At 64.5% G+C, this 44,414-nt stretch carries 40 protein-coding genes, 1 tRNA gene and 1 pseudogene (1 of these 42 only partly in view); 21 read left to right on the top strand and 21 right to left on the bottom strand.

The window, feature by feature from the left end; translation table 11 throughout:
* The 3 genes from ACOJB8_RS11615 to ACOJB8_RS11625 all read left to right on the top strand — a co-directional run.
* Nucleotides 1-777: the 3' portion of an FTR1 family protein gene (locus ACOJB8_RS11615; protein ID WP_368682084.1), read on the top strand. The gene continues 69 nt to the left of window position 1, outside the view; only the last 777 of its 846 coding nucleotides appear in the window; the start codon falls outside the window, past its left edge; it ends in the stop codon at nt 775-777.
* A complete protein-coding gene (locus ACOJB8_RS11620) occupies nt 774-2,201 on the top strand; it encodes a 4Fe-4S binding protein (RefSeq protein ID WP_475012621.1) in 1,428 nt (475 codons plus the stop codon). Before ACOJB8_RS11615 ends, ACOJB8_RS11620 begins: the two co-directional genes overlap by 4 nt.
* 142 nt (nt 2,202-2,343) lie before the next feature.
* A complete protein-coding gene (locus tag ACOJB8_RS11625; RefSeq protein ID WP_069262512.1) occupies nt 2,344-2,751 on the top strand; it encodes a GlcG/HbpS family heme-binding protein in 408 nt (135 codons plus the stop codon).
* A gap of 276 nt (nt 2,752-3,027) precedes the next feature.
* Here ACOJB8_RS11625 and hemP read toward each other — a convergent pair whose 3' ends face one another.
* The 4 genes from hemP to ACOJB8_RS11645 form a co-directional block, all read right to left on the bottom strand.
* Entirely contained in the window at nt 3,028-3,288 is a 261-nt protein-coding gene (gene hemP / locus ACOJB8_RS11630; RefSeq protein ID WP_069262511.1) for a hemin uptake protein HemP, read from the bottom strand.
* A gap of 169 nt (nt 3,289-3,457) precedes the next feature.
* Nucleotides 3,458-3,934, bottom strand: a complete 477-nt coding sequence (locus ACOJB8_RS11635) for an SRPBCC family protein (RefSeq protein ID WP_069262922.1) — start codon at nt 3,932-3,934, stop codon at nt 3,458-3,460.
* A gap of 38 nt (nt 3,935-3,972) precedes the next feature.
* Nucleotides 3,973-4,371, bottom strand: coding sequence for an OsmC family protein (locus tag ACOJB8_RS11640; RefSeq protein ID WP_069262510.1), 399 nt, complete (start codon nt 4,369-4,371; stop codon nt 3,973-3,975).
* Between the two features lie 135 nt (nt 4,372-4,506).
* Nucleotides 4,507-5,388, bottom strand: a complete 882-nt coding sequence (locus tag ACOJB8_RS11645; protein ID WP_475012624.1) for a pirin family protein — start codon at nt 5,386-5,388, stop codon at nt 4,507-4,509.
* Nucleotides 5,389-5,509: 121 nt separating this feature from the next.
* Here ACOJB8_RS11645 and ACOJB8_RS11650 point away from each other — a divergent pair, with 121 nt between their 5' ends.
* Nucleotides 5,510-6,550, top strand: a complete 1,041-nt coding sequence (locus ACOJB8_RS11650) for a LysR family transcriptional regulator (protein WP_368604877.1) — start codon at nt 5,510-5,512, stop codon at nt 6,548-6,550.
* Nucleotides 6,551-6,967: 417 nt separating this feature from the next.
* Here the strand turns inward: ACOJB8_RS11650 and ACOJB8_RS11655 are convergent, their stop codons facing one another.
* The 9 genes from ACOJB8_RS11655 to ACOJB8_RS11695 all read right to left on the bottom strand — a co-directional run bounded on the left by ACOJB8_RS11655 (nt 6,968) and on the right by ACOJB8_RS11695 (nt 14,759).
* Nucleotides 6,968-7,387, bottom strand: coding sequence for an ExbD/TolR family protein (locus ACOJB8_RS11655; protein WP_028208423.1), 420 nt, complete (start codon nt 7,385-7,387; stop codon nt 6,968-6,970).
* 18 nt (nt 7,388-7,405) lie between these two features.
* Nucleotides 7,406-8,152 (bottom strand): MotA/TolQ/ExbB proton channel family protein, encoded by a 747-nt coding sequence (locus tag ACOJB8_RS11660; protein ID WP_368616075.1) that lies wholly within the window; start codon nt 8,150-8,152, stop codon nt 7,406-7,408.
* A gap of 47 nt (nt 8,153-8,199) precedes the next feature.
* The gene (locus tag ACOJB8_RS11665) at nt 8,200-8,931 is read right to left on the bottom strand and encodes an energy transducer TonB (protein WP_475012626.1); all 732 of its coding nucleotides are present in this window, start codon (nt 8,929-8,931) and stop codon (nt 8,200-8,202) included.
* Between the two features lie 288 nt (nt 8,932-9,219).
* Nucleotides 9,220-9,474, bottom strand: coding sequence for a (2Fe-2S)-binding protein (locus ACOJB8_RS11670; RefSeq protein ID WP_028208420.1), 255 nt, complete (start codon nt 9,472-9,474; stop codon nt 9,220-9,222).
* 365 nt (nt 9,475-9,839) lie between these two features.
* Nucleotides 9,840-10,700, bottom strand: coding sequence for a glutamate racemase (gene murI / locus ACOJB8_RS11675; protein WP_256094518.1), 861 nt, complete (start codon nt 10,698-10,700; stop codon nt 9,840-9,842).
* A gap of 70 nt (nt 10,701-10,770) precedes the next feature.
* Nucleotides 10,771-11,250 (bottom strand): bacterioferritin, encoded by a 480-nt coding sequence (gene bfr, locus ACOJB8_RS11680; RefSeq protein WP_069262505.1) that lies wholly within the window; start codon nt 11,248-11,250, stop codon nt 10,771-10,773.
* 201 nt (nt 11,251-11,451) lie between these two features.
* Nucleotides 11,452-12,975: a fumarate hydratase gene (locus ACOJB8_RS11685; protein ID WP_069262504.1), complete on the bottom strand. Its 1,524-nt coding sequence runs from the start codon at nt 12,973-12,975 to the stop codon at nt 11,452-11,454.
* 53 nt (nt 12,976-13,028) lie between these two features.
* Complete coding sequence (locus tag ACOJB8_RS11690) at nt 13,029-13,673, bottom strand: TIGR00645 family protein (protein WP_475012629.1); 645 nt, start codon at nt 13,671-13,673, stop codon at nt 13,029-13,031.
* Between the two features lie 189 nt (nt 13,674-13,862).
* Complete coding sequence (locus ACOJB8_RS11695; RefSeq protein WP_342945485.1) at nt 13,863-14,759, bottom strand: DMT family transporter; 897 nt, start codon at nt 14,757-14,759, stop codon at nt 13,863-13,865.
* A gap of 333 nt (nt 14,760-15,092) precedes the next feature.
* Here ACOJB8_RS11695 and acs point away from each other — a divergent pair, with 333 nt between their 5' ends.
* From acs to ACOJB8_RS11715, 4 genes are all read left to right on the top strand, one after another.
* Nucleotides 15,093-17,075 carry an acetate--CoA ligase gene (gene acs / locus ACOJB8_RS11700; protein ID WP_475012631.1) on the top strand — a complete coding sequence of 661 codons (1,983 nt, stop codon included), beginning with the start codon at nt 15,093-15,095 and terminating at the stop codon, nt 17,073-17,075.
* A gap of 160 nt (nt 17,076-17,235) precedes the next feature.
* Nucleotides 17,236-17,541: a DUF4212 domain-containing protein gene (locus ACOJB8_RS11705; protein WP_370684252.1), complete on the top strand. Its 306-nt coding sequence runs from the start codon at nt 17,236-17,238 to the stop codon at nt 17,539-17,541.
* On the top strand, nt 17,538-19,556 hold the full coding sequence (locus ACOJB8_RS11710) for a sodium:solute symporter family protein (RefSeq protein ID WP_342945487.1): 2,019 nt from the start codon (nt 17,538-17,540) through the stop codon (nt 19,554-19,556). The genes ACOJB8_RS11705 and ACOJB8_RS11710 overlap by 4 nt, the downstream gene beginning before the upstream one ends.
* A gap of 390 nt (nt 19,557-19,946) precedes the next feature.
* On the top strand, nt 19,947-20,309 hold the full coding sequence (locus ACOJB8_RS11715; protein ID WP_083245108.1) for a hypothetical protein: 363 nt from the start codon (nt 19,947-19,949) through the stop codon (nt 20,307-20,309).
* A 114-nt stretch (nt 20,310-20,423) separates the two neighbouring features.
* Here ACOJB8_RS11715 and ACOJB8_RS11720 read toward each other — a convergent pair.
* A tRNA-Ser gene (locus ACOJB8_RS11720) sits at nt 20,424-20,514 on the bottom strand.
* Nucleotides 20,515-20,734: 220 nt separating this feature from the next.
* Here ACOJB8_RS11720 and ACOJB8_RS11725 point away from each other — a divergent pair.
* Nucleotides 20,735-21,940, top strand: a complete 1,206-nt coding sequence (locus ACOJB8_RS11725) for a porin (protein WP_368604883.1) — start codon at nt 20,735-20,737, stop codon at nt 21,938-21,940.
* Nucleotides 21,941-22,026: 86 nt separating this feature from the next.
* Nucleotides 22,027-22,698, top strand: a complete 672-nt coding sequence (locus ACOJB8_RS11730; protein WP_342945516.1) for a nitroreductase — start codon at nt 22,027-22,029, stop codon at nt 22,696-22,698.
* Between the two features lie 36 nt (nt 22,699-22,734).
* On the opposite strand, the gene ACOJB8_RS11735 is transcribed toward ACOJB8_RS11730, so the two are convergent.
* Nucleotides 22,735-23,151: an HIT family protein gene (locus tag ACOJB8_RS11735; protein ID WP_475012635.1), complete on the bottom strand. Its 417-nt coding sequence runs from the start codon at nt 23,149-23,151 to the stop codon at nt 22,735-22,737.
* 234 nt (nt 23,152-23,385) lie between these two features.
* On the opposite strand from ACOJB8_RS11735, the gene cfa reads away from it, so the two are divergent.
* Nucleotides 23,386-24,549 carry a cyclopropane fatty acyl phospholipid synthase gene (gene cfa / locus ACOJB8_RS11740; protein ID WP_083245106.1) on the top strand — a complete coding sequence of 388 codons (1,164 nt, stop codon included), beginning with the start codon at nt 23,386-23,388 and terminating at the stop codon, nt 24,547-24,549.
* Between the two features lie 67 nt (nt 24,550-24,616).
* On the opposite strand, the gene crcB is transcribed toward cfa, so the two are convergent.
* From crcB to ACOJB8_RS11765, 5 genes are all read right to left on the bottom strand, one after another.
* On the bottom strand, nt 24,617-24,997 hold the full coding sequence (crcB, locus tag ACOJB8_RS11745; RefSeq protein ID WP_342945518.1) for a fluoride efflux transporter CrcB: 381 nt from the start codon (nt 24,995-24,997) through the stop codon (nt 24,617-24,619).
* A 181-nt stretch (nt 24,998-25,178) separates the two neighbouring features.
* Nucleotides 25,179-25,925, bottom strand: coding sequence for an SDR family oxidoreductase (locus ACOJB8_RS11750; protein ID WP_069262494.1), 747 nt, complete (start codon nt 25,923-25,925; stop codon nt 25,179-25,181).
* A gap of 123 nt (nt 25,926-26,048) precedes the next feature.
* Complete coding sequence (gene styD, locus ACOJB8_RS11755; RefSeq protein WP_475012638.1) at nt 26,049-27,527, bottom strand: phenylacetaldehyde dehydrogenase StyD; 1,479 nt, start codon at nt 27,525-27,527, stop codon at nt 26,049-26,051.
* Nucleotides 27,528-27,571: 44 nt separating this feature from the next.
* The gene (locus ACOJB8_RS11760; protein WP_475012640.1) at nt 27,572-28,552 is read right to left on the bottom strand and encodes a hypothetical protein; all 981 of its coding nucleotides are present in this window, start codon (nt 28,550-28,552) and stop codon (nt 27,572-27,574) included.
* 7 nt (nt 28,553-28,559) lie between these two features.
* A complete protein-coding gene (locus ACOJB8_RS11765) occupies nt 28,560-30,542 on the bottom strand; it encodes a primary-amine oxidase (RefSeq protein WP_475012642.1) in 1,983 nt (660 codons plus the stop codon).
* A gap of 207 nt (nt 30,543-30,749) precedes the next feature.
* On the opposite strand from ACOJB8_RS11765, the gene ACOJB8_RS11770 reads away from it, so the two are divergent.
* The 9 genes and pseudogenes from ACOJB8_RS11770 to ACOJB8_RS11810 form a co-directional block, all read left to right on the top strand.
* Complete coding sequence (locus tag ACOJB8_RS11770; protein ID WP_475012644.1) at nt 30,750-31,766, top strand: AraC family transcriptional regulator; 1,017 nt, start codon at nt 30,750-30,752, stop codon at nt 31,764-31,766.
* A gap of 310 nt (nt 31,767-32,076) precedes the next feature.
* Entirely contained in the window at nt 32,077-33,531 is a 1,455-nt protein-coding gene (locus ACOJB8_RS11775) for an APC family permease (protein WP_083245105.1), read from the top strand.
* A 139-nt stretch (nt 33,532-33,670) separates the two neighbouring features.
* Entirely contained in the window at nt 33,671-34,882 is a 1,212-nt protein-coding gene (locus ACOJB8_RS11780; protein WP_475012646.1) for a porin, read from the top strand.
* Between the two features lie 120 nt (nt 34,883-35,002).
* Nucleotides 35,003-35,746 carry a (Fe-S)-binding protein gene (locus ACOJB8_RS11785; protein ID WP_406952701.1) on the top strand — a complete coding sequence of 248 codons (744 nt, stop codon included), beginning with the start codon at nt 35,003-35,005 and terminating at the stop codon, nt 35,744-35,746.
* Nucleotides 35,743-37,137: a lactate utilization protein B gene (locus ACOJB8_RS11790; RefSeq protein ID WP_069262486.1), complete on the top strand. Its 1,395-nt coding sequence runs from the start codon at nt 35,743-35,745 to the stop codon at nt 37,135-37,137. Before ACOJB8_RS11785 ends, ACOJB8_RS11790 begins: the two co-directional genes overlap by 4 nt.
* Entirely contained in the window at nt 37,124-37,711 is a 588-nt protein-coding gene (locus ACOJB8_RS11795) for a LutC/YkgG family protein (RefSeq protein WP_069262485.1), read from the top strand. The genes ACOJB8_RS11790 and ACOJB8_RS11795 overlap by 14 nt, the downstream gene beginning before the upstream one ends.
* Before the next feature lie 12 nt (nt 37,712-37,723).
* Entirely contained in the window at nt 37,724-39,964 is a 2,241-nt protein-coding gene (locus tag ACOJB8_RS11800; protein WP_069262484.1) for a cation:proton antiporter, read from the top strand.
* Nucleotides 39,961-40,767 (top strand): bestrophin-like domain, encoded by an 807-nt coding sequence (locus ACOJB8_RS11805; protein WP_069262483.1) that lies wholly within the window; start codon nt 39,961-39,963, stop codon nt 40,765-40,767. The genes ACOJB8_RS11800 and ACOJB8_RS11805 overlap by 4 nt, the downstream gene beginning before the upstream one ends.
* A gap of 64 nt (nt 40,768-40,831) precedes the next feature.
* Nucleotides 40,832-41,068 (top strand): annotated as a pseudogene (locus ACOJB8_RS11810) (hypothetical protein); the annotation flags it as partial.
* 292 nt (nt 41,069-41,360) lie between these two features.
* Here the strand turns inward: ACOJB8_RS11810 and ACOJB8_RS11815 are convergent.
* On the bottom strand, nt 41,361-42,722 hold the full coding sequence (locus ACOJB8_RS11815; RefSeq protein WP_475012649.1) for an NYN domain-containing protein: 1,362 nt from the start codon (nt 42,720-42,722) through the stop codon (nt 41,361-41,363).
* A 273-nt stretch (nt 42,723-42,995) separates the two neighbouring features.
* Between ACOJB8_RS11815 and ACOJB8_RS11820 the strand changes: the two genes are divergently transcribed.
* On the top strand, nt 42,996-44,414 hold a 1,419-nt coding region (locus tag ACOJB8_RS11820; RefSeq protein WP_475012650.1), incomplete at its 3' end, for an alkaline phosphatase family protein.

Raw genomic sequence — 44,414 nt, forward strand, 5'->3', positions numbered from 1 at the left:
GCGTGGCTGAAAAACGGCGACTCGGATGCGCGGCGCGGCGTGCCGTACCTGTGGGGCGGCGTGGCGCTCGGCATTCTTGCCGCCATCGGCCTCGGCGCGGCGCTGGTCGGCTTTACCGAAGTGCTGTCGGGCGATGCGCAGGACTACTTCCAGACCGGCATGGTGCTGGTGGCGTGCGTGCTGATCGTGCAAATGGTGCTGTGGATGAAGCAGCACGGCCGCACGCTCAAACGCGAGATGGAAGAGTCGCTGGAAAAGAGCACGCAGGACGCGAACTGGTGGGGCATAACGATTCTCGTCACGCTTGCCATCGCGCGTGAGGGCAGCGAGACGGTGATCTTTCTCTACGGCCTCGGCTTCGGCCAGTCGGGCCATGTGGACGCGAGTCAGTACCTCGCGGTGCTGATCGGCCTCGCGCTCGCGTTCCTCACGTTCTATCTCCTGCAGCTGGGCGGCAAGATCTTCTCGTGGCGGCACTTCTTCCGCATCACCGAGATCATGCTGCTGTTCCTCGGCGCGGGCCTGTTCCAGACCGGCGTGGACAAGCTGATCGACAAGGAAATCCTGCCGACCATCGTCGACCAGGTGTGGAACTCCTCGGCGATCCTCGACGACTCGAGCACCTTCGGCTCGCTCGTCGCGACGCTTACGGGCTACCGCGCGCATCCGGCGCTCATGAACCTGATCGCCTATGCCGTGTACTGGCTCGTGGTGTGGTTCCTCGTGCGGCGCGCCACTGGCCGCGCGGGTGCGGTTGCGAAGAGGAAGGCAGCATGAGTTGTGCATCCGCTCGCCCGACGCAGGCAACGGGTCGACCAGGCAAGCTCGCCCAGGCGGGCCAGTGGATGCAACGTAACGGCGCGGCGATCCGCGCCGTGCAGTGGGTCGTGGTCGCTGTCTACGCATTCCTGATTCTCGTGCCGGCGGCGATGCCGCTGCCCGGCGACACGGCGCACCTGTGGAACAACTTCACGCTCGCAGCGCAGTTCGTGTTCTGGGGCATCTGGTGGCCGTTCGTGCTGCTCTCGATGGTGATGCTCGGCCGCGTGTGGTGCGGCGTGCTGTGCCCCGAAGGCGCGCTCACCGAGTTCGCGAGCAAGTTCGGCCGCGGCCGCGCCATCCCGCACTGGATGCGCTGGGGCGGCTGGCCTTTCGTGGCCTTCGGTCTCACCACGATCTACGGACAGATGGTGAGCGTCTACCAGTACCCCAAGGCGGTGTTGCTGGTGCTGGGCGGATCGACGCTCGGCGCGATGGTGATCGGCTTTCTGTACGGGCGCGAGAAGCGCGTGTGGTGCAAGTATCTCTGCCCCGTGAACGGCGTTTTTGCGCTTTTGGCGCGCCTCGCGCCGTTTCGCTACAAGGTCGACGAAGACGCCTGGCGCAACTCCTACACGCACGGCGAGCACGGCGGGCATCGCGTGATTCCCGTGAACTGCGCGCCGCTCGTGCCGCTGCGCAACATGAAAGGCGCGGCGCAGTGCCACATGTGTGGCCGCTGCAGTGGCCATCGCGACGCCATCGCGCTCTCGTGGCGATCGCCGGCGCAAGAGGTGGTCGAACTCGGCGACAGCCAGGCCAGCGGGTGGGACACGGCGCTGATTCTCTACGGCCTGCTCGGCGTGGCGATCGGCGCGTTCCACTGGACCGGCTCGCCGTGGTTCATCGGCGTCAAGCAGTGGCTCGCGGGCTGGCTCATCGACCGCGACATCACCTGGCCGCTCGATACCAACGCGCCGTGGTTCCTGCTCACGCATTACCCCGCGCAGAACGACGTCTTTTCGTGGCTCGACGGCGCGATGATCGTCGGTTATATCGTCGCGACGGGGCTCGTCTATGGCACCGTGCTGCTCGCGATCCTCGCGGGCTCGACTGCCGTGCTCGGGCGTTTCGAGATGCGCCGTCTGCATCACTTCGCACAGTCGCTGATCCCGCTGGCGGGGGCCGGCGTGTTCCTCGGCCTGTCCGCCACGACGCTCTCGCTGCTGCGCGCGGAGCACGTGCCGCTCGACTGGGCCGCCGAGGTGCGCATTGCGATTCTGGTCATCACGAACCTCTGGAGCGCGTGGCTCGCGTGGCGCGTGACAGGGCGCTACAGCTCGCGGTTCTGGCAGCGCGCGCTCGCGCTCGCGGGCTTTGCGCTCGCGCTCGCCGTGGTGGACAGCGCCTGGTGGCTCATGTTCTGGGGCTGGGTGCGCTGAGCCTGTTTCGACGCTTCTTCATCTGCCGCTGATATAGGCGACATACGAAGGATCAGCGCGTCGCGGCACAAGTCTGGGTGTTACTCTCAAAACCGGGTTGGCGATTTCGCCAAATCCGGTTTTTGACTTTTCGGAGAGACGCATGCGAACGCGAGCAGTACTGACCGATGAAGACGTGATCCGGGTAGCCGAGGCAGCCGTCGCGCACGCCCGTTCGAATGAATGGCACGTGACGATCGCCATCGTCGACGATGGCGGCCATCTGCTGCATTTGCGCCGCCTCGACGGCGCAGCGCCCATCAGCGCGGAGATCGCCGTGGCCAAGGCGCGCACCGCGTCGCTGGGCCGCCGCGAGAGCAAGGTGTACGAGGACGTGATCAAGCAGGGCCGCACGGCGTTCCTGAGTGCGCCGCTCACCGGCATGCTGGAAGGCGGCGTACCCGTGAGCGTGAACGGCGATGTGATTGGCGCGGTCGGGGTCTCGGGCGTGAAGTCCGACCAGGATGCCGCCATCGCGCGCGCGGGCATCGCGGCGCTGGAGGTGGAGTAAGCCAATCCTTTGCCGCGCCGGGCGGCGCCGGAAAAAACAAAAGCCGCGGACGGATGCCGCGGCGTTTGTCCCGGGCGGCTCACGCTTCGCGCGCCGCCCCGATCTGGTATGAGAACAAAAAAATGGCGTGGCTTGCTTCGACGGCTGGCTGAAGCTTGAAGGATGTCTGCACGAAGGGGTCTAGATCTCGCGTGCAAGCCGTCGTTGCTGGCTAATGCCCCAACGCCTCTCGGTGGAGGCGGTCCCCACAATACCCGGTTGAAAACTGCGTAAAGCCTATTTCGTCAGGATCAGCTTGCCGAGCCGGGTGGCCCGCAGCTGATACGTTTCGCCGTTGTGCATGATGCTCACGTGGCTGCGGCCTTGCAGCAGCGCCGCGCTATCCAGTTTCCTCTCGTCGCTTGCCGCGGCGGCCGCCGGTTCGGCGCCCTTGCGCGGCTGGGGCTGTGTGACGGCAGGCCTGGGTCGCGCGCTGGTCAATGCCGAGCTGCCGTTGCGGCGCAAGCTAAGCGTGGAGGTGCGGTTCAGTTCGGTCATGAACGTGACGTCTTTGTCTCGATTCGATGGATGAATTCTAAATGATAATAGTTCGTATTTGCAACTACGAGATATTCATCGAAATCGAATGCCGATAGCCTGAGCCGAAGCGCGCTGAATCGGCGCTTGCCGCGTCGCACAGGGCGATAGGGCAAGCGCGGGGGGCGTCTCAGTGCAGCGCGCTGCCGTCGCCCTGCACGAACTGGCGGATGAGACGCACGGTGTCGATGTCCGACTCGCGATAGGCCGACTTCACGATTTCGGACGTCTGCCGGTCGTCCTCGGTATCGGCGGTCGGCAGCGTCGTGCGGTACTCGAAGCGCAGAAAGAGCTGTAGCGGATCGGGCTGCTCGATCGTCATCGTGAGCGAGCCGCCCACGTACTCGGCGGTTGCCATGATGTCGTAGCGCACGCTCTCGTTGGGCGTGAGCGTGACGCGATCGCGTACCGTGGCGTGGCCATAGTGCAACTCGCGCTCCATCGTGCTCTCGGTGCGCGAGAGGATCGTGCAGCTGTCGAGCCCGATCACGAAGAGCTGCGGCTGCTCGGCGCGCAGCACGAGCCCTTCCCAGAGCTGCTCACGCGTCATGGCCTCGACGAGCGGGTTCAGCGGATCGTTGATCTGGATGAGGTGTTCGAAATTCAAGGCGTCGCCTTCCTGTGTCTGTGTCCGCGCGCCGTCGCTCAAGCGACGGCGAGACCCGTGCGGATCGTGATCGTATTCGTGAGGACCTTGTGGACCGGGCAGGCGTTGGCGATCTGCAGCAGGCGCTCGCGCTGCTCGTCGGTGAGCGCGCCTTCGAGCACGATCTGGCGATCGATCTTCGTGCCTTCGCTGCCGGTTTCCATCGCGAGCTTCACACGTACGCCTTCGAGCGGCCACTCCTTGCGCTGCGCGTACATCTTCAGCGTGATGGAGGTGCAGGCGCCAAGGCTCGAGAGCAAGAGCGAGAAGGGCGACGGTCCGCGGTCGCCGCCGCCGAGCGAGGCGGGTTCGTCGGCGATCCAGGTGTGGGTGCCGTCGTCGAACTGGACCTGGTAGTTCGTCGAGCCAATGTGTGCGGTGACTGCGGGTTCGGCCATGCGCTCCTCGCGGGCGGGACGGTTAAAGAGGGACGGGCGCGCAACCTGCGATGCGCGCCCCAGAAACCTTATTGTGACGGAAACCGGGCCGCCCTGTAGCGATGCTTCGGAAGCCCGTCCCCGCGCAACCCGGTTTCAGTGAGCGATGCGCCCCATGCGCCCCGCCTGATAGTCGAGCACGGCCTGGCGGATCTCCTGCTCCGTGTTCATCACGAACGGGCCGTAGCGCACGACCGGCTCGTTCAGCGGCACGCCGCCGATCAACAGAACGCTGAGCGGCGCGCTCGCGTCGGCCGGGGCGGCGAGCGTGACGGTGTCGCCGTCGCTCGCGAAGCTCACCATCTGCTGGGCATCGATCGCTTGCGCATCGGGCCCGTACAGACCCGTGCCAGAAAGACCGTACGCAAACACGCGATAGTCGCTCGGCACCGGCTGCTCCACGCGCGCGCCGGGCGCGAGCGTGAAGTGCTGGTAGAGGATGGGTGTGCGCGTTTCGATCGCGGCCTTCACGCCCAGCGCTTCGCCGGCGATCACTTTCACCGAGACCTTGCCATCCTTCGAGCGGCCCACCGGAATCTGCTCCGTGGGCAGCTCCTGGTAGCGCGGCGCCATCATCTTGTCGCGCGCGGGCAGATTCACCCACAGCTGCAGGCCATGCATGCGGCCGCCCGTACGTGTGAATTCGGGGTCGGGCATCTCGCTGTGGATCACGCCTGCGCCGGCCGTCATCCATTGCACGTCGCCGGGGCGCAGCGTGCCCGAATGGCCCGCCGAGTCCTTGTGGCCGAAGCGGCCTTCGACCATATAGGTGACGGTCTCGAAGCCGCGGTGCGGATGGTCGGGCGCGCCCTTGGCCTCGCCGGGCGCGTAATCGACGGGGCCCATTTCGTCGAGCAGCAGGAACGGATCGAAGTCCATCAGCTGGCGGGTCGGAAACGGCCGATGGACGATGAATCCGCCACCCTCGGTGGTGCGAACCGCGGGATACACGCGTTCGATCGTACGGGTCATGGTCATGGATATCACCTCGAATTGTGGGAATTGCGTTATATGCGAAACAAACCGCTATTATAGGTAGCCAATTTGGCCTGTTTTATGGCCTCATCGCAATGGATTGTCCCATCGCTGGAACGACGACATGAAAATCGATTCGCATAATCTCAACGACCTGATGTACTTTTCGCAGGTGATCGAGCATGGCGGCTTTTCCGCTGCCGAACGCGTGCTCGGCATCTCGAAGTCGCGTCTGTCGAGGCGGGTGAGCGAACTCGAGGCCTCGCTCGGCGTGCGCCTGCTGCAGCGCTCCACGCGCAAGCTCGCGCTCACCGAAGCGGGCGAACTCTTTTACCAGCATTGCCGCTCGATGCTCGCGGAAGCGCAGGCCGCGGTGAACGTCGTTCAGTCGCTGCGGTCGTCGCCGCGCGGCACGGTGCGCGTGAGCGTGCCCGTCACGCTTTCGCAAACGATCTTTTCGCAGGTCATTCCGGAATTCATGCATCGCTACCCCGAAGTGCGGGTAGTGATGCGCGTGACGAACCGCGTGATCGACCTGTTCGAAGACTCCGTGGATATTGCGCTGCGCGTGCGCTCGGAGCCGCCGCAGAACGCCAATATCGTGGTGCGTCCGCTGTGGCGCACCGAGCAGATGCTGGTGGGCGCGCCGAGCCTGCTCGCGCAGAACGCGCCGCCGCTCACGCCGGAAGACCTCGCGCGCTTCGAAACGCTCGATACGCCCACGGGCGACGGCCGCCACGTGTTTCAGCTCATCGCACCCGACGGCACGCGCCACTCGCACGAACACGAGCCGCGCCTCATCACCGCGGACCTCACGACGATCCGTGAAGCGGCGCTCGAAGGCCTCGGCATCGCGGCATTGCCGGAGATGATGTACGGCGCCGCGCTGCGCTCGGGCAAGCTTTCACCGGTGATGCCGGGCTGGACGCTGCCGGTGCCGCAGCTCTATGCGGTATTTCTCTCGCGCCAGGGCATGGTTCCGGCCGTGCGTGCCTTCGTCGATTACCTCGTCGAAGTGCTCGATGCCGATAAGGGCTTGCAGCAGGAATGTCCGCTGAAAAGCGACATCGCCGCGCTTGCGCCGAAAGCGCAAGGGCAGAGTGCACCCGCCGGGCAGGTTGGGCTCTCGCGCACAAAGAGCGCGAGCAAGATCGAAACTGCATGAAGCTTTGCGAACGTGCAGGCACGTGCGCTTGTATGAAACTTGAGTTTTCACGCAGTGCATTTGTGCGCAACGTATAGCGCCATTTGTTTTTAGGCATTCAAGCGTGAGCGGCCATCGCTACTTTCAATGGCCTGGCTCTTGAAGGTGCGAAGCGAGAGGAATATATTGAAGTCCTTCTCGCCAAGCACCGGTCTTGAGCGGGAATTGATGGCCGCTATCATAGTGGGCCTTCAGGGCCGAAAGCGCAGTCCGTGTTGCCCACGGCAGTCGCATGTGCCGGCGTGAACCGATCGATTGTCGGGGAGTCGCCGCCACCGCCCGAATGCGCCGCGTGCGCACGAAAAAAGGCCTTCATCTGACGATGAAGGCCTTTTACTTTGTACCGCTCAATTTTGCGCGTTGCGTGCAGTGACGCGATCAGTGATGCGCAGGGTCGGTGACGAAGCCGAGCTTCGTGAGGCCGCCGCTTTGCGCGGCAGACATCACTTGGGCCACGCGTTCGTATTGCACCTTGCGGTCCGCGTTCAGATGCAGTTCCGGTTGCGGCGTGGTTTGCGCCGCGGCTGCGATCTTCTGGTTCAGCGCCGCGTCGTCGACCTGCGTGCCGTCCCACAGCACGGTACCGTCCGCTTCGATCGAGATGTTGATCTGCGCGGGCTTCGCGTCTTCCTTCTGGCTGCTCGCATGCGGCAGGTCGATCTTCACGGCGTGACGGATCACCGGAATCGTCACCATGAAAACGATCAGGAGAACCAACATGACGTCGACGAGCGGCGTCATGTTGATTTCGTTCATCAGGCCATCGTCGTCGTCGCTGGCAAAGGGGCTCATCGCCATGATGCTTGCCTCCGCTCTTTAGTGGCTGCGCGCAGCGACACGCAGGTTGCTCGCGTTGCCTTCCTTCGCGCCGCCGCGTGCGGTCGAGGTGAGGCGCGCGCCCGTCACGAAGAAGGCATGCAGGCCGTGCGCGAAGCGGTTGAGCTTCGTGACGATCGCCTTGTTGGCGCGGGTGAGGGCGTTGTAGCCGAGCACGGCGGGAATCGCGACAAAGAGGCCGAAGGCGGTCATGATGAGCGCTTCGCCAACGGGGCCCGCCACGGCGTCGATCGAGGTTTGACCCGTTGCACCGATCGTAAGCAGTGCGTGATAGATGCCCCACACCGTGCCGAACAGGCCGACGAACGGCGCCGTGCTGCCGATCGAGGCGAGAATGGCGAGCCCGCTTTGCATCTTCGCGACCGACTCGTCCATCGTGTCCTTGAGGCACCGCGTGACCCAGTCCGACACGTCCATGCGGTCGTGCAGATGCGGCTGGGTCTGGTGATGGTGGTCGGCGGCTTCCTGGCCCGACAGCGCAAGTGCGAGGAACGGGTTGTCTTCACGCGAGCCGCTGCCGAGCTTCTTCACACCGTCGGCGAGATCGTCCGAATGCCAGAACTGCTGCTCGGCGTTCTTCGTGAGGCGTTTCAGGCGCGCGACATTCCAGCCTTTCACGACGATCACGCACCACGACAGCACGGACATGATCAACAGCGCGAGCGCGATGCCGCGTGTCACGAAATCCCCTTGCGCCCACACGTGGGCGATACCGTAGTTCTGCATTCCTGATCCTCTTTATTCAATTCATGAAAGCGTGTGACTTCAGCCCGTCAATTGTTCAGGCTGAACTCGAATGGTTGCGTGTAGGCCGCGCGGACGGCTTCGCCGTTTTCCAGGTACGGCTTGCACGAGCTTTGGCGCATCGCGTCGAGCGCGGCGTCATCGAGGCGGGTGGAGCCGCTCGACTTCTTCAGCTCGATGTTCTCGATCTTGCCCGTGAGTCCCACGACGAAGTGCACGAATGCCGTGCCGGTTTCGCCGCGCCGGCGCGAGAGCGTCGGATAGTCGGGCTGCACGATGCGGCAGTCGAGGTGCGAGACGTTCTTCGGCGCCGAGAGCGCCATGGTCGGCTTGGCGTCGGTGGCCGCCGCGGCTTGCGGTGCCGGTGCGGGCGGCGTGGGAGCCGGCGGCGTGGGTGCCGTGGGCGCGGCCGATTCGATCGCGTGCTGCGAGGGCGTTTCGGCCACGGGCAGCGGTGTTGGCTTGGGCTTGGGCTGAACTTTCGGCTTCTCGCGCGTCACGTGCGGGACCGGCTTGGGCGGAGGCGGCGTGGGCGTGGACTGAATCGCAGCGGGGGCGGCTACCGGCTCGGGCTTGAGCAGTTCGGCCATCATCGTCTGCGACTGGAGCGCGACGGGCGTCACGGGTTCGCGCTTCATCAGCACGACGGCGATGAGCGCGGCGTGCAGCGCGACCACGATCGCGCTCGCGGTGACGACACGGCGGTTGACGCGAACGGAGGGAGACGGCAGCGTGCCAGCGGTGGTTTGGAAAGCCTGCATGTTTAGCGTGGCTGCCATGCGGACGACGGCGCGCAGGCAAACCTACGCGTCGTGTCGGGCAGCTTTATTTGCGAAAGATCAACAGCGAGATGCACAACGTCGTTACGAATCCGAGCAGCAATTCCATCACGACCTCCTTTGAGGGGTACGAGCGGTAGCTGGCTGGTCGGGAGACGGGCTTGCTGTCGGCGGCGATTTGACGTCCGCGGCGCGTGGCGCCTGAGGCGCCGCCGGCTAAACGGGCGGACGGGGCGGGCGCGCATCGGTGGCCGGATGCGCGCCATGGCTTCAGGCAGCCTTGCGCTCGTAAAACGTGAGCGGAACCGCATGGGGGACCACGGCGGGGTGCGCCGGTTGCGTGACCCCGCAGCGGCTCGCACAGACACCGCTTTGCGCCATCACGTCACGAACGGATTCTTCGCACTTGCCGCAGCAGGTCGCGACGCCGAGCTCGAACTGCAGCTCGTCGAAAGAATCCATGCCTTCCTGAATGGAGGCGCGGATCGTCCGGTCGGAGACGGATTTGCAAACGCAGACAATCATGATGGACCGCAATAGAGAGAGTTAATGCGAATTATTATCATTATGTTTGCTGGGTTTGGCAAGCGCGTAGGCGGATTTTTTGTAACAAAACCGGATGCTTAGCAGGGGTTTTGCTTTGCGTCAGGAAAAGGCAAGCCTTGTAGAGCGCTCGTCAAGGCGTTTGACGGGCCGGCTAGCGGTTAGCCGTTGCGTGACTGTCAGCAGGATTGAGCATTGCCGCGGGAGCCCACCAGGAGACTCCTGGCAGGAGCCAGGCGGAACGAGGCGAGTGAGTCGGATAGGCGGAAACGGGGTTGAAACGCGCTCTTCCGGGCGAGGCGCGAATCGCGAACTTCGTATCACGCGCGGTGTGTGGCGCCGGTGCGTCAGGCGGCGTTCGCTTCCAGTTCCCGCGAGCGGCGCGAGGGGATGACTACGCGCTCGACAGGGGCGTCGAGACCCAGCAGCGCGGCCGCCAGTTCGTGCAGGTGCGCACCGTCGCTCGTCGAGCAGAAGCGAATCTCATCGCCGCCCGCGCCGGCAGGCTCGCCGCTAGCGCGCAGGCCGTGCTGGTCGAGCACGCGTTCGAGCTGCCGCGCGATGGCGACGCTCGTGTCGACGAGCGTCATCCGTTCCCCGACGATCGAGCGGATCGCCGTGTCGAGAAACGGGTAGTGCGTGCAGCCGAGCACGAGCGTGTCCGCGCCCGCGTCGAGCATGGGCTCGACGTATGCGCGCAGTAGCGCGAGCAAGTCGGCCGAACCGATGTCGCAGCGCTCCACGGCCTCCACGAGGCCATGGCCCGGCTGGCACAGCACGCGCAGGTCGGCTGCGTGGCGCTCCACGAGCGCCTGAAAGCGCGCGCTGCGCAGCGTGACCTGGGTGGCGAGCACGCCCGCTACGCGCGATTTCGAAACCAGCGCCGCCGGTTTGATCCCCGGCTCAACCCCGATGAGCGGGATGGAGAGCCGCTCGCGCACGAGCGCGATGGACTGCGCTGTAGCCGTGTTGCAGGCCACCACCAGCGCCTTCGCGCCCTGCGCCACGAGCCATTCGCAGATCGCGAGCGTGCGGTCGGCGATGAAGTCGTCGTCGCGCTGGCCGTAGGGGGCGTAGCGCGAGTCGGCGGCATACACTAGCCGCTCGGCGGGCAGTAGCGCACGCACGGCGCGCAGCACCGACAGGCCGCCGAGGCCAGAGTCGAAGATGCCGATGGGCGCAGCGCTGGATGAGGCCGGAAGGTTCACGGGGATGGGCGCAATAGGGTTGAGGCGCACCCGCAAGGCGGACGGATGCGCGCGGGCGCGAGGCGCGCGATCAGGATTCTACCGAACCCATGGCCGACTGCTGGTAATTCTGGATGCCGATCTTGCCGATGAGGTCGATCTGCGTTTCGAGCCAGTCGATGTGCTCTTCGGTGTCTTCGAGAATCGTCACGAAAATCTCTCGCGAAACGAAGTCGCGCACCGATTCGCAATAAACAATGGCTTCCTTGCAGGTGGACTGGGAAATCTGTTCGAGCTTCAAATCGCACTCGAGAATTTCCCTGGTTTCTTCGCCAATCAACAACTTATGCAGGTCCTGGAGGTTCGGCAGACCGTCGAGCATGAAAATACGCTCGATGAGCATATCGGCATGTTTCATTTCGCCGATCGATTCGTCATATTCATGCTTGCCGAGTTTCTCGAGGCCCCAGTGCTTGTACATGCGGGCATGCAGGAAATACTGATTGATAGCCGTGAGCTCGTTCTTGAGCTGCGCGTTCAGATATTCGATGACCTTCTTGTCGCCTTGCATAGTCTTTCCTTTCTTTGTGGGGCGGTGACTGGTTTCCAACAATAAACGCTCAATACACAAAAGCCAAGGCCGAATCCACATTGAATTGCGGTGTATATCGGTGATTTACTCAGTGCTGGGAACTAATCTCAGTACGCCTCGCGTGATGCAAAAAAAACCGGGGCGCGCGGCCCCGGTTTTTAAACAGGCATCAGGCAGACATCAAACCGTGGCGACCGGAATCTTGCCGATCTTCGCCTGCCATTCGGCGGGGCCGGTCTTGTGGACCGAGGTGCCCGACGAATCCACGGCGACCGTCACCGGCATGTCCTGGACGTCGAACTCGTAGATGGCTTCCATGCCGAGGTCTTCGAACGCGAGGACCTTCGAGCCGCGGATCGCCTTCGACACGAGGTAAGCCGCGCCGCCCACCGCCATCAGGTAAGCCGCCTTGTGCTTCTTGATCGCCTCGATGGCGACCGGGCCGCGCTCGGCCTTCCCGACCATCGAAATGAGGCCCGTTTGCGAGAGCATCAGCTCCGTGAACTTGTCCATGCGCGTGGCCGTGGTGGGACCTGCCGGGCCGACCACTTCGTCGCGCACCGGATCGACCGGGCCGACGTAGTAAATCACACGGTTCTTGAAGTCCACCGGCAGCTTCTCGCCTTTCGCGAGCATGTCGGCGATGCGCTTGTGCGCCGCGTCGCGGCCCGTGAGCATCTTGCCCGAGAGCAGGAGCGTCTGGCCCGGCTTCCACGAAGCGACTTCTTCCGGCGTGAGCGTGTTGAGGTCGACGCGCTTGCTCGTTTCCGTGTTCGGTTCCCAGTTGACCTTCGGCCATGCGTCGAGCGAGGGCGCTTCGAGCTTTGCCGGGCCCGAGCCGTCGAGCACGAAGTGCGCGTGGCGCGTGGCGGCGCAGTTCGGGATCATCGCGACGGGCTTCGAAGCCGCGTGCGTGGCCGTGGCCATGATCTTGACGTCGAGCACGGTGGCGAGACCGCCCAGGCCCTGGGCGCCGATGCCGAGCGCGTTGACCTTCTCGTGCAGTTCCACGCGCAGCTCTTCGATCCAGTCCTTCGGGCCGCGCTTGATGATGTCCTGGATGTCGATGGATTCCATGAGCGATTCCTTCGCCATCAGCATCGCCTTTTCGGCGGTGCCGCCGATGCCGATGCCGAGCATGCCCGGCGGGCACCAGCCCGCGCCCATCGTCGGCACGGTCTTGAGCACCCAGTCGACGATCGAGTCGGAGGGGTTCAGCATCACGAACTTCGACTTGTTCTCCGAGCCGCCGCCCTTGGCTGCGACCTGCACGTCGACCTTGTCGCCCGGCACGATCTCGTAGTGGATCACGGCCGGCGTGTTGTCCTTCGTGTTCTTGCGGCCGCCTTCGGGCGGGCTCACGATCGAGGCGCGCAGCACGTTGTCCGGGTTCAGGTAACCGCGGCGCACGCCTTCGTTGATCATGTCGGTCACGCCCATCGTGGCGCCGTCCCAACGCACGTCCATGCCGACCTTCACAAAGATCGTGACGATGCCGGTGTCCTGGCAGATCGGGCGACGGCCCTCGGCGCACATGCGGCTGTTGGTGAGGATCTGCGCGATCGCGTCCTTCGCGGCCGGGCTCTCTTCGAGTTCGTAGGCGCGGCCGAGCGCCTCGATGTAGTCCTGCGGATGGTAGTAGCTGATGTATTGCAGCGAATCCGCAATGCTCTGGATGAGGTCTTCCTGTTTGATGACGGTCATGGCTAGCTTCTGTGGGGACGGGTGTTTTGAATCATGTCTGCCGTGTGCGCGGTTCAGTCGGACTCGGCGTGCTCGGGAACCGCTCGACGCGCAGCGGCGTGCCCGCCTGGCGCTGGATGGCGCGCGGCGAGCTCCTGATAGTGTTCGGGGTGCGTATGCGTGGTGATGCGGTCGATCCACGCCATCACTAGCGCGGAGGCGAGGAACGCCACGTGGATGATCACCTGCCACATCACCGTATGCGCCGAAGCGGCGTCCGGATTGATGAAGGTCTTGAGCAGGTGGATCGACGAAATGCTGATGAGCGCCATGGCGAGCTTCACCTTGAGCACGCCGGCGTTCACGTGGTCGAGCCATTCGGGCTCGTCGGGATGGCCTTCGAGATTCAGGCGCGAGACGAAGGTCTCGCAGCCGCCCACGATCACCATGATGAGCAGGTTCGAGATCATCACCACGTCGATCAGGCCGAGCACGGCCAGCATGATGCTCGTTTCGTCGAGCGTGGTGGCGTGGCTCACGAGGTGCCAGACCTCCTTGAGGAACAGCACGCAGTACACGGCTTGCGCGACGATCAGGCCCAGGTAGAGCGGCACCTGCAGCCAGCGGCTCATGAAGATGATGCTGGGCAACGGACGCATGCGGCGACGGGCTTTACCCGGGGCGGCGGCGGAAGGCGGCTGGGGGCGTGCGGCGGACATGGGCAATCACGATGGCGAATTCGGGCGGGGCTGCCTAAGCGGGGCTGCTCAAGCGGGGCCGTCTGGTTAGGGCCAGAAGGCGCGCGCGAGGGGCCGGGCGGGCGCTATTGTACAGCGTCGCAGGAAGGGCTCGCCGGGATTGCGGCAGCGCCGCCCGCGCCCGATACTTTCAATCGCATTACGGAATGGTCACGAGGCCACCGGCGGCAGGCGCCTGATCTTGAGGCTCGCGAGGCCGATGCCGACCACCACGCAGGCGAGGGCTATGCCGTGCGCGGGCGTGGGGCGCTCGCCGAGAAACGCGATGCCGTACACGGCTGCCGCGACCGGCAGCACGGCCGTGAACACGCCGGCGATGCTGCCCGGCACATGGCGTATGCCCATCATCCAGAGACAGAACGAGAACACGCTTGCCGAAAGCCCGTACCAGAGCGCCAGCCACCAGATGCCCGAAGGGACGCTCGCGAAATCGAACGACAGTGCGCCCCGCAGACCCACGGGCAGCATCAGCAAAAGCCCGAACAGGTGTGTGTACGCGCAGATGTCGAGCGGCGCGAGCGTTTGGGTGAGCCGGCGCGACAGGATCACATAGAGCGATTCGCAGCACACCGCGCCGAGCACCATCAGGTTGCCGATCAACGAGCTGGCGCCGGTGTCGCCACCGCCGCCCACGTGCGCGAAATTGATGACCGCGATGCCCGCAATGGCGAGCACGATGGAGGCGAGTGCGCGTGCGTCGGGGCGCTCGCGCAGGAAAAGCCAGGAGAAGAGGGCGACCACGGCGGGGATCGTGCTCGTGATGACGCCGGCCGCGACCGCGCTCGTGCGATGCACGCCGCCGAGCATCAGCAGCGTAAACCCGAATGTCCCAAACAGCGCCTGGAGGAACAGATTGATCCATTCGCCGCGCTTCACCTGTTGCATTTTGGAGCGACGCAAGAGCGGGCCCAGTACCGCGAGCGCGATCACGAAGCGCAGCAGCGCGAAGAGGGGAACGGGAATGAAGGCGACAATCGATTTGCCGATGCCGACGTTGCTGCCCACGAGCAGCATCGAGGCAATGAGAAATAGGGAATAGCGATTCAAGCTGGAATCCGGGTGCGCAGTTCAGTTAGCATTCTAAATGTCTGCTTACTTGCGTGCCATGGCGCGCCGCTGCATGGTCTGCATGGGCGCGTAAGTGGCTGGTAAGTTGCTACGCTTAATCTTGCCGGCATGGGTAGTTTGCGAAGATCGCGCACGATCGTGCCTGTATCGCGCGCCCATGCATGCCGGATGCCACAATGGCGGCTCCCGGCGCAAGCCAATAGCGCCGTGCCCGCATGCGGGCGGCGGCGCACGGAGACGGCGCGCACGGGCATTGAAGATGCTCATGCGTGTCCACGAGTTTGACGTTTCATCTTCACCAAGGGGTTGTCGATGTCTGCGATTGAATCGGTTCTTCAGGAACGCCGCGTCTTTGCGCCTTCCGAGCAAACGGTGGCTGGCGCCACGGTGTCCGGCATGGACGCATACAAGGCGCTCGTCGCCGAAGCCGAACGCGATTACGAAGGCTTCTGGGCGCGCCTCGCGCGCGAAACCCTGAGCTGGCAAAAGCCCTTCACGAAGGTGCTCGACGAATCGAAGGCGCCGTTCTACACGTGGTTCGAAGACGGCGAACTCAATGCCTCATACAACAGCCTCGACCGCCACGTCGAAGCGGGCAATGGCGAGCGCGTCGCGATCGTCTTCGAAGCCGACGACGGCACCGTCACGAACGTCACCTACAAGGATCTGCTCGCGCGCGTGTCGCGTTTGGCCAATGCGCTGAAGAAACGCGGCGTGAAGAAGGGCGACCGCGTGGTCATCTACATGCCGATGTCGGTGGAAGGCGTGGTCGCGATGCAGGCTTGTGCACGCATTGGCGCGACGCACTCGGTCGTGTTCGGCGGCTTCTCGTCGAAGTCGCTCAACGAACGCATGGTCGACGTGGGCGCGGTCGCGCTCATCACCGCCGACGAACAGATGCGCGGCGGCAAGGCCCTGCCGCTGAAGAACATCGCCGACGAAGCGCTCGCCATGGGCGGCTGCGAAGCGGTGCACAGCGTGATCGTCTACAAGCGCACGGGCGGCAAGGTCGCGTGGCACGAAGGCCGCGACCAGTGGATGCACGAGCTTTCGGCGGCCGAGAGCGACACGTGCGCGCCGGTGCCGGTGGGCGCGGAACATCCGCTCTTCATCCTCTATACGTCGGGCTCGACGGGCAAACCGAAGGGCGTGCAGCACAGTACGGGCGGCTACCTGCTGTGGGCCGCGCAAACGATGAAGTGGACTTTCGATCACAAGCCCTCGGACGTGTTCTGGTGCACGGCCGACATCGGCTGGATCACGGGCCACAGCTACATCGCCTATGGCCCGCTCACGATCGGCGCGACCCAGGTCGTGTTCGAAGGCGTGCCCACGTACCCCAACGCCGGCCGCTTCTGGGACATGATCGCCAAGCACAAGGTCACGGTGTTCTACACCGCGCCCACGGCAATCCGCTCGCTCATCAAGGCATCCGAAGCCGACGCGAAGGTGCACCCGAAGAGCTATGACCTTTCTTCGCTGCGCATTCTCGGCACGGTCGGCGAGCCGATCAATCCCGAAGCGTGGATGTGGTACTACGAAAACGTGGGCGCCAAGCGCTGCCCGATCGTCGACACGTGGTGGCAAACCGAAACCGGCGGCCACATGATCACGCCGCTGCCGGGCGCGACGCCGCTCGTGCCGGGTTCGTGCACGCTGCCGCTACCGGGCATCATGGCCGCGATCGTCGACGAAACCGGCCAGGACGTGCCGAACGGGCAGGGTGGCATTCTCGTCGTGAAGCGTCCGTGGCCCGCGATGATCCGCAACGTCTGGGGACAACCCGAGCGCTACAAGTCGGGCTACTTCCCCGAGGAACTCGGCGGCAAGCTGTATCTGGCCGGCGACGGCAGCGTGCGCGACAAGGACACGGGCTACTTCACGATCATGGGCCGTATCGACGACGTGCTGAACGTCTCGGGCCACCGCCTCGGCACGATGGAGATCGAGTCGGCGCTGGTCGCGAACCCGCTCGTGGCCGAAGCCGCCGTGGTGGGCCGCCCCGACGACACCACCGGCGAAGCCGTGGTGGCGTTCGTGGTGCTCAAGGCCACGCGTCCGCAGGGCGACGAGGCCGTGAAGCTCGCCAACGATCTGCGCGCCTGGGTGGGCAAGGAGATCGGGCCGATCGCCAAGCCCCGCGACATCCGCTTCGGCGAGAACCTGCCGAAGACGCGCTCGGGCAAGATCATGCGCCGTCTGCTGCGCTCGCTTGCGAAGGGCGAGGCGATCACGCAGGACGTCTCCACGCTGGAAAACCCGGCGATTCTGGACCAGCTCGGCGAATCGCTCTAAACGCCGAGGCTCGCGCGGCGCCTTGCCTGGCGCCGCGCGCCGCATCGATCCCCGCATTGCCCCCGATTGCCGGCCCTACGCGTTTTTGCTACACAGGCGCATGGCCGCGCCACACACGACTCCGCAGAACAATCTCAATCCATTGCCTGAGCCACCTCCGGTGAGCGAGGCGATGGCGCGCGCGCATCGGCGCTACTGGCGCTTCAATCTCGCGCTGATCGCCGTGCTCATGACGATTGGCTTCCTGGTCTCGTTCGTCGCGCCGCTCTTTGCGCGGCAGCTCGCCGACCTGCGCTTCGCAGGCTTCAGCCTGCCGTTCTACCTCGGCGCACAGGGCGCGATCCTGCTCTACGTGCTGCTCGTGGCGATCTATATCGTGCTGATGCAGCGCGCCGACCGCGTACTGCAAGCCGCGCTCGAAGCCGACATCGCCATTCGCGAAGCCAGCAAGGCACAGCAACGATGAGGCTTGCGCACCGGCTCATACGCTCCTATGCGTTGTACACGCTCGGCTTTCTCGCCTTCGTCTACGTGATGTGGCGTATCGAGCTTTCCACCGGCCCCGGCATGTGGATCGGCTATGTGTTCCTGTTCGTGCCGATCGCGGTATATGCGGTGATCGGGCTGCTTTCGCGCACCTCGGACCTCGTCGAATACTACGTGGCGGGGCGGCGTGTGCCGTCGTTCTTCAACGGCATGGCGACGGCCGCCGACTGGCTTTCCGCCGCGTCGTTCATCGGCCTTGCGGGTTCGCTCTACGCGAGCGGCTACGACGGCCTCGCTTACCTGATGGGGTGGACGGGCGGCTACTGCCTCGTCGCCTTCCTGCTGGCGCCGTATGTGCGCAAGCTCGCGCGCTACACGATCCCCGACTTCCTCGGCACGCGCTTTTCGAGCAACCTCGTGCGTGCGCTCGCCGTGCTCGCGACCATCCTCTGCTCGTTCGTCTATCTCGTCGCGCAGATCCAGGGCGTGGGGCTGATCGCCACGCGCTTCATCGGCGTGGATTTCGCCATCGGCATTTTCTGCGGGCTGGCGGGCATTCTCGTGTGTTCGTTTCTCGGCGGTATGCGCGCCGTGACGTGGACGCAGGTCGCGCAATACATCATTCTCATCGCGGCCATTCTGATTCCGGTTTCGCTGATCGCGCATCGCGACGGCCTCGGCTGGCTGCCGCAAGTCGACTACGGCAACGTGATGCAGCGCGTGGAAGCGCTCGAGCATGACGTGCGCGGTGCAAGCACCGAAGCCACCGTGCGCGACGCTTACCGCGAGCGCGCGGCGCAATGGCAGACGCGGCTCGACACGCTGCCGCAGTCGTACGTTGCGGAGAAGACGCACCTCGTCGAATCGCTCGCGAACCTGCGCCGCCACAACGGCCCGCTGCGCGATATCGATTCGCTCGAACGTGAATTGAGCGCCTTCCCGCGCGACGTGGATGCCGCACGCATGGTGTGGACGCGCCAGCGCGACGACCTGCTCGAGCGCGCCGCGCCGCCCGTGCCGATGAACGAACCGTTTCCCGCCGACGACGATGCCCAGCGGCGCATTCATCAACGCAACTTCCTGTCGCTGCTCCTGTGTCTTTCGCTTGGCACGGCGAGCCTGCCGCACATCCTCACTCGCTACAACACGACGACCTCGGTGGCCTCGGCTCGGCGCTCGGTGGGCTGGACGCTGTTTTTCGTCGCGCTCTTCTATCTGACCGTGCCGGTGCTCGCGGTGCTGATCAAGTTCGAGATCCTCACGCATCTGGTGGGGCAGCGCTTCGACGATCTGCCGCAATGGGTCATGCAATGGCGGCGTGTCGAGCCATACCTCATCAGCATTGCGGATATGAACAACGACGGCGTGGTGCGCTGGAGCGATATCCAGATGCAGCCTGACATGGTGGTACTCGCTGCGCCGGAAATCGCGGGGTTGCCGTATGTGATGTCGGGGCTCATCGCATCGGGTGCGCTCGCGGCTGCGCTTTCGACCGCAGACGGTCTGCTGCTCACGATCTCGAACGTGCTCTCACACGATGTGTACTACCACATGGTCAGTCCGGGCGCGTCGAGCCAGCGGCGCGTGACGATGTCGAAGATCCTGCTGCTCGGCGTGGCGCTGTTCGCCTCGTATGTGGCGTCGCTCAACGCGGGCAACATTCTTTTTCTGGTGGGGGCGGCGTTTTCGCTCGCGGCGTCGAGTCTTTTTCCGGTGCTTGTGCTCGGCGTGTTCTGGAAGCGCACGACGCGCCTGGGCGCCGTGGCCGGCATGATCGCGGGCCTGACCGTGTGCGTCTATTACATCGTCTCGACGTACCCGTTCTTCACGCAGCTCACGGGCTTCGCGGGCCCGCGATGGTTTGGCATCGAGCCCATCAGCTCTGGCGTGTTCGGTGTGCCCGCAGGCTTTCTCGTGGCGATCGGCGTGAGTCTCATCGATCGCAAGCCGGACGCGTATACGCTCGCGCTGGTGGACTATATCCGCCATCCGTGAGAGTGGGGACCTGATTGCCGGTGTGCGGTCGAGCACTTAAAAAACGGGCGGGCGAGGCGATACTGAAGTCCTCTCGTTCCCGCGCCGGTCCTCGAAGCAGTACGCGGGAATTCGGCGTCGGGCTGCGGCCCGACGCCTTTTTCTGCTTGCCTGTTCTGGTCGATTCGGACTTCCTTCCAACGTTGCGTGTTCAACGACCGGCGGCGCTGCTGTTCTCGTTGCGCCCATCAAGTCATGCGTTTTTTGTCCGATAACTAGCGGGAGCGTGCGATGCACGCGTGTCCGGCGCATCCGTAGATAGCCCTGGCGGCTACGGTACAATTTCGCGCGCCGCCGGCCTCGGACTCGTGGTGAATCGAGCCGAAAAAGGGCGTTTTCTCGGGGAAATCATTGAAGCGCGTTGCACTCAGCCTGATCATTTTCGGCGCCTTTACGGCGCCCGCCGCTTTTGCCAAATGCTGGGGCAACGATGCCTTCCAGAACTGCGTCGACGAATCGGGCAATTCGTACACGGTGCAGCGCTTCGGCAATACGTCTACCGTCAACGGGTATCAGCAGAAGCTGCCGGGCGAGGCCTGGGAGCAGACCGGCGCGTCGATTGGCGACACGACGTTCATCACCGGGCAGGCTGCCGATGGGTCGACGTGGACCGAGACGATCACGAACTACGGCAACGGCACGCGAACGATCTCGGGGATGGATGGCAAAGGGCTCGTGTACAACAAGTATTGCACTGTGAGCGGGTGTAATTGAGGGCGTTTGGACGTGCCCCGCGCACGTTATCCCCTCTCTGGCGGGCTATTTGATGGGCTGGAAAAACAAAAACCCCGTAAGTCATTGCGCTTACGGGGTTTCGGCGTTTTGTTCTGGCGGAGAGAGGGGGATTCGAACCCCCGATAGGCTATTAACCTATACACGCTTTCCAGGCGTGCGACTTAAACCGCTCATCCATCTCTCCGGCGGGAGGCGAATTATAGCAGACTCCGCGCGCCGGAGGAAAGCGCTCGCGCAGCGCCTGGCACGATCTGCGCTTTGCAAAGTCCATCGCGCACCCTAAGCAACGCAGAAATCGTTCGTTCCCCGCTTGCCGGGCATTCCGTAACGTTGCCGCGCCGGCCTTGCAGCCGCCTCGCAAGGACCGCGTAGCGACAACCACCACACGCAACGGAACGCCCCGCATGAACAACAAAAACGCCTCTTTCACACGCCGCCCGCTAACCGCCGCTCTCGCGCTCGCCTTCGCCGCGTCGGGCGCCACTATCGCCACGAGTGCCCACGCGCAAAGCAGCGTCACACTCTACGGCATCGTCGACGCGGGCCTCGCTTACGTGCACAACGCCCAGGGCGCGAACGGCCTGAACCAGTCCACGCTCGTCAAGCTCAGCAGCGGCAACCTTTCGGGCAGCCGCTGGGGCCTGCGCGGCACCGAGGATCTCGGCAACGGCCTCGCCGCCATCTTCCAGCTCGAAAACGGCTTCAACGTGGGTACCGGCGCGCTCGGGCAGGGCAGCCGCGAATTCGGGCGCAAGGCGATCGTCGGTCTTGCCAGCACGACGTGGGGCACGCTCACGCTCGGCCGCCAGTACGATCCGCTCGTCGATCTCGTGCAGCCGCTCACCGCTGACGGTCCGTTCGGCGGCGTGTTCGGCACGCCTGGCGACCTCGACAACTACGACAACAGCCTGCGCGTGAGCAACTCGGTCAAGTACGCGAGCCCGCTCGTCGCAGGGCTGCAGTTCGAGGCGCTGTACGGTTTTGGCGGCGTGGCCGGCGCGACCGGCAGCGGCCAGACTTACAGCTTCGGCGCCGCCTACTCGAACGGGCCGCTCTCGCTCGCGGCCGGCTATTTCTTCGCCAATGGCGGCAGCACGCTCACTGCCGGCGTGCGCAGCTGGACGAGCAGCTCGGATAGCCTCTTCAACACGGTCATCAATCAGGGCTTTGCGAGCGCAACCTCCATCCAGATCGTGCGCGCAGGCGGCAGCTATGCGGTGGGCGCATTGAGCTTCGGGCTGGCCTACTCGAACACCCAATACGCAAACGATGCGTACTCGACCTTCCACCAAACCGCCAAATTCAATAGCGGCTCGGCGTTCCTGAATTACCAGATCACACCGGCGCTGCGCGCGGGCGCGGGCTACAACTACACGTCGCTCACCGGGCCCTCGTCAGCGCACTACAACCAGGTGAACCTCGGCAGCGACTACTCGCTCTCCAAACGCACCGATCTCTACGCGCTCGCCGGTTACCAGAAGGCGAGTGGCCGCACGCTCGACGCAAAGGGTTCGAGTGTCGTTGCGCAGGCATCGATCGGCGACTTCGGCGTGAGTTCGGGCGCCGACAATCAGGCGCTTGTCGTAGTGGGTATCCGTCACAAGTTCTGACGCCAGAACGGAGCCACGCGGCGAGCGTCGGCAGCCGCGCAGGGGATCGCCGATAATGCTTCGTCGATCCCCCGAGGAGAATCTGCTTGAAGGTCAGCGAAGCCGTCACGAGCCGCAAGTCCGTGCGCCAGTTTTTGCCCGATCCGGTGGACCCCGCCGTCATTCGCCGGGTACTCGATACCGCTGCGCGCGCGCCTTCGGGCGGCAATCTGCAGCCGTGGCATGTTCATGTCGTGGGCGGCGAATCGCTCGCGAAGCTCAAGTCGATCATGGCCGATCGCATTGCGCAGGTGCCTGCGGGCGAGCCGATGGAGTACGACGTGTATCCGCGCGAGCTGGGTTCGCCATATCGCGAGCGTCGTTATCGGGTGGGCGAGGATCTTTACCGCAGCATCGACGTCGCGCGCGAGGACCGGCCGGGCAGGCTACGGCAATTCGCGCGCAACTACGCGTTTTTCGACGCGCCGCTCGCGCTCTTTTGCAGCGTAGATCGTCAGATGGGGCCGCCGCAATGGGCCGACCTCGGCATGTTCCTGCAGACGGTGATGCTGCTCCTGCGCGAAGCCGGCCTGCATAGCTGCGCGCAGGAATGCTGGGCGCGCTACGCGCAAAGCGTTGGCCAGTTTCTCGCGTTGCCGCGCGAACGCATGGTGTTCTGCGGCATGGCGATCGGTCACGAAGACCCGGACGCGCCCATCAACCAGTGGCGCTCGGCGCGGGTCCCGCTCGACGAATTCGTGCAATTCGACGGCGTTTAAGCGTCAAGAATAGCTAACGTTAGCAATACATATTGCTTACAGTGCAGCGCGAATGCGCGCGGCCAGCGCTTCGAGCTGCGCCATGTCGGCCATTTCACGCGCATGCGGGCGCAGTTCTTCGCCCGCGCGGCGCGGAATCAGGTGGAAGTGCACGTGCGGTACGGTCTGCCCGGCGGCGGCGCCGTTGAACTGCGCGATCAAGAGGCCTTCGGGCGCAAGCACCTTGCGCATCGCGACCGCCATCTTCTGCACCGTCGCCATCGCGGCGACGCCGGCTTCCAGTGAAAGCTCATAGATGAACTCGGCGCCTTCCTTCGGCAGCACGAGCAGGTGGCCTTCGGATTGAGGCATGACGTCCATGATCGCGAGCGTAGCGTCGTCCTCGTACACCTTGATGCAGGGTGCTTCGCCGCGCAGGATGCGCGCGAAGATGTTCTTGTCGTCGTAGGCCATTGTCGGTATCTCCAGTTCGGGCGCGCCGTTTGCTGGCGCCAGGGCGATGGGTTTCGTCGAGTTTGCGATTATGGCCCGCCCCGTATGGCTTGTGCGTGTTCCTGCACAATTTTTGAAGTAGGTGCATCATAGAGTTTCTCGCAGCGCGCGCGACGACGAATGTCTTGATAGCAACCTCTTGAATGGCATCGGAGCAAGGTACCAAGGACCCGACTCCTGCCGCATGGAGCACGTATGGCAACGACTGATCTCGAAGCAGCTCAACCCGTTCGTGAGGCCACCGTTTCCGGGGCCTGGCGGTTTATAGCCCAGCTATTGGCGCGCGCTGACGTGAAATTCAACGGCACACGGCCGTGGGACATGCGCATCCACGATCCGCAGTTACCCGAGCGCGTATTGGCGCTCGGCAACCTGGGCCTCGGCGAGGCCTACATGGACGGCCAGTGGGATTGCGAGCAACTCGACGAATTCTTCGCACATGTGTTGCGCGCGCATCTAGACGACCAGATCGATCCCTCCCGTCTCGTCTTCTACGCGCTCAAGGCGCGCCTCATGAACCGCCAGACCGTGCGCCGGGCATGGAAAGTGGGCCAGCAGCACTACGACATCGGCAACGAGTTCTACGAGGCCATGCTCGACAAGAACATGGCCTACACCTGCGGCTACTGGTCGGGCGGCGCGAAAACGCTTGACGAAGCGCAGGACGCCAAGCTCGATCTCATCTGCCGCAAGCTGGGCCTGAAGCCTGGCATGCGCCTGCTCGACATCGGCTGCGGGTGGGGCAGCCTTATGAAGTTCGCGGCCGAACACTATGGCGTGTCGTGCGTGGGCGTGACGATCTCGAAGGAGCAGGCCGCGCTCGGCGCCGAGCGCTGCAAGGATCTGCCGGTTGAATTCCGCCTGCAGGACTACCGGTTGCTCGACGAGAAGTTCGACCGCATTGCGAGCGTGGGCATGTTCGAGCACGTAGGCCCGAAGAACTATCGCACCTATATGGAAGTCGCGCACCGCTGTCTTGCCGACGACGGTCTGTTCGTACTGCACACCATTGGCAAGAACCGCCGCGACACCACGCCCGATCCGTGGATCGACAAATACATCTTCCCGAACGGCGAGCTGCCGACCATCGGCCAGATCGCCGACGCTTCGGGCGGCCTGTTCGTGGCCGAAGACCTGCATAACTTTGGCGCCGACTACGACCGCACGCTGATGGCCTGGCACGCGAATTTCGAGGCCGCGTGGCCGCGTTTCAAGGCGCAGATGGGCGAGCGCTTCTATCGCATGTGGCGCTACTACCTGCTTTCGTGCGCCGGAGCGTTCCGTGCGCGCGACATCCAGTTGTGGCAGTGGGTGTTTTCGAAGAACGGTTTGCTGGGCGGGTATCAGCGTCCCGCCTGATCTTCCCGTCGCATCACTAATGCGGCCGCGTTTCGCGAATGGCGAACGCGGCCGTTTTCGTTGCCGATCAGCGAACCAGTGCCGATACCGTTGCAATGCCAAGGATCGTCATGACGACCGAGGCGCACACGTGAATGGCGATTTCGCCCGCGGCCCAGCCGAAACGTCCGTGCTGCAGATGCGAAACGACTTCGGCTGAGAAGGTCGAGAACGTGGAGAGGCCGCCCATCAAGCCGGTAATGACAAAGAGGCGCCATTCGGCGGAGAGTTGGGGCATGCGCCCGAAATAGGCGACTGCGACGCCGATCACATAGCCCGCGATGATGTTCGACGCAAGCGTGCCGAGCGGCAGGTCAGGGTAGAGGGCATTCAGGCGTAGCCCGAGAACCCAGCGCAACAGCGAGCCGAGCGCGCCGCCAATGCCGACGGCGAGGATGGACAGATACATGGTCTGGAGTGGTTGAGGGCGCAATATGAGCCGGCGCGCCATGCCTCCGGCTCTGTCTTTCTACCGTTTTTCGACCACGGAGTGTAGCACCGGCCGGGACCGCCGGTTTCACGCCGCAGCGGTTTGCCCTGAGACCACGTCCCGCCCCGGGTTCTGCCGCGAAGCCACGCCGGGCGGCGTGTCAGACGATCCCGCCGTTCGCGCGCAGCACCTGGCCGTTGACCCAGCCGCCGTCCGGGCCCGCGAGGAACGACACGACATTTGCAATGTCGTCGGGTTGCCCGAGGCGCTGCAGCGGCGGCATGTTCGCGAAATGCTGGACCTGTTCTTCGGTCTTGCCGCTGAGGAATAGTTCTGTCGCCACCGGCCCCGGCGCCACCGCGTTCACGCAGATCGAGCGGCCGCGCAGCTCGCGTGCGAACACACGCGTGATCGTCTCCACGGCCGCCTTGCTGGCCGTATAGAGCGCGTAGCCCGGCAGATTCATCGCGAGCACGGAGGTCGAGAAGTTGATCACGCGGCCGCCATCCGCGAGTTTCGTCGCCGCTTCGCGCAGCGTGTTCAGCGTGCCGCGCACGTTGATGTCGAACGTTTCGTCGTAGATCGCGTCGGTCGAATCGGCAACTGTGACCGTCTTCATGATGCCCGCGTTATTCACGAGCAGTGTGGGCTGGCCCAGCGTTTCGGCGGTGTTGTCGAAGAGACGGCGCACGTCGTCGGTCTTCGCGACGTTCGCTTGCACCGCAATCGCGCGACCGCCGCCCGCCGCGATCTTCGCGACGAGTGCCTCGGCTTCGGCGCTGCGCGAAGCGTAGTTGATGACGACGGCGTAACCGTCGCGCGCGAGACGTTCGGCAATGGCGGCGCCGATGCCGCGCGAGGCGCCCGTGACGATGGCGACGCCGCGCGAATTCGTGGAGGCATTCATGATCGGAGTCCTTCTCGTAAGTGGTGAGAACGGGCTCGATCATGGACGAAACCGCGGCGGCGATCATTGCGCGCCGCCGGGTTTCATCATTCCATTTCGATTAACAATGCTGCACGGCGGCGCTCAGTAGGCGATGCAGACGGATTTCGTCTCCGTGTACGCGTCGATGATCGCGCGGCCATGCTCGCGGCCGATGCCCGAGGCCTTGAAGCCGCCGAAGGGCAATGCCGGGTCGACCATGTTGTGCGTGTTGACCCATACCGTGCCCGCCTGCACGCCGTCCACGACGCGCAGCGCGCGGTCGAGCTGGTTGGTCCAGACACTCGCGCCCAGACCGTACTCCGAAGCATTCGCCGCCGCGACGGCTTCTTCGACGTCGTCATACGGCATGGCGACGAGCACCGGCCCGAACACCTCTTCGCGCACGACGGTAAGCGGCTTGTTGGTCGCGTTCGCAATCACCGTGGGCTCGATGAAGAAGCCGGGCCGATTGCCGCCGCCGCCGCCCGCAACGACCTCGCCGCCTTCGGCGCGACCCTGCGCGATCATGCCGGCGACCTTGGCGCGATGGCGCGCCGAAACGAGCGGGCCCATCTGCGCGGCCGCATCGAAACCCGACCCGAGCACGGTTGCGCGCGCAACCTTAGCGATGCCATCGACGATCTCCTCAAAACGCGCGCGTGGCAGATAGAGGCGCGAGCCTGCCGTGCAGACCTGGCCGTGATTGAAGAAGATCGCGCCGGCTGCGCCTTCGATCGCGCGCTGCGGATCGCAGTCGTCGAGCACGATCACGGGGCTCTTGCCGCCCAGTTCCAGCGAGACGCGCTTGAGATCGCTCGCGCATTGCTTGCCGATGAGGCGGCCCACTTCGGTCGAGCCCGTGAAAGTGACCTTGCCCACCTGCGCATGACGAACTAGCGCTGCGCCCGCCGTCTCGCCCTGGCCCGTGACGACATTGAACACGCCCGGCGGAAAGCCGGCTTCGTGCGCGAGCTCGGCGAGGCGGATGGCCGTGAGCGGGGTTTCTTCGGCGGGCTTGAGTACCACGGTGCAGCCGCAGGCGAGCGCGGGCGCGATTTTCCAGACCGCCATCAGCAGCGGGAAATTCCACGGCACGATCGCGGCGACCACGCCCGCAGGCACGCGCCGCGTGGAGGCGTTATAGCGCACGCCGGGCGGGAAAGCGAGCGAGAGATCCACGGTGCTGCCCTCGATCTTCGTGGCCCAGCCGGCCATATAGCGCAGCCATTGCACGCTGCCGCCCACTTCGAGCATCTTCGAGAAGGCGAGCAGCTTGCCCTGGTTGAGCGTTTCGAGCGCAGCAAGTTCGTCGCTGTGCTGTTCGACGAGGTCGGCGAGTTTGAGCAGCAGGCGCTCGCGCGCGGCGGGCGCCATACGCCGCCACGTGTCGGCTTCGAAGGCGCGGCGCGCGGCAATGACGGCAGCGTCGATGTCGGCGTCGCTGGCGTCGGGCACCTGCGCGATCTCCGCGCCCGTGGCGGGATTGAATACGGCAAACGTGCGGCCGTTGCCGCTTTCGCTAAAACGTCCGTCGACGAACATTTGTGTGCGGATCGTGTGCGTGAAGTCCTGGCGGTCCATACCGTCTCCTGATTTCGGTAGTGATGCGAACGTTTTTCGGTGTTTCAGCGTAAGTCGATTGTGCTGCCCGTAGCGAGGGCGGCTGACGCGGGGTAGGGCGTGTGTGCACGGAATCGGCGTGGCATTGCGGATGCGTATGCGCATGCAAGATTGAGCGCGCCCGCAACGATGAACAGCGCGTAAAAGCCCTGTCCGAAGCCCCATGACGTGGTGGCGAGCGCCGCGCCTGCCAGCATGCCCGCGTGATGTGCGAGGCCCGGGCAGCCGGTACCCGAGGCGCGCGACGTTCGCCCGCCGCGTATGAGCGTGGGGAGCGTCAGGTAGTCGAGCACGGCGAATGCGGGGGCAGCAAGCGCAGCCCACGGCGCGAGGCAATCGGCCGTCAGCGCGGCGAGCAGTCCGCCACGCAATACGAAGAGCACGAGCAGTGCGCGCCGGTAATCGACGCGATCGGCGAGCCAGCCTGCGAGGCTCACCACGGCGAGTGACGTCACAACCTGCGTCACGGACATCGCAGTGCCGCCGCAGAGCGCGAAAAACTGGAAGCGCGCGAGCACGCCGCTCGACAGGCCTGCAAGCAGCGCGGGTGCGATGAGCAGCATGCCGTTGCGCCACACGGGCGCCGTTGCGTGCGTATGCACCGACCTTGCCGCGCTATCGCGCGTGCGCCGCAAGTGCATGCACGCCGCGGCGATCAAGGCGACGCCGCCCAGGATGAGCGGCGTCTGCGCGAGCGTTGCTCCTGCGTGCGCGCCGGCGCCCATTGCCGCCATCGTGAGTGCGAGTGCGCTCGCGATCGGCACCGTGGGGTGCGTGGCGAAGCTGCGCGCAAGCACGCCCGGAATCAACGCCATCGCAGGCAGGGCAAGCGCGCTCGCGGCGAATGCGGCAAACGGCGCGCCGGCCGGCATCGCCGCGATCATGACGCCTCCCGCAAGCGCGCTCGCGCCGCCCGTGATCGACGCCCAGACGCACAGCAGGCGTGCGGCGTGCATTACATCGAGGCGGCGCTCGCGCGGCATCATCGCGCGCTCACTGCTTGCTGTGGCAGCACGATTTTGCTTCGGGCGCGTCTGCGCGGTCCTGCACGCTGTGCGGATCGCGCCCGCCCGGCAGGTCCATCGCGGGATTGCCGTAGAAGAAGTTGTTGGGCTTGAGCATGAAGCCCGCATACTCCACCGGCATCACGGGGAAATCCTCGGGCTTGCACACGTGCGTGTGGCCGAAGCTGTGCCACAGCACGATGTCCTCGTTCTCTACGTTGCGGTTCGCCTCGATATAGCGCGGCAGGCCGTCGCCGCCGGCGTGCTGGTTCGGGTAGTCGCCGCTCGCGTAGCGCTGCGTCGTGTCGTACGGTGTGACCCACACGTGGCGCGTGGCGAAGCCGCCGCGCTGGCGCACCTTCGAGTCGGGATCGGCGAGCATGAGCGGCGAGTCGTTGATGATGAGCTTGTAGCCCGGATTCGCGCCGACGCGGTTCTTCACGTTCGGGTTCACCACTTTCCAGAAGCGCCCCGTCTGACCACTGGCGTTACGCGCCGCTTCCTGCTCGGTCTTGAGCACGCGCCTGGTCGTATCGAACACGTTGCCGTATGGATTCCCGGCACCCATCGCGCGCGGCACGAATTCGTGCTCGGTGACGGAGTTCTTCTCGCCGTCCACCATCATGTGCAAGCGCGCGTTGAAGAAGTGCTGATGCGTCGGGCCACCCAGGTTCTCTGTGACCATGCCGCCCCACGGGTAACTGTCGCCATCCGCCACCGCGGAAGTCTGGATGATGCCCGTGAGCTTGCATTCGAGCTGGATCGTACCGTCCTGATAGAAGTACCAGTAAAAGCCGTAATCGTAGTTGCCCACTGTTGCGAAGAACGAGATCACGAGGCGGCGCGAACGGCGCATCTCGAACACACCGGTGCGGAACTCGTAGTGCTTCCAGAGCGTGCCGTAATCCTCTTCGTGCAGACACACGGCGTTCTTCATGGTGAAGCCGTTGCCGAAGTCGTCGGCGGACGGAATGTCGAAATAGCGGATCGTGCCGAGGCAATCGCAGCCCAGTTCGAGCTGGTTCGCGAGCTTGCCGAGTCCGTATTCGCCCGCATCGAACGCGCTTTTCCAGTAATGGTTCGTGGTGGGGTCCGAGTAGGGCACGCACATCTCGGTCACGCTCGCGCGGTAGACGATCGGGCGCGGCGCGCTCTTGCCGTCGTCCCATGTGATCTGGTGCAGCACGAGCCCTTCGCGCGGCGTGAAACCCACGCGGAATTTCCAGTTCTGCCAGCTAACCTGCCAGCCGTCTATCGTGAAGCTCGGGCCTTCGGGCTGACTGATTGAGAGCGGCTTGACGGTGTCACGCGGCTTGCCGAGGCTCGGCGTGTCGTAGTTGTGCCTGGCGCGCGGAATGGGGATGATGCGGCCGTCGTCGATCAGCTCGATCACCTTGTGCGCGAGCAGGTCCACCACGGCGACGACGCCTTCGATGGGGTGCGCGTAACCGTTGTCGGTCAGGGATTCCCGGTAGTAGCTTACGCAACGCACGAGGCGGCGGCCATTCTCGTTCAGGCGGTCGAACGCGCCGGCGGAGAACGGATCGACCTGCACGCGCTCGAGTTCGTCTTCGGTGAGGCCGCGCTTTTTCACGGCCTCGCGCCATGCTGCGTCTTCCTTGACGATGCGCTCCGCGTTCATGAAGTCTTCGATCATCACGGGCGGCTGGCCATAGGGCGCGTTTTGCAAGGCGAGCGCCTTACGCGATTCCACTTTCTTCTCGCGCAGGTCCACCACGAATTCGAGCGTCTGGCTGCGGGTGCGATCGATCACGATGACGAAGGCGCGGCGCGAGAAGTAATCGCCATGCTTGTACGCGAGCACTTCCGCCTTGGGCGGCTCGCACAGTTCGGTGACAGGAAAGCGCCCAAAATCATCGAGCTGCTCGGCGGCTTTCACGATGTCACAGGCCAGCTGCATTTCGGCGAGGCTCAACGGGTCGAGCGGATGCGCGTTCGGATTCGTGTTCATAAGCATTTCGTAAGGATGGCGTTGGGCGCAACAGGGCATGGGACGGTATGAAGAAACCGCATTCGTCTCATGCGATGTCGATGGGTCAATCGTAGAAACGCCGCATTTTTTTCGCGCTTGCAAAACGCGCCAAAGGGGCGATAGAGTGCGCCAGAGACGATCGACTGTTAAATCCGTCGGCGCATACAGGCCCTAATGGAGCGAGACATGAAAAGAGTGCCTGTCAATAGCGGTTTCCCGATGATTCGCGGTGCCGTGATGGGTCCCATCGTGCGTGCACTCGACGCCGCCGGTGCGGACTGCGATGCATTACTGGCCGAGTTCGGCCTGAGTCGCCGGCAGCTTTCCAATCCGTACGAAATCGTGGCGCTCGGGCGCTACGTGGGCGCGTTCGAACGCGCGGCGCAGGTCCTCGACGAACCCTTTCTCGGCCTGCGCTTAGGCGCCGAATTGCAGCTCACGGAACTGGGGCCGGCTGGCCTCGTGTTCATGTCGTCGCCTACACTCGGCGCCGCAATCCGTAAGTTCACCGACGCGCTCGGCTCGTGGCAAAGCGCGACGGCCGTCGATCTCGTGAGCGACAACGCATGGCCGATGTGGAGCTATCGCATCGCGCATACGCAAATCTGGCCGCGCCGGCAGGACGCCGAGTACAGCGTCTCCGCCATGTGCCACATGATTCGCCAGGTGCGAGGCGCAGCATGGACGCCGTGCGAGATTCATTTCGAGCACGCCGCGCCCGAGGACCTCAAGCCTTATTTGCGCCTCTTTCGCGTGCCCGTGCGCTTCCAGCAGCCGGCCAACGGTGTGGTCCTGCACCCGCACGATCTCGACACGCCGCTCAAGAGCGCCGACGTGCAGATGGCGCGCATGATGGAGCGCCACGCCACCGACCTGATTTCGCGCGACACGATTCCGCATACGCTCGTGGACCAGGTGCGCGATCTCGTGACGCGCCGGCTCGCGCGCGAAAAGCTCGTGGTCGGCGATATCGCCAAGGACCTCGGGCTTTCGGACCGCTCCTTGCAGCGGCATCTCGCCGACGCCGGGACCTCTGTGCGCCAGATCATTCGCGAAGAGCGCGAGCGCAGCGTGGCGGTGCTGCGCGAGCAGGAGGGCATGACCAACGCTGCCGTGGCCCGCGCCGTGGGTTATGCCGACGCCACCGTGCTATGGCGTGCGACGCGCAACTGGGGCCGTGCAGGCGCCAAGCGAACCCGCTAGCGCGCAAATCGTGAAAGAGAATTGACGGCGTTCAGTAAGCTTGTGGGCTGAAGTACGGATTCCCGGCTCGCGGCATTAATCAGGATACCGAAGGTAATATCGACCGCTTCAGCGCGGTTAAGTGAAAACCCGCTCCAGCCTTGGCGCACTTTATCGAGTAATTGGCGCGTTGCGCCAAGTCGGCGAGTTTATTAGCTGCCTACCATGCGCTCAATCCGAATCGGGAAATTCGATTCGTCGAGCGCCGGAGGCACGCGGTTCTTCATCGTGTCGTACGGCGAACCCAGAACAGACACCCGCAGAGGCAACGATGAACGAACCGTATTCTTCTCCCGCTCACCTCGTTGGAGACAACGCGGCAGTGGACTCACAGCGCAGCCTGCTCGGGCTTTGGCAGATCGTCTTTCTCGTCATTTCCGCGGCGGCGCCGCTCACCGGCATGCTGGGCGCGGTGCCACCCGCCATCAGCCTCGGCAATGGCGCGGGAATTCCCGGCGCATTCGTGATCGCGGGCGTCGTGCTGCTCGTGTTCAGCGTGGGCTTCGCTTCAATGAGCCGCCACATCGTGCGTGCCGGCGCGTTCTACGCGTACATCACGGCGGGTTTCGGCCGACCTGTTGGCATGGCCGGCGCACTCGTCGCGCTGCTCTCGTACACGAGCATCCAGATCGCGTTGTACGGCCTGTTCGGTTTCTTCTGCACGGTGGTGCTCGGGCCACTGCTGCATAGTTCGCTGCCGTGGTACGCGTATTCATTCGCGTGCCTCGTCGTCGTGCAGTTCACCGGCATTCGCGGCATCGACCTGAACAGCCGCCTGCTCGGCGTGCTCATGTGTCTCGAACTCGGCATCCTGCTGCTGCTGAGCCTCGCGATCGTGATTCATCATGGTGGACCGGATGGCCTGACGCTCGCGCCGTTTTCGCCGCGCCACGTTTTCAGCGGCCACCTCGGCATCGCGGTGATGTTCGCGCTCGCGTCGTTCATCGGTTTCGAGGCCACGGCGATCTACGGCAAGGAGTGCCGCGACCCGAAGGTGACGGTGCCGCGCGCCACCTATGTTTCCGTCACGCTGATTCTCGTGTTTTTTGCGTTCGTCACGTGGGCTATCGTTTGCGCCTATGGCATCAGCAACGTCACGGACGTCGCGACGAAACAGCCGGGCGACTTCTGGTTCATCCAGTCGACGAAGTACCTGGGCGGCGCGATGACCACGACGATGAGCTTCCTGCTGCTTTCCAGCATCTTCGCGAGCCTGCTGTCGTTCCACAACACGATCGTGCGTTACATCCACGCGCTTGCGGGTGAGGGGATTCTTCCCGCGGTGCTCGATCGCCTGCATCCGAAGTATGGATCGCCGTATCTCGCGAGCTATCTGCAGACACTTTCGGTCGCTGTGCCGGTGGGCCTTTTCGTTCTCGCGGGCAGCGATCCGTTCAACATCGTGTTCAGCTGGGGCTCGGCGCTCGGCACCATCGGCATCGTCATGCTGCAGGCGGTCACGAGTTTTTCGGTGGCGGCGTTTTTCCGCGCCACGAAGAAGGACACGCGACTGTGGCACGCGTTCCTCGCGCCGGTGCTGGGCGGCTGCGGTCTGCTCTCCATCGGCATCGTGCTGATCGGCAATCTCGACGCGCTCGCCGGTTCCGATAGCCCGGTCGTACGTGCGTTCCCATGGGTCGTGCTCGCGGTGGCGCTGATCGGCGTGCTGATTGCTTTCGTGCTCAAGCGTTCGCGGCCGGACATCTACGCGCGCTTCGGCCAATAACGACTTGCCCGGGACGCGTCTCGCGTCAAGCCCTCGATTCCCGCAGTTCCTGACTCGTGCGGCGCGCTCCCGGCGCCGCGCTTCGGCCGCGCACGCGCATGCAGCGCAGCGGCCCATCTCCCTTCGACAAGACAACGACATGGCAAATCTCGTCAAGCGCACAGCGCTGGCGCTGGCTTCGTGCGCCCTCGCGACGAGCGCACTCGCGCAATCTTCAGTCACGCTTTACGGCACGGTGGACGCGGGCCTCATCTATTCGACCAACCAGCAGACCACGCACGCAGACGGCAGCACGAGCGGCCACGCCAACTGGCAACTGGGCGGCGGCAACCTCGTGCCGTCGCGCTGGGGTCTCACGGGCAGCGAGGACATTGGCGGCGGCACGAGCGTCAATTTCACGCTCGAAAACAGCTTCTTCTCGCAGAACGGCGCACTCCTGCAGGGCGGCACGCTTTTCAACCGCAACGCCTGGGTGGGCGTGGCGAACAGCCACTACGGCACGCTCACGCTGGGTCGCCAGTACGATCCGTTTTCCGACGATCTGGGCGCCTATGTGTCGAGCAACAACTGGGCAACGCTCTATGGCTCGCACTTCGGCGACGTGGACAATCTCAACGAAGCGTTCAACTTCAATAACTCGATCAAATATGTGAGCCCGAGTTTCGGCGGCTTCACGATAGGCGGTCTGTTCAGTTTCGGCGGCGTGGCGGGGAATTTCTCGCAGAACCGCGGTTGGTCGGTGGCGGCGAATTACGCCAACGGGCCGCTTTCGCTTTCTGCCGGCTACCTCGAGTTGCGCAATCCGCTGCAGGCGGCGTTGGGCGGGGAGAGCGGCTATATCGGCGACTTCAGTTGCAGCAATCCGAATGCGTCGTACTGCGAACTACAGAACGCGCAGCGCTTGAGCATTTTCGGCGCGGGCGGCTCGTACGCGTTCGACAAGGTTAGCGTGGCGCTCAGCTATACCCATACGCTTCTTTCGCAGAGCCAGTATTTCGCGGATGCGGCACGGCCGCAGGGCGCGGACATCTCGTTCGATATCACCGAGCTGAATACGTCGTGGCAATACTCGCCCGCGCTGCAGTTCGGCTTCGCTTATATCTTCAACGACGCTCACCCGGACGGCGGCTCATCCACACGGCTTCACCAGATCAATCTGGGCGCGGTCTACAGCCTCTCCAAGCGCACGGCAGTTTATGCGGTGGCGATCGGCCAGAAGTCGTCGGGGGCGGGTCTCGGGATCGATGCCGCGAGCGGGGCGACGCAGAATCTGGCGCAGATTCCGAACCTCGTGAATTCGAACTCCGACAAGCAGCTTGCCGTGATCGCGGGCATTCGCCACAACTTCTGAGTGAAAAGCCGCGGCGCAGCATGATGCACCGCGGCAACGCGCAGCGCATACACGCTTCGCGCGACGCCCGCGCCGTTCGGCAGTAGAATGTTCGGGTCCGCTTTTCGTGTGAGCCCGCGCATGAAAGTTGCCTTGTTCGTCCCTTGCTTCATCGACGCGTTCTACCCCGAGGTGGCAATCTCCACACTGGAACTGCTGGAGCGTTTCGGCTGCGAGGTGGACTATCCGCTCGAACAAACCTGCTGCGGCCAGCCCATGGCCAACAGCGGCGCGCAGGCCGAGGCAGCCGGCGCGGAGCGGGTATTTGCGCGCGCGTTCGCGGGCTACGACTATATCGTCGGCCCGTCGGCGAGCTGCGTGAATCACGTGCGCGACCACTTCACCGCGATCGAGCAGACCGAGACCGTACGTAAGGTGCGCGAGAGCACCTATGAACTCGTCGAGTTTCTGCACGACGTGCTGGGCGCGCGCGAATTCCCCTGGGCCGAATTTCCCTGGCGCGTGGGTTTGCACAATAGCTGCAGCGCGCTGCGCCATTTGAAGGAAGCTTCGGTTTCGGAAATCGCGGGTCCGACGTTCTCGAAACCCCTCGCGCTGCTCGAACATGTGAAGGGCATCGAATTCGTGAAGCCGGCGCGCCCCGACGAATGCTGCGGCTTCGGCGGCACGTTCGCCGTGACCGAAGAGGCCGTGTCGGTGCGCATGGGCCAGGACAAGGTGGTCGATCACGTGAGCGCGGGCGCGCAATACATCGTTTCCGCCGACATGTCCTGCCTCATGCACCAGCAGGGCTGCGCCGAGCGCATGAGCGCGGACATCCGCTTCATCCACATTGCCCAGGTGCTCAACGGAGCGCGCGAATGAAGCGAGTCGAACACGCGAAGCTCGCCGGCACGTTTCTCTCGCGGCCGGAGCACGTCGCCTTCCACGACAAGCGTCTATGGGACTTGCGCTCGAAGCGCGACGCCCAGGCGCATGCCATTCCCGAGTGGGAAATGCTGCGCACGCTCGCCTCGCAAATCAAGGCGCATACGCTCTCGCATCTCGCCGACTACCTCGACCACTTCACGCGCACGGCGCAAGCCAATGGCGTGCAGGTCCATTTTGCGGATACGGCCGAGGAACACAACGAAATCGTTTATCGCATCCTGAGCGAGCGCGGCATGACGGCGCTCGTGAAGAGCAAGTCGATGCTCACCGACGAGTGCGAGATGCGTCCGTATCTGGAGTCGCGCGGCATTTCGGTGATGGAGACCGACCTTGGCGAGCGCATCCAGCAGCTCGACAAGCAGCCGCCCAGCCATATCGTCGTGCCCGCCGTGCACAAGCTGCGCGACGACGTGGCCGAAGTGTTCGGCCGCACCATCGGCACGGACCCGCACAACAACGACATTCACTATCTGGCGGAAAGCCAGCGCATGAATACGCGGCCGTGGTTCGTGCGCGAGAAAACGGCGGGCATGACCGGCTGCAATTTCGCGGTGGCGGAAACGGGCACGGTGGTGGTATGCACCAACGAGGGCAACGCGGACCTTTCCGCCAACGTGCCGCCGCTGCACATCGTCTCGATGGGCATCGAGAAGCTGATTCCGCGCCTTTCCGATCTCGGCGTATTCGTGCGCATGCTCTCGCGCAGCGCGCTCGGCTCGCCAATCACGCAATACACCTCGCATTTCCGCGCGCCGCGGCCCGGTGCGCAAATGCATTTCGTGCTCGTCGACAACGGCCGGGCCGAGCGGCTCGCCATGCCCGAGTTCTGGTATTCGCTCAAGTGCATTCGGTGCGGCGCGTGCATGAATACGTGTCCCGTGTACCGGCGCAGCGGCGGCCTTTCGTACGGCAGCACCTATGCGGGGCCGATCGGCGCGATCATCAATCCGACCTTCGACCTCAAACGCTTCAGCGCGTTGCCGTTCGCCTCGACGCTCAACGGCAGCTGCACGAACGTGTGCCCGGTGAAGATCAATATTCACGAGCAGATCTACCAGTGGCGGCAGGTCATCGCGGCACAGCACGAGGTGCCCTTCGTGAAGCAGGAAGTGCTGAAGATGGCTGGCCGGTTGCTCGGCAGTCCGACGCTTTATCGCGGCACGGTGAAATCGCTCGAGGGCGCGTTGCGGCGCTTGCCGAACTTCATGCTCTACAACCCGCTCAATATCTGGGGCAAGCAGCGCGATCTGCCGCACGTGCCGCACACGACGTTCCATGCGTGGTACCGGAAAAACCGCAAGGGAGGCGGCGATGGCGGATCGTGAGGCGTTTCTCGCGCGCGTGCGCGCCGCGCAACCCGCGCACGAACCGTTGCCCGAGGTGCCGTTGTTCGAAGCGCCCGCCGGCGATCTGCGCGAGCGCTTTGGCGCCGCGCTCAAACTGATGGGCGGCAGCGACACGCAGATGCAAAGCGGGGCCGAGGTGCGCGCCATGATCCTGCGCCGCTTTGGCAGCGAGGCGCGTATCGCGTCGGCCACGCCGGAGGTCCAGGGCACGCGCGAGATCAGCGCCGTCACGAAGCCGGCCTCGCTCGAAGACGTCGACGTGGGCGTGGTGCGCGCACGCTTCGGCGTGGCGGAAACGGGATCGCTATGGCTGAGCGAGTGCGAGTACGTGGTGAACGCGCTCGGCTATATCGTGCAGCATCTCGTGGTGCTGCTCGATCCCGCACAGCTGGTGGCGGGGCTGCAGGACGCGTACCGGCGCGACGATTTTCGCAGCGCGCGCTACGCGGCGCTCGTCACAGGGCCGTCCGCGACGGCCGATATCGAAGGCGTGTTGATCCAGGGGGCACAAGGGGTGAGGTCGTTGACGGTGGTGTGGCTGCCGGCGCCGTGACGGTTGCACGCCATGGTCATCCACGTCCTTCTCCTGAGCGGCTTTCTGCTGGCGAGCATCGCGCTCGTGCAGGCGGTGAGCCTGCGCTGGTCGATTTCCGAATCGGTGCTGCTCGCCGGCTGGGGTTTCACGCTGGGCGGCATCTACCTCGTGAGCGGCGAAGCCTGGCCCACGCTCGCCGCGAACTTCGTGATGCCCGCGCTTGCGCCTCGGCTGCCGCCCGAAGCTTACCTTTGGATCTTCCTGCCGCCGCTGCTGTTTCAGGCCGCGCTCAGCGTGAACGTGCGTGAGATGCTCGGCGACGCGGCGCCGATTCTGCTGCTTGCCGTGGTGGCCGTGTTCGTGGCGACCGGCATGGTGGGCGGCGCGGTCCGGCTCACGGGCCTCGGTCCGCTTGCCGACGGTCTCCTGCTCGGTGCGATGATCGCGACCACCGACCCTTCCGCCGTGCTCGCCGTGTTCCGCGAAGTGGGTGCACCCGAGCGGCTCGTGCGCCTCGTGGAAGGCGAGAGCCTGCTCAACGATGCGGCCGCCATTGCCATCGCCGGCGTGCTGATCGCCGCGATCACAGGAGACGCGGCCAATGTCTCGGCAACGGCCGCGCTGCGTGCGCTCGGCATCGCGCTCGGCGGCGGGCTGCTGGTCGGGGCGCTGGCCGGGCGCGCATTCGCGTGGCTCCTGCCGGCGCTGGGCGGCGAGGGCAAAGCCGAGATCTCGCTCAGTTTCGCGCTGCCGTATCCGCTCTATCTCCTCGCCGACCAGATGTTGCACGTCTCGGGCGTGGTGGCCGTGGTCGCGGCCGGGCTCGTCATCAGCGGGCTGGGGAGCACGCGCCTGTCGCCTGTGAACTGGAAGCATCTGCAACTGATCTGGGAACAGATCGCGGCCATGGCGGGCGCAGCGATTTTTCTGCTCGCGGCCATGCAGATTCCGGCCACGCTGCGTGACGCGCAATGGATCGATCTCGTCGCGCTCGCCGTCGTGGTGGTGGCGGCGTTCGCGGCGCGCGTCGTCGTGGTGTTCGGCATGCTGCCGCTACTGAGCCGCCTGCGGCTCACCGAGCCCGTGAGCGCGGCCTACAAGCTCGTGATTGCATGGGGTGGACTGCGCGGCGCGGTGACGCTCGTGCTCGCGCTGGGCCTCGCGCAGGACACGGCGCTGCCCGATTCCACGCGCCGCTTCGTCGCGATCCTCGCGACGGGCTTCGTGCTCGTGAGCCTCATCGTGAACGGCACGTCGCTCAAGCTGCTGATCCGGCGGCTGCGCCTCGATCTGCTGTCGCCCCAGGAGCAGGCGCTGCAGCAAAAGGCGGTGCAGCTTTCGTCGATCGGCGTATCCGAGCGCGTGCATATGGCGGCACGCACCTTTCACATTCCCGATGCGATCGCCGACCAGGCCTGCCATACGTTCCGGCGCAGCGTGGACATCAGCGCGACGGCATTCGATTTCGAGGCGGCGCTCTCGGACCGCGAGCGTCTCGTCATCGGCCTCGTGACGCTCGCGGCGAAGGAGCGCGACCTCATTCCGCAGTATGGCAGCGGCATCATTACGATCCGCAATCTCGACGCCATGATGCGCAACACCGATGCCATGATCGAAGAGGCGCGCGTGGGCGGGCGGCTCGGTTATCAGCGCGCGGCCGCAAAAATACTGGCCGACACGATCGAGATGCGCGTCGCGCGCCTGCTTTATCGCTGGCTGCGCGTGCGGCAGCCGTACGGCGACGCGCTCGCCGATCGTTTCGAACTCCTGATGTGTCGCCGCGTGGTGCTGCATCAGCTGATCGTCTTCAACGACCGCAGCCTCACGCCGCTGCTGGGCGAGCGTCTCGCGGCGCTGCTCAAGACGATCCTCAAGGCGCGCATCGCGACGGCCGAGCATGGGCTCGCGGACGTGCGCCGTTGCTTCGGCCAGGCTTCGGACGTGCTCGAGCGGCGCATGCTGCTGCTGTACGCGCTGCGTGAAGGGCGCGAACGCGTGCAGGCCATGTACGAGGACCGCTCGATTTCGAAGGAGATCTACGATTCGATCCGGCGCGAGCTGGACGCCGCGTGGAAGCTCGCCGTGCCGCGGGCGCATCCGGACCTCGTGCCGGGCGAGACGCAGGCGAAGGAGATTCATACGCGCATCGACGCATTGAGCGTTGGCGGCGCTGAAGCGCACGCAGCGCCTTCGGCACCCACGGCGTCGCACACCGACACCGCCGCACAGGTGGTCAACGCCGCCGCCGAGGAGCGCAGGCCGTCGCCATGACCGAGATCCAGTCCGCGTTGCTCGTGTTCGCGCTGCTGCTCGGCGGTACGGGCCTCGGCGTGCTGCTGCGGCCGTTATTGCCCGAGGAGCATCGCAAGCATGAAACCGTGCAGCTCGTGCAACTCGTGATCGGTATGCTGGTGACGTTTGCGGCGCTCGTGCTGAGCCTGCTCACCGCGTCCGCGAAATCGAGCTTCGATACGGCGACCAACGACATGCGCGCCTACGCCGCCGACCTGATTCAGCTCGATCAACGCCTGCGCGAATACGGTCCCGACGCGGCCGCGGCGCGCACCTTGCTGCGCGCGTATACGGCAAGCGCCATCGCCTCGACCTGGGCTCAGGAAAAGCCGCCGCCGGGAAACTACTATCCACACGATCCGGGCGTCGGCAATGACGAACTCGAAAGCCGGCCGCTCGGCGCGCTGCTCAACTCAGTCGGGCACGAAATCGAAATGCTCGCGCCACGCGACGCCTATCACCAGGCGCTCGTGGGCCCGCTCTCACAGATGTTCGACCGCGTGACCGATACGCGGTGGCGTCTGATCGAAGAGGCGCATGGCACGATTTCGCGGCCGTTCTTCACGATGCTCGCGCTCTGGCTGATTTTGATCTTCCTGAGCTTCGGGCTCGTCGCGCCGCATAACGCGCTGGCGATCGTGCTGATCTTCCTTGGTGCGGTGTCGATTTCGTCGGCCGTCTACGTGATCGCCGACCTCGATACGCCGTTCACGGGACAACTCGTGGTGCCGAGCGATTCGATGCGCGATGCGCTCGCGCACATGAACGCGTCGGCCACGTAGCGACGCGAGCGAGTCATTGCGCTAGACTCGCGCGACGTGACGCGTACAGGAAAGGAGGTTTGCAATGTTGCGCAAGACGCTCAATGCTTCGCGGCTGCAGGAGGAAGTGCATCGGCGCATCCACAAGCTGCAGGAGGTGGTCGAAGACGGCGTGAAGATCGGCGTGCCGCGCCCGCAGTTGCAGGAGCCCGACCGCAGCGGCTGCAACTGGACGATGCAGCACTTTCACAACGCGGCTGGCTTCGAAGCGAGCGTGGCGCGCGTGCTGGAGCAGGTGCAGGCCGAGTACAACCTCGCGCAGGCAAAGGATGAAGCCGTGGAGGACGATGTCGGCCAGCAGGCCGGCACGTGCGATCCGTTCGGGGGAGCGAAGCGCGCCGGCGCTGAGAACCCATTTGGTGGATCGAAACCCGCGCAGGCCGCAAACCCGTTTGGAGTGGCGGGGCCGTCGGGCAAGCAGGATCCTTTCGGCGATACTGCGCCCGCGAGTGAAGATGCGCCGCCTGCGAAGGGCAAACGCCCCGCGAATCCGTTCGGCGATTGACCGATGCGCTGCGCGCCGCCCACTTAGAGCGGCGCGCGTCACGCCATTGTCAGCTTTCTTCCGCTGCGGCCTTGCTGCGCGCGCGACGCGCGCGCGACGGCGCCTTCCTGGCAGCGGGCTCAGCCGGCGCTGCTGCCGGGCTCGCCGGTTCGTCAACGGAACTGGCCGGTGTTTCTGCCGCTTTCTTCGCTGTCTTCTTGCGCGCGGGGCTCTTGCGAGCTGCCGTCTTGCGCGCTCGCGCGGGGGCGGGCGCGGTGGGTTCGACCTCGGCGGCCGGCTCGGGCGCCGCATGCCCCTCGTAGGCCTCTTGCGGCGAGTGGGTGTTCTCGTTCGCGTCGAATGGCAGGGCGGGGAAGGGCGGCTCGGCTTCGTGCCGATGCGCTGGTTGCGCAAGCGCCTCGACCGGCTCGAACGGAATTTCGCCTTGCGCCTCGGCCGGTTGCTCGACTGCGGTTTCGCGCACGTCCGCCGCGCCGCCTCCGCGGCCATTGCGACGGCCCTTGCGCCTGCCGCGCGGCTCCTCGGCACGCGGCGCCGTGCTTTCCGGCGCTGACACGCTGGCGGCGGCAGCCGCGAGCGGGGGCGGGTTCAGCCGCGACACCCAGGTCCCCGACTTGTCGTCGCGGCCCACTTCGAGCAGCCCGCGCGACTGCGCCTCTTCGAGCAGATTGCCGAATGCGCGAAAGCCGTAGCGCGTTTCGTTGAAGTCGGGCCGCCGGCGCTTGATGGCGCTCTTGAGCACCGAAGCCCAGATCTTGCCGCTTTCGCCACGCTCGAGCACGAGCGCGTCGAGCGTTTCGATCGCAAAGGCCACGGCCTTCGACTTGCGCTCGTCGCCGTCCTGCTTCGGCTGTCGTTCGTCGCCGCCCTGGCGTTTCGCACCGCCGCCGTCCTTGTTCTTGCCCCTGCCGTGCGTGTGCTGTTCGCGCTCGAGTTCGCGCACCAGGTCGTCGTAGAAGATGAATTCGTCGCAATTGGCGACGAGCAGGTCGGAGGTGGAGTGCTTCACACCCACGCCGATCACCTTCTTGGCGTTCTCGCGCAGCTTCGAGACGAGCGGCGAAAAGTCGGAGTCGCCGCTCACGATCACGAACGTGTCCACGTGCGACTTCGTATAGCAGAGATCGAGCGCGTCCACGACGAGGCGGATATCGGCCGAGTTCTTGCCCGACTGGCGCACGTGGGGAATTTCGATCAACTCGAAGCTCGCCTCGTGCATCGCGGCCTTGAAGCCCTTGTAGCGCTCCCAGTCGCAATAGGCCTTCTTCACGACGATGCTGCCCTTGAGCAAGAGCCGTTCCAGCACGGGCTTGATATCGAAGCGGTCGATCTTCGCGTCGCGCACGCCGAGCGCGACGTTCTCGAAGTCGCAGAACACCGCCATGCTGATGTTTTCCTGGGGGGAAGCCATGTGATTGATTCGTTCCATCTACGGTGTGAATTCACATGATAGCCGGTTGCACCGCGGCGGGCCGGGAATCGCGATAGCGGCGCCTCACCCCGTGCGGCATGTGGTTGTGTGCGCAAGCATGATTCCTTTGAACGATTTTCGAACGTGGAGCCGTAAAACGCAGTCATTTTATGTTTACCCAACAACTCCTTAACAAGCGTGTAACACAACTTTCATAAGCTTTCCGCGAGTCAAAATCCGTCGGCTGTGTCCGACTTATAACGAGGGACGGTTGTGAAGAAAATACAGTCGCGCAGGGGTGCGCTCGCGATGCTGGCGAGCATCGGCGTATTGGCGGGGTTATCTGGTTGCGGAAGCAACGGCTCAGATGGCGGACCGAAGGTCACCGGTCAGGTGCTCGGCAGCTATATCCAGAATGCGGCAGTCTGCCTGGATGTGAACAACAATGGCAAGTGCGACCAGGGCGAGCCGGTCGCGCGCTCGGATGCCCAGGGCAAGTTCTCGATCTCCGATACGAGCAATGGGTCGTGGAAGTACATCGTGGCCGACCTGAGCGGCGCCACGGAGAACGACGCATCGGGCAAGAACATGGGCACGGCGTTCAACGGGACGGCTACGTTCCGTTCGCCGCGTGGCGTCGGTTCCGTCAGCGCGATCACGACGCAGCTTTCGCAACTGATCGACAGCGGCCTGTCGCAGTCGGATGCTCAAACGCAACTGGCGAACAAGATCGGCACGACGCCGGACGCCCTGCTGGGCGACTTCAATACCAACGGCAACAACGTGGTGAAGGCCGCGAGCGATCAGTACATTGCAACCGTCGTTTCGAGCAAGGCGATCAAGCACGTCTGGGTTATCGTGCTCGAAAACAAGAGTGCGGAATCGACGTACGGCACGACGGCCTCGGATTCGAACCAGGACCCGTACCTGAAATCGCTGATGCCGCAGGGCACGTTCCTTTCGAACTACTACGGCACCGGCCACGTTTCGCTGGACAATTACATATCGATGGTGTCGGGTCAGCCGTCGACGCACGACACCGAAACGGACTGCTTCCAGCTATGGTCCGATATCGTGGATGCCGGCAACGACTCGGCGAACCCCAAGGTTCTCAAGGCAGGTACGGACGCAAACGGCCACGCGAGCGGCGGCTGCGTGTTCCCGGCTCGCGTGCAGCATATTGGCAACCAGATGGAACAGGCCAAGCTCACGTGGCGCAGCTACAACGAGGACATGGGCAACGACCTGAACCGTGACGGCACGAGAACCTGTTCGTTCCCGCGCCGTACCGCGCAGCTTGCGGGCTCGGACCCGGCGAAGGCTGTGGACGGCACGCAGGCCGCGCAGGCGCCTTCTGCTTCGGGTGACGTGGCGGGCGATGAGTACGCAACGCGTCACAATCCGTTCCCGTATTTCCATTCGACCATCGATGATCTGGCCAACTGCGACGCGCACGTGGTCAACCTGCAAGACAACCTGGCAACGGATCTTCAGTCGATTGCCACTACGCCGAACTTCTCCTTCATCACGCCGAACCTGTGTAACGACGGCCATGATGGTGACGGTACGGGCGCGGCAGGCAAGGGCTGCAAAAACGGTCAGCCTGGCGGTTTAGCTTCGATCGACGCGTTCCTGAAGAACACGATCCCGTTGATTCAGGCTTCGCCCGCCTACAAGCAGGACGGCCTGATC

The organism is Paraburkholderia sp. BR10141 (genome assembly GCF_056155635.1).

What these genes read in the sequence shown, in the direction of transcription:
- ACOJB8_RS11690 (WP_475012629.1), bottom strand. Translation starts at nt 13,673, where the DNA reads ATGTCCGCCGCACGCCCCCAGCCGCCTTCCGCCGCCGCCCCGGGTAAA.
- ACOJB8_RS11775 (WP_083245105.1), top strand. Translation starts at nt 32,077, where the DNA reads ATGAACGAACCGTATTCTTCTCCCGCTCACCTCGTTGGAGACAACGCG.
- ACOJB8_RS11800 (WP_069262484.1), top strand. Translation starts at nt 37,724, where the DNA reads ATGGTCATCCACGTCCTTCTCCTGAGCGGCTTTCTGCTGGCGAGCATC.
- ACOJB8_RS11710 (WP_342945487.1), top strand. Translation starts at nt 17,538, where the DNA reads ATGAGGCTTGCGCACCGGCTCATACGCTCCTATGCGTTGTACACGCTC.
- ACOJB8_RS11780 (WP_475012646.1), top strand. Translation starts at nt 33,671, where the DNA reads ATGGCAAATCTCGTCAAGCGCACAGCGCTGGCGCTGGCTTCGTGCGCC.
- hemP (WP_069262511.1), bottom strand. Translation starts at nt 3,288, where the DNA reads ATGACCGAACTGAACCGCACCTCCACGCTTAGCTTGCGCCGCAACGGC.
- ACOJB8_RS11625 (WP_069262512.1), top strand. Translation starts at nt 2,344, where the DNA reads ATGCGAACGCGAGCAGTACTGACCGATGAAGACGTGATCCGGGTAGCC.
- ACOJB8_RS11670 (WP_028208420.1), bottom strand. Translation starts at nt 9,474, where the DNA reads ATGATTGTCTGCGTTTGCAAATCCGTCTCCGACCGGACGATCCGCGCC.
- ACOJB8_RS11665 (WP_475012626.1), bottom strand. Translation starts at nt 8,931, where the DNA reads ATGCAGGCTTTCCAAACCACCGCTGGCACGCTGCCGTCTCCCTCCGTT.
- ACOJB8_RS11685 (WP_069262504.1), bottom strand. Translation starts at nt 12,975, where the DNA reads ATGACCGTCATCAAACAGGAAGACCTCATCCAGAGCATTGCGGATTCG.
- ACOJB8_RS11785 (WP_406952701.1), top strand. Translation starts at nt 35,003, where the DNA reads ATGAAAGTTGCCTTGTTCGTCCCTTGCTTCATCGACGCGTTCTACCCC.
- ACOJB8_RS11620 (WP_475012621.1), top strand. Translation starts at nt 774, where the DNA reads ATGAGTTGTGCATCCGCTCGCCCGACGCAGGCAACGGGTCGACCAGGC.
- styD (WP_475012638.1), bottom strand. Translation starts at nt 27,527, where the DNA reads ATGGACCGCCAGGACTTCACGCACACGATCCGCACACAAATGTTCGTC.
- ACOJB8_RS11765 (WP_475012642.1), bottom strand. Translation starts at nt 30,542, where the DNA reads ATGAACACGAATCCGAACGCGCATCCGCTCGACCCGTTGAGCCTCGCC.
- ACOJB8_RS11655 (WP_028208423.1), bottom strand. Translation starts at nt 7,387, where the DNA reads ATGGCGATGAGCCCCTTTGCCAGCGACGACGACGATGGCCTGATGAAC.
- ACOJB8_RS11750 (WP_069262494.1), bottom strand. Translation starts at nt 25,925, where the DNA reads ATGAATGCCTCCACGAATTCGCGCGGCGTCGCCATCGTCACGGGCGCC.
- ACOJB8_RS11645 (WP_475012624.1), bottom strand. Translation starts at nt 5,388, where the DNA reads ATGACCATGACCCGTACGATCGAACGCGTGTATCCCGCGGTTCGCACC.
- ACOJB8_RS11725 (WP_368604883.1), top strand. Translation starts at nt 20,735, where the DNA reads ATGAACAACAAAAACGCCTCTTTCACACGCCGCCCGCTAACCGCCGCT.
- ACOJB8_RS11660 (WP_368616075.1), bottom strand. Translation starts at nt 8,152, where the DNA reads ATGCAGAACTACGGTATCGCCCACGTGTGGGCGCAAGGGGATTTCGTG.
- cfa (WP_083245106.1), top strand. Translation starts at nt 23,386, where the DNA reads ATGGCAACGACTGATCTCGAAGCAGCTCAACCCGTTCGTGAGGCCACC.
- crcB (WP_342945518.1), bottom strand. Translation starts at nt 24,997, where the DNA reads ATGTATCTGTCCATCCTCGCCGTCGGCATTGGCGGCGCGCTCGGCTCG.
- ACOJB8_RS11805 (WP_069262483.1), top strand. Translation starts at nt 39,961, where the DNA reads ATGACCGAGATCCAGTCCGCGTTGCTCGTGTTCGCGCTGCTGCTCGGC.
- ACOJB8_RS11640 (WP_069262510.1), bottom strand. Translation starts at nt 4,371, where the DNA reads ATGGCCGAACCCGCAGTCACCGCACACATTGGCTCGACGAACTACCAG.
- ACOJB8_RS11770 (WP_475012644.1), top strand. Translation starts at nt 30,750, where the DNA reads ATGAAAAGAGTGCCTGTCAATAGCGGTTTCCCGATGATTCGCGGTGCC.
- ACOJB8_RS11650 (WP_368604877.1), top strand. Translation starts at nt 5,510, where the DNA reads ATGAAAATCGATTCGCATAATCTCAACGACCTGATGTACTTTTCGCAG.
- ACOJB8_RS11815 (WP_475012649.1), bottom strand. Translation starts at nt 42,722, where the DNA reads ATGGCTTCCCCCCAGGAAAACATCAGCATGGCGGTGTTCTGCGACTTC.
- ACOJB8_RS11760 (WP_475012640.1), bottom strand. Translation starts at nt 28,552, where the DNA reads ATGATGCCGCGCGAGCGCCGCCTCGATGTAATGCACGCCGCACGCCTG.
- ACOJB8_RS11735 (WP_475012635.1), bottom strand. Translation starts at nt 23,151, where the DNA reads ATGGCCTACGACGACAAGAACATCTTCGCGCGCATCCTGCGCGGCGAA.
- acs (WP_475012631.1), top strand. Translation starts at nt 15,093, where the DNA reads ATGTCTGCGATTGAATCGGTTCTTCAGGAACGCCGCGTCTTTGCGCCT.
- bfr (WP_069262505.1), bottom strand. Translation starts at nt 11,250, where the DNA reads ATGCAAGGCGACAAGAAGGTCATCGAATATCTGAACGCGCAGCTCAAG.
- ACOJB8_RS11795 (WP_069262485.1), top strand. Translation starts at nt 37,124, where the DNA reads ATGGCGGATCGTGAGGCGTTTCTCGCGCGCGTGCGCGCCGCGCAACCC.
- ACOJB8_RS11790 (WP_069262486.1), top strand. Translation starts at nt 35,743, where the DNA reads ATGAAGCGAGTCGAACACGCGAAGCTCGCCGGCACGTTTCTCTCGCGG.